50 protein-coding genes and 2 tRNA genes (2 of these 52 only partly in view) are annotated in these 56,945 nt (G+C 65.4%); 31 read left to right on the forward strand and 21 right to left on the reverse strand.

Annotated features, from left to right (window positions below):
- Positions 1–1,211 carry the beginning of a phosphoenolpyruvate carboxylase gene (gene ppc, locus C2862_RS20685; RefSeq protein ID WP_136222145.1) on the reverse strand. It extends 1,597 nt beyond the left edge of the window, so the window shows 1,211 of its 2,808 coding nt (coding positions 1–1,211); the start codon lies at positions 1,209–1,211; its stop codon lies beyond the left edge, outside the window.
- A gap of 165 nt (positions 1,212–1,376) precedes the next feature.
- On the opposite strand from ppc, the gene hemC reads away from it, so the two are divergent.
- The 5 genes from hemC to ppa all read left to right on the forward strand — a co-directional run bounded on the left by hemC (position 1,377) and on the right by ppa (position 6,309).
- Complete coding sequence (gene hemC / locus C2862_RS20690) at positions 1,377–2,351, forward strand: hydroxymethylbilane synthase (RefSeq protein WP_136222147.1); 975 nt, start codon at positions 1,377–1,379, stop codon at positions 2,349–2,351.
- A 19-nt stretch (positions 2,352–2,370) separates the two neighbouring features.
- Positions 2,371–3,138 carry a uroporphyrinogen-III synthase gene (locus C2862_RS20695; RefSeq protein WP_136222255.1) on the forward strand — a complete coding sequence of 256 codons (768 nt, stop codon included), beginning with the start codon at positions 2,371–2,373 and terminating at the stop codon, positions 3,136–3,138.
- Complete coding sequence (locus tag C2862_RS20700) at positions 3,135–4,265, forward strand: uroporphyrinogen-III C-methyltransferase (protein WP_136222149.1); 1,131 nt, start codon at positions 3,135–3,137, stop codon at positions 4,263–4,265. The genes C2862_RS20695 and C2862_RS20700 overlap by 4 nt, the downstream gene beginning before the upstream one ends.
- Positions 4,266–4,269: 4 nt before the next feature.
- Complete coding sequence (locus C2862_RS20705; protein ID WP_136222151.1) at positions 4,270–5,466, forward strand: heme biosynthesis protein HemY; 1,197 nt, start codon at positions 4,270–4,272, stop codon at positions 5,464–5,466.
- A 303-nt stretch (positions 5,467–5,769) separates the two neighbouring features.
- The gene (ppa, locus tag C2862_RS20710; RefSeq protein ID WP_136222153.1) at positions 5,770–6,309 is read left to right on the forward strand and encodes an inorganic diphosphatase; all 540 of its coding nucleotides are present in this window, start codon (positions 5,770–5,772) and stop codon (positions 6,307–6,309) included.
- A gap of 72 nt (positions 6,310–6,381) precedes the next feature.
- Here the strand turns inward: ppa and C2862_RS20715 are convergent, their stop codons facing one another.
- The 9 genes from C2862_RS20715 to C2862_RS20755 all read right to left on the reverse strand — a co-directional run bounded on the left by C2862_RS20715 (position 6,382) and on the right by C2862_RS20755 (position 16,667).
- The gene (locus tag C2862_RS20715) at positions 6,382–7,812 is read right to left on the reverse strand and encodes a PA domain-containing protein (protein WP_136222155.1); all 1,431 of its coding nucleotides are present in this window, start codon (positions 7,810–7,812) and stop codon (positions 6,382–6,384) included.
- Positions 7,805–8,272: a post-PEP-CTERM-1 domain-containing protein gene (locus tag C2862_RS20720; protein WP_136222157.1), complete on the reverse strand. Its 468-nt coding sequence runs from the start codon at positions 8,270–8,272 to the stop codon at positions 7,805–7,807. The genes C2862_RS20715 and C2862_RS20720 overlap by 8 nt, the downstream gene beginning before the upstream one ends.
- Before the next feature lie 290 nt (positions 8,273–8,562).
- On the reverse strand, positions 8,563–9,636 hold the full coding sequence (locus C2862_RS20725) for a branched-chain amino acid ABC transporter permease (protein WP_136222159.1): 1,074 nt from the start codon (positions 9,634–9,636) through the stop codon (positions 8,563–8,565).
- 2 nt (positions 9,637–9,638) lie between these two features.
- The gene (locus C2862_RS20730; RefSeq protein WP_136222161.1) at positions 9,639–10,664 is read right to left on the reverse strand and encodes a branched-chain amino acid ABC transporter permease; all 1,026 of its coding nucleotides are present in this window, start codon (positions 10,662–10,664) and stop codon (positions 9,639–9,641) included.
- 10 nt (positions 10,665–10,674) lie between these two features.
- Positions 10,675–11,400 (reverse strand): ABC transporter ATP-binding protein, encoded by a 726-nt coding sequence (locus tag C2862_RS20735; protein ID WP_136222163.1) that lies wholly within the window; start codon positions 11,398–11,400, stop codon positions 10,675–10,677.
- Positions 11,393–12,175, reverse strand: a complete 783-nt coding sequence (locus tag C2862_RS20740) for an ABC transporter ATP-binding protein (RefSeq protein ID WP_136222165.1) — start codon at positions 12,173–12,175, stop codon at positions 11,393–11,395. Before C2862_RS20740 ends, C2862_RS20735 begins: the two co-directional genes overlap by 8 nt.
- A 1-nt stretch (position 12,176) precedes the next feature.
- On the reverse strand, positions 12,177–13,373 hold the full coding sequence (locus tag C2862_RS20745) for a substrate-binding domain-containing protein (protein WP_136222167.1): 1,197 nt from the start codon (positions 13,371–13,373) through the stop codon (positions 12,177–12,179).
- A 19-nt stretch (positions 13,374–13,392) separates the two neighbouring features.
- Complete coding sequence (locus C2862_RS20750; protein ID WP_136222169.1) at positions 13,393–14,265, reverse strand: alpha/beta fold hydrolase; 873 nt, start codon at positions 14,263–14,265, stop codon at positions 13,393–13,395.
- 107 nt (positions 14,266–14,372) lie between these two features.
- The gene (locus C2862_RS20755; protein ID WP_136222171.1) at positions 14,373–16,667 is read right to left on the reverse strand and encodes a TonB-dependent receptor; all 2,295 of its coding nucleotides are present in this window, start codon (positions 16,665–16,667) and stop codon (positions 14,373–14,375) included.
- A gap of 276 nt (positions 16,668–16,943) precedes the next feature.
- Between C2862_RS20755 and C2862_RS20760 the strand changes: the two genes are divergently transcribed.
- The 11 genes from C2862_RS20760 (at position 16,944) to C2862_RS25345 (ending at position 26,903) form a co-directional block, all read left to right on the forward strand.
- Positions 16,944–17,837: a LysR family transcriptional regulator gene (locus C2862_RS20760; protein ID WP_136222173.1), complete on the forward strand. Its 894-nt coding sequence runs from the start codon at positions 16,944–16,946 to the stop codon at positions 17,835–17,837.
- Positions 17,838–17,875: 38 nt separating this feature from the next.
- Positions 17,876–18,790, forward strand: coding sequence for a LysR family transcriptional regulator (locus tag C2862_RS20765; protein WP_136222175.1), 915 nt, complete (start codon positions 17,876–17,878; stop codon positions 18,788–18,790).
- Between the two features lie 239 nt (positions 18,791–19,029).
- Positions 19,030–20,451: an SLC13 family permease gene (locus C2862_RS20770; RefSeq protein ID WP_136222176.1), complete on the forward strand. Its 1,422-nt coding sequence runs from the start codon at positions 19,030–19,032 to the stop codon at positions 20,449–20,451.
- 18 nt (positions 20,452–20,469) lie between these two features.
- The gene (gene mdcA, locus C2862_RS20775) at positions 20,470–22,137 is read left to right on the forward strand and encodes a malonate decarboxylase subunit alpha (RefSeq protein WP_136222178.1); all 1,668 of its coding nucleotides are present in this window, start codon (positions 20,470–20,472) and stop codon (positions 22,135–22,137) included.
- Positions 22,138–22,146: 9 nt separating this feature from the next.
- Entirely contained in the window at positions 22,147–22,476 is a 330-nt protein-coding gene (mdcC, locus tag C2862_RS20780; protein ID WP_136222180.1) for a malonate decarboxylase acyl carrier protein, read from the forward strand.
- Entirely contained in the window at positions 22,473–23,393 is a 921-nt protein-coding gene (locus C2862_RS20785) for a biotin-independent malonate decarboxylase subunit beta (RefSeq protein ID WP_136222182.1), read from the forward strand. Before mdcC ends, C2862_RS20785 begins: the two co-directional genes overlap by 4 nt.
- Positions 23,393–24,121, forward strand: a complete 729-nt coding sequence (mdcE, locus tag C2862_RS20790) for a biotin-independent malonate decarboxylase subunit gamma (protein WP_136222257.1) — start codon at positions 23,393–23,395, stop codon at positions 24,119–24,121. Before C2862_RS20785 ends, mdcE begins: the two co-directional genes overlap by 1 nt.
- On the forward strand, positions 24,105–24,782 hold the full coding sequence (gene mdcG, locus C2862_RS20795; RefSeq protein WP_136222184.1) for a malonate decarboxylase holo-[acyl-carrier-protein] synthase: 678 nt from the start codon (positions 24,105–24,107) through the stop codon (positions 24,780–24,782). Before mdcE ends, mdcG begins: the two co-directional genes overlap by 17 nt.
- On the forward strand, positions 24,770–25,705 hold the full coding sequence (mdcB, locus tag C2862_RS20800) for a triphosphoribosyl-dephospho-CoA synthase MdcB (protein ID WP_136222186.1): 936 nt from the start codon (positions 24,770–24,772) through the stop codon (positions 25,703–25,705). Before mdcG ends, mdcB begins: the two co-directional genes overlap by 13 nt.
- Complete coding sequence (locus C2862_RS20805; protein WP_136222188.1) at positions 25,705–26,637, forward strand: ACP S-malonyltransferase; 933 nt, start codon at positions 25,705–25,707, stop codon at positions 26,635–26,637. The genes mdcB and C2862_RS20805 overlap by 1 nt, the downstream gene beginning before the upstream one ends.
- Positions 26,638–26,762: 125 nt before the next feature.
- Positions 26,763–26,903: a hypothetical protein gene (locus tag C2862_RS25345; RefSeq protein ID WP_168710129.1), complete on the forward strand. Its 141-nt coding sequence runs from the start codon at positions 26,763–26,765 to the stop codon at positions 26,901–26,903.
- A 228-nt stretch (positions 26,904–27,131) separates the two neighbouring features.
- Here the strand turns inward: C2862_RS25345 and C2862_RS20810 are convergent, their stop codons facing one another.
- The gene (locus C2862_RS20810) at positions 27,132–28,265 is read right to left on the reverse strand and encodes a GNAT family N-acetyltransferase (protein WP_136222190.1); all 1,134 of its coding nucleotides are present in this window, start codon (positions 28,263–28,265) and stop codon (positions 27,132–27,134) included.
- 75 nt (positions 28,266–28,340) lie between these two features.
- Here C2862_RS20810 and C2862_RS20815 point away from each other — a divergent pair, with 75 nt between their 5' ends.
- Complete coding sequence (locus C2862_RS20815) at positions 28,341–30,389, forward strand: NAD(+) synthase (protein WP_136222192.1); 2,049 nt, start codon at positions 28,341–28,343, stop codon at positions 30,387–30,389.
- Between the two features lie 30 nt (positions 30,390–30,419).
- Positions 30,420–30,758 carry a P-II family nitrogen regulator gene (locus tag C2862_RS20820; protein ID WP_136222194.1) on the forward strand — a complete coding sequence of 113 codons (339 nt, stop codon included), beginning with the start codon at positions 30,420–30,422 and terminating at the stop codon, positions 30,756–30,758.
- A 15-nt stretch (positions 30,759–30,773) separates the two neighbouring features.
- Here C2862_RS20820 and C2862_RS20825 read toward each other — a convergent pair whose 3' ends face one another.
- From C2862_RS20825 to trxB, 4 genes are all read right to left on the reverse strand, one after another.
- Positions 30,774–31,382: a trimeric intracellular cation channel family protein gene (locus tag C2862_RS20825; protein WP_136222196.1), complete on the reverse strand. Its 609-nt coding sequence runs from the start codon at positions 31,380–31,382 to the stop codon at positions 30,774–30,776.
- A 261-nt stretch (positions 31,383–31,643) separates the two neighbouring features.
- Entirely contained in the window at positions 31,644–33,833 is a 2,190-nt protein-coding gene (locus tag C2862_RS20830; protein ID WP_136222198.1) for an ATP-binding protein, read from the reverse strand.
- 152 nt (positions 33,834–33,985) lie between these two features.
- Positions 33,986–34,654, reverse strand: a complete 669-nt coding sequence (locus C2862_RS20835) for a Smr/MutS family protein (protein ID WP_136222200.1) — start codon at positions 34,652–34,654, stop codon at positions 33,986–33,988.
- Between the two features lie 12 nt (positions 34,655–34,666).
- Positions 34,667–35,632 carry a thioredoxin-disulfide reductase gene (gene trxB, locus C2862_RS20840; RefSeq protein WP_136222202.1) on the reverse strand — a complete coding sequence of 322 codons (966 nt, stop codon included), beginning with the start codon at positions 35,630–35,632 and terminating at the stop codon, positions 34,667–34,669.
- 194 nt (positions 35,633–35,826) lie between these two features.
- Between trxB and C2862_RS20845 the strand changes: the two genes are divergently transcribed.
- From C2862_RS20845 to C2862_RS20860, 4 genes are all read left to right on the forward strand, one after another.
- Positions 35,827–38,328 carry a DNA translocase FtsK gene (locus C2862_RS20845; RefSeq protein WP_136222204.1) on the forward strand — a complete coding sequence of 834 codons (2,502 nt, stop codon included), beginning with the start codon at positions 35,827–35,829 and terminating at the stop codon, positions 38,326–38,328.
- 116 nt (positions 38,329–38,444) lie between these two features.
- Entirely contained in the window at positions 38,445–39,077 is a 633-nt protein-coding gene (gene lolA / locus C2862_RS20850; RefSeq protein ID WP_136222205.1) for an outer membrane lipoprotein chaperone LolA, read from the forward strand.
- Between the two features lie 34 nt (positions 39,078–39,111).
- Positions 39,112–39,741 (forward strand): energy transducer TonB, encoded by a 630-nt coding sequence (locus tag C2862_RS20855; protein ID WP_136222207.1) that lies wholly within the window; start codon positions 39,112–39,114, stop codon positions 39,739–39,741.
- A 93-nt stretch (positions 39,742–39,834) separates the two neighbouring features.
- Positions 39,835–41,136 (forward strand): replication-associated recombination protein A, encoded by a 1,302-nt coding sequence (locus tag C2862_RS20860; protein ID WP_136222209.1) that lies wholly within the window; start codon positions 39,835–39,837, stop codon positions 41,134–41,136.
- A gap of 26 nt (positions 41,137–41,162) precedes the next feature.
- On the opposite strand, the gene C2862_RS20865 is transcribed toward C2862_RS20860, so the two are convergent.
- A complete protein-coding gene (locus C2862_RS20865) occupies positions 41,163–42,329 on the reverse strand; it encodes a hypothetical protein (RefSeq protein ID WP_136222211.1) in 1,167 nt (388 codons plus the stop codon).
- A 211-nt stretch (positions 42,330–42,540) separates the two neighbouring features.
- On the opposite strand from C2862_RS20865, the gene serS reads away from it, so the two are divergent.
- The 3 genes from serS (at position 42,541) to C2862_RS20880 (ending at position 44,428) form a co-directional block, all read left to right on the forward strand.
- Positions 42,541–43,836: a serine--tRNA ligase gene (gene serS, locus C2862_RS20870; protein WP_136222213.1), complete on the forward strand. Its 1,296-nt coding sequence runs from the start codon at positions 42,541–42,543 to the stop codon at positions 43,834–43,836.
- Positions 43,837–43,915: 79 nt separating this feature from the next.
- A tRNA-Ser gene (locus C2862_RS20875) sits at positions 43,916–44,005 on the forward strand.
- A 333-nt stretch (positions 44,006–44,338) separates the two neighbouring features.
- A tRNA-Ser gene (locus C2862_RS20880) sits at positions 44,339–44,428 on the forward strand.
- A 141-nt stretch (positions 44,429–44,569) separates the two neighbouring features.
- Here C2862_RS20880 and C2862_RS20885 read toward each other — a convergent pair.
- From C2862_RS20885 to C2862_RS20895, 3 genes are all read right to left on the reverse strand, one after another.
- Positions 44,570–46,372, reverse strand: coding sequence for a hypothetical protein (locus C2862_RS20885; protein ID WP_136222215.1), 1,803 nt, complete (start codon positions 46,370–46,372; stop codon positions 44,570–44,572).
- A gap of 233 nt (positions 46,373–46,605) precedes the next feature.
- On the reverse strand, positions 46,606–47,046 hold the full coding sequence (locus tag C2862_RS20890) for a thioesterase family protein (protein WP_136222217.1): 441 nt from the start codon (positions 47,044–47,046) through the stop codon (positions 46,606–46,608).
- An 18-nt stretch (positions 47,047–47,064) separates the two neighbouring features.
- The gene (locus tag C2862_RS20895) at positions 47,065–48,279 is read right to left on the reverse strand and encodes a PepSY domain-containing protein (RefSeq protein WP_136222219.1); all 1,215 of its coding nucleotides are present in this window, start codon (positions 48,277–48,279) and stop codon (positions 47,065–47,067) included.
- Between the two features lie 108 nt (positions 48,280–48,387).
- On the opposite strand from C2862_RS20895, the gene C2862_RS20900 reads away from it, so the two are divergent.
- Complete coding sequence (locus C2862_RS20900; protein WP_229467529.1) at positions 48,388–50,529, forward strand: TonB-dependent receptor; 2,142 nt, start codon at positions 48,388–48,390, stop codon at positions 50,527–50,529.
- A gap of 1 nt (position 50,530) precedes the next feature.
- Here the strand turns inward: C2862_RS20900 and C2862_RS20905 are convergent, their stop codons facing one another.
- Entirely contained in the window at positions 50,531–51,475 is a 945-nt protein-coding gene (locus C2862_RS20905) for a class I SAM-dependent methyltransferase (RefSeq protein ID WP_136222221.1), read from the reverse strand.
- Between the two features lie 175 nt (positions 51,476–51,650).
- Between C2862_RS20905 and C2862_RS25350 the strand changes: the two genes are divergently transcribed.
- From C2862_RS25350 to C2862_RS20925, 5 genes are all read left to right on the forward strand, one after another.
- Positions 51,651–51,827, forward strand: coding sequence for a hypothetical protein (locus C2862_RS25350; protein WP_168710130.1), 177 nt, complete (start codon positions 51,651–51,653; stop codon positions 51,825–51,827).
- Entirely contained in the window at positions 51,824–52,699 is an 876-nt protein-coding gene (locus tag C2862_RS20910; protein WP_136222223.1) for a neutral zinc metallopeptidase, read from the forward strand. The genes C2862_RS25350 and C2862_RS20910 overlap by 4 nt, the downstream gene beginning before the upstream one ends.
- A gap of 210 nt (positions 52,700–52,909) precedes the next feature.
- A complete protein-coding gene (locus C2862_RS20915; RefSeq protein WP_136222225.1) occupies positions 52,910–54,094 on the forward strand; it encodes a zinc-dependent alcohol dehydrogenase in 1,185 nt (394 codons plus the stop codon).
- A 10-nt stretch (positions 54,095–54,104) separates the two neighbouring features.
- Positions 54,105–54,707: a hypothetical protein gene (locus C2862_RS20920; RefSeq protein ID WP_136222227.1), complete on the forward strand. Its 603-nt coding sequence runs from the start codon at positions 54,105–54,107 to the stop codon at positions 54,705–54,707.
- 240 nt (positions 54,708–54,947) lie between these two features.
- Positions 54,948–56,765 carry a M4 family metallopeptidase gene (locus tag C2862_RS20925; protein ID WP_373888270.1) on the forward strand — a complete coding sequence of 606 codons (1,818 nt, stop codon included), beginning with the start codon at positions 54,948–54,950 and terminating at the stop codon, positions 56,763–56,765.
- A gap of 9 nt (positions 56,766–56,774) precedes the next feature.
- Here the strand turns inward: C2862_RS20925 and C2862_RS20930 are convergent, their stop codons facing one another.
- Positions 56,775–56,945: the 3' end of a M23 family metallopeptidase gene (locus tag C2862_RS20930; RefSeq protein WP_136222229.1), read on the reverse strand. Its footprint extends 552 nt past the window's final position; only the last 171 of its 723 coding nucleotides appear in the window; its start codon lies off the right edge, out of view; it ends in the stop codon at positions 56,775–56,777.

Consider the following 56,945-nt stretch of genomic DNA (forward strand, 5'->3'; position numbering starts at 1 on the left):
GCGAGGCGCGGCGTCACCAGCATGGCGCCGTGGTTCGCCTTCAGGGACGCGGCGATGGTCTCCAGGTCGACGGCGAATTCGGCCGCGTCCGCATACGGTTCGGCGTGGCCGACTTCCTTGCGCAGGATGTTGGTGGCGCCGAGTTCGCGCGCGCTGGCGGCCAGGCGCGCATACATGCCGATCAGGGCGCGCCGGTAGGGTTCGTCGGCGCGGTGGTCGGACTGGTCGGTCGAGCGCTCGGACAGGGCCTGCATGGCGGGCGTGATGTCGACCATCAGCGTCGAGGTCGAGAGTTCGGCGCCCAGCGTATGCACTTCCTCGAGGTAGTAGTCGAGGATGGTGGTCGCATGGCGCATCGTCGCGTGGCGCATGGTGTCGGCATTCACGTTCGGATTGCCGTCGCGGTCGCCGCCGATCCAGCTGCCCATTTGCAGGTAGGCGGCGTCGCCCAGTTGCGGCGCGCTGCCGTGGTACTGGGCGCCGATCTCGTCCTCGATGTCGTCGTACAGCGATGGCAGCTCGCGCAGGAAAGTGATGCGGTAGTAGGAGAGGGCGTTCTCGATCTCGTCGGCGACCGTCAGCTTGGTGTAGCGCAGCATGCGGGTCTGCCACAGCGTGGCGATGCGGGCCTGCAGCAGCTGCAGGTTGCGCACCTGCTCCTTCGGCGTCAGGGGCTGGTCGCGTTCGGCCAGCAGGCGCGCGATGTCGTGCTCGGCGTCGAGGATGGATTTGCGCTGGACCTCGGTCGGGTGGGCCGTCAGCACCGGGGCGATCAGGGCGTTGCGCAGGAAAGTCTCGACCGTTTTCTGGTCGACGCCGGCGCCGCGCAGCTTGCCCAGTGCATGGCCGACGCTGCCTTCGCGCGGACGGGAGCCGGCAAGCAGGTGCGCGCGGCGGCGCCGGTTGTGGTGCTGGTCCTCGGCGATGTTGGCCAGGTGCGAGAAGTAGGAAAAGGCGCGCACCACCGAGATGGTCTGGTTGCGCGTCAGCTTGTGCAGCAGGGCGTTCAGCTCTTCGCCGGCTTGCGGGTCGGCGTCGCGCCGGAAGCGCACGGCGGTCTGGCGGATGGTTTCGACGACGTCGAAGACGGCATCGCCTTCCTGGTCGCGCAGCACGTCGCCGAGCAGGCGGCCGAGCAGGCGGATGTCTTCTTTCAGCGGGGCGTCCTTGTCGACGCTGTTGTTCGTTTCGGGTGCGACGGGTTTATCCATTTCGAGCACTGTTCTCAAAGTCAGGTACACCAAAAGTGGACATGGCGATCAGCCATGTTTTGCAAGGGGCCGCATGCTAAAATTTGTGATCTTATGCAAGAGGCGTTACTGGGTCGGCCCGGTCGGCGCAACGACAGTGAAACAATCCGTTTTGAAAGCAAAGACATGACGCAGCCAGCAGTACGCTTGCCATCCCAGCTGATCATCGCCTCGCGCGAGAGCCGCCTCGCCATGTGGCAGGCCGAGCACGTGCGCGATCGTCTCGCCGCATTATATCCAGATTGCCAAATCAGCATTCTCGGGATGACGACGCGTGGCGACCAGATCCTCGACCGCACGCTCTCCAAGGTCGGCGGCAAGGGCCTGTTCGTGAAGGAGCTCGAAGTGGCCATGGCCGAAGGCCGCGCCGACCTGGCCGTGCATTCGCTCAAGGACGTGCCGATGGACCTGCCGGATGGCTTCGAGCTGGCAGCCGTGCTCGAGCGCGAAGACCCGCGCGACGCCTTCGTGTCGAACGATTACGCCAGCCTGGACGAACTGCCTCCCGGCGCCGTCGTGGGTACGAGCAGCCTGCGGCGCCAGGCCCTGGTCGCGGCGCGCTATCCGCACCTGGTCATCAAGCCGCTGCGCGGCAACCTCGACACCCGCCTCGGCAAGCTCGATCGCGGCGAGTACGCGGCCATCATCCTGGCGGCCGCGGGCCTGATCCGCCTGGGCCTGCCGCAGCGTATCCGCAGCGTGCTGGCGCCGGAACTGAGCCTGCCGGCCGCCGGCCAGGGCGCGATGGCGATCGAGATCGCAAGCGGCCCGCGCACCGATGGCGTCGACTTGCAGGCCATCCTCGCGCCGCTGAACCACAGCGCCACCCGCCACGCCGTGCTGGCCGAGCGCAAGGTCTCGAAGATTTTTGGCGGCAGCTGCCAGATCCCGCTGGCGGCCCACGCCATCGTCGACGGCGCCAACATGCACCTGCGCGCGATGGTCGCCACGCCCGACGGCAAGCGCAGCGCCTTTGCCGAACTGACGGGACTCGCCGAGCAGCCGGAACTGCTGGGCGAGCAGGTGTCGAAGCTGCTGGAAGAACAGGACGCGCAGGCGATCCTGGCGGTCTGCCGCCAGGAAGCCGCGGCGGACGCCTGAGCGGCCGCTCTTGACCCCGATGTCCGGCGCCGTCGTCATCACCCGCCCGCGTGCCCAGGCCGACGGCCTGGCGCATGCCGTCGCACGCCTCGGGCGCACGCCGGTCCTGCTGCCGCTGCTGGAGATCGCGCCGCTGCCCGACCAGTCGCAGCTCTGCGCGGTGCTGGCCGGTCTCGATCAGTACGCGCTGGTCGCCTTCGTCTCGCCGAACGCCATCGACGCGGCGTTTGCGCACGTCGGACAATGGCCACGCCAGGTGGCGCTGGCCGTATTGGGCGAGGGCAGCCGCATCGCCCTGGCACGCCACGGGCTCGACGCGTCGAACGCCACCGTCCTCGGTCCGCTGGACCCGACGCGCAGCGATTCCGAGAACCTGCTGGCCTCGCTCGACCTGGCCCAGCTGGCCGGCAAGCGCGTCCTGATCGTGCGCGGCGAGTCCGGGCGCGAGCTGATGGCCGACGGTTTCCGCGCCGCCGGCGCCGAGGTGACGATCGTGGCGGCTTACCGCCGTAGCGTGCCGGCGCTCAGTCCGGCTCTGGCGGCCCAGCTGCATGCCTTGCTGGCCGCCCCGAACGACTGGATAATCACGAGCTCGGAAGCGCTGCGGGGGCTGTTCGACCTGCTGCGCCGGCTCGGCGACGCTGAAGTAGAAAAGATGCAACAGCAGCACGTCATCGTGCCGCACGCCCGGATCGCCGCCACCGCGCAGGCACTCGGGCTGGCGCGGGTGACGCTTACCGGCTCGGGCGACGAGCGTTTGCTTGCCGCGTTACAATCTCAAAAATGAACGAACTGCCGAATAATCCAGAGCTGCCACCGACGCAGCCACCCGCTCCCGACACCTACCGCACTCGTGCGCCCGAACGCAGGGCCGGCCCCGGCCTGGCCGAACAGCTGACCCGGCCGCTGTCGCTGGCCGTGATCGCGCTGGGCGTGCTGCTGGCGGTCCAGACCTGGTCGAGCCATAGCCGCATCAACACCCTGCGCCAGGAAATGGCGCGCAGCCTGCAAAAGGGCAACGAGACCAATGCCGAGACCGCCTCGCTGGCGCGCGACATCGCCGAGCAGTCGAAAGCCTTGCAGTTGAAAGTCGGCGTGCTGGAAAGCCGCCAGCTCGAGAACCAGAGCCAGCAGATGGCGCTGGAACAGCTGTATGCCGACCTGTCGAAGAGCCGCGACGAGTGGGCGCTGTCCGAGGTCGAGCAGGTCCTGTCCACCGCCAGCCAGCAGCTGCAGTTGGCGGGCAATGTGCAGGGCGCCCTGATCGCGCTGCAGAATGCCGACCGCTCGCTGGCGCGCTCGGACAAGCCGCAATTCATCGCCGTGCGCCGCGCGATCGCCGCCGACATGGAAAAGCTCAAGGCGACCCCGGCGGTGGACCTGGCCGGCGTGGCCGTGCGCCTCGACAGCGTGATCGCCCAGGTCGACACGCTGCCGCTGCTGTCGGACGAGAAGCCGCTGCTGCCGGCCGCGCCCGTACGCTCCCAGCGTACCCCGCCATCCGGCAAGGAGGCCGCGCCCGCAGTTTCCCTTGGCATCGGCGAGCGCATGCTCGCCACCTGGCGCAACTGGAGCGAAGAGATGTGGGACGACGTGCGCCAGCTGATCCGGGTGCGCAGCGTCAACACGCCGGAAGCGCTGATGCTCTCGCCGGACCAGAATTATTTTGTCCGCGAAAACCTCAAATTGCGTCTCCTGAATGCGCGCCTGGCCCTGCTGTCGCGCGACGAGACCACCTTCGCGGGCGACCTGACGGCGGCCCAGGATACGCTGAACAAGTATTTCGACACGCGCGCCCGCACCACCCAGCAAGCCCAGTCGGCGCTGCGCCAGGTGCAGGCGAACAACCTCGCGATCGAGATGCCGACGCTGGCCGACAGCCTGAACGCCGTGCGCAACTACAAGAAGCCATAACAATATGCGTCTACTTCTCTGGCTAGTCGCCCTGATGGCCGCGGCCATCGGCATCGCCGTGACGGCGCGCTTCAATCCGGGCAACGTGGTGTTCTTCTACCCGCCGCACCGGATCGACATGTCGCTGAACCTGTTCGTGGTGCTGATCGCCTTGCTGTTCCTCGTGCTGTACGGGGTGGCGCGCGCGGTGAATGCCACCCTGCGCATGCCCGAACGTGTGGCCGCCTACCGTCAGCGCAAGCGCGAGCGCGAGGGCAACAAGGGCTTGCGCGACGCCTTGAAAGCCCTGTTCGAAGGCCGCTTCGGCCACGCCGAAAAGGCCGCGATGCGCGCCGCCGAGCTGCCCGAGAACGCGGGTCTGGCCGCCCTGATCGGGGCGCGCGCCGCGCACCGCATGCGCGAACCGGCCCGGCGCGAGGCCTGGCTGGCCGGCGTCGCCCACGACAACACGCTCAAGACGGCGCGCCTGATGACGGTCATCGAGCTGCTGGTCGACGACCACCAGCCGGAAGCGGCGCTGGCGGCCGTGGCCGAACTGAACGCCAGCGGCCAGCGCCACATCCACGCCCTGCAATGGTCGATGAAGGCCAACCAGCAAGCGCGCAACTGGCCCGAAGTGCTGCGCCTGGTGCGCATCCTGGACAAGAGAAAAGCACTGCATCCGGCGCTGGCCGCGCGCCTGCGCGAGCTGGCCTACGAGGCGCTGCTGTCGGAAGAGGGACGCGATCCGGAAGCGATCCGGCGCGTCTGGGCCGGCGTGCCCGCCAGCGACCGTACGCAACCCTACATCGCGGCGCGCGCGGCGATGGCCTTCAATGCCAGCGGCCTGCAGGACGAGGCGCGCGTGATCGCCGAGGAAGCCCTGAAGGCCGGCTGGGACGAGCGCGTGGTGCGCGCCTACCGCGATGCCGCGGGACCTGCCGGTTCGCCCACCTTGCTGGCCCAGATCGAGCACTGCGAAGCCTGGCTGCGCGAGCGCCCGAACGACCCGGAACTGGCGCTCACCCTGGGTTCCCTCTGCCTGCGCCAGAAACTCTGGGGCAAGGCCCAGCGCTATCTCGAGCAGGCGCTGTCGGATGCCACCCAGTCGGAGATGGTGCGCGATATCCACCTGAAGCTGGCGCAGCTGCACGAGGCGCTGGGGCAGGAGGAACCGGCGGCGAGCCATTATCGGCAGAGTGCGCTGGCGACGATGCTTTGAAGGCGGGTGTCGCGGCTAGCGCGATGCGTTCCGCCATGTCCGCCGTGGCACGCGGGCATGCCCGCCCTACGTTACACAACGGTTCCATGAACTCGCAACGGGCGGTGGTGCACCGTAGGGCGGGCATGCCCGCGGGTTCAGACGGTCGAATGGCCAAGGCGCATCGGCCACCGGCCAACTACGCCGCACGTACCCAGTACCTCACCGACCAATTCGCACGGCAAGGTGCTGCGCCGCACAAGCGTATGCCGATTAGATATAATGCCTCCCTTTATTGAATTTTCAGCAACCAAGGACTAAGCCATGAGCCTCAACAACGTCCCAGCCGGCCGCGATGTGCCGAACGACTTCAACGTTATCATCGAAATCCCGATGAACGCCGATCCGATCAAGTACGAAGTGGACAAGGACACCGGCGCGATCTTCGTCGACCGCTTCATGGGCACCGCGATGCACTACCCGTGCAACTACGGCTATGTGCCGCAGACCCTGTCGGACGATGGCGACCCATGCGACGTGCTGGTCATCACCCCGTTCCCGCTGATCCCTGGCGTCGTCGTGCGCTGCCGCGCCATCGGCGTGCTGAAGATGACCGACGAAGCCGGCGCCGATGCCAAGATCCTGGCCGTGCCTGTCGACAAGATCCTGCCGATCTACAGCCACTGGCAAAAGCCGGAAGACCTGCAGGACCTGCGCCTGCAGCAGATCCAGCACTTCTTCGAGCACTACAAGGACCTCGAAAAAGGCAAGTGGGTCAAGGTCGACGGCTGGGCTGGCCCGGACGAAGCGAAGGCCGAGATCGTCAGCGGCGTCGCTGCATACAAGGCAAAAGCGCAGCAGTAATTTATTTGCGTCTCGTAAAGAGGCCCGGCACCGTGAAGGTGGCCGGGCCTTTTTTATTGCTGTGTTACCGGCTTACCAGCCGATATCGCGCAGCAGCGGGTAAGTGAGATCGCGCGGCGGCGTCACCGTGTGCGACAGATCCGAGTTGATCGAGGGCTCCATCAGCTGGTTCGGCTTGGCCTCGGTCGTGTAGTGCGACACCGAGGAGCCGGGCTGATTCGGATTCGGCGTGTACATCAGGATGCGGCGCTGCTCGTCGGCACCTGCCAGCCGGTACTTGTAGACGCCGAGGCTGGCAAGGACGCCGGAGCGGTGGCGCGAGCGCGTCTGCAGGGCCGCGCGCAGCCTCACGCCGTCCGCCTGGCTGATGCGTACGGACGGAATCCTGATGCTCGGGTCGCTGCCGCTCAGGCCGGTCGGCTCGCCCGGCGCATTGTCGGCCACGATCATGGCGATCGCGCCCGCCGCCTGCACGTTGCGGGCCTTGTCGACGAAGGGGCAGGTACCGCGCGAGACGAGCGCGATGTTGCCACGGATGGACCAGGCGTTTTGCTTGGGTAAGGGCGCGCAGGCGAGACCCGTGCCGTCGGGCTGGTCGATCACCGGCATCACCTGCCCCTTGACGGCTTTGCGGCCGAGCGGCGGACCGAAGGAGGCGTCGCCGACCAGGTAGTCGCCGGCCGCCTTCCCGGCCGCCTTGCCGAAGACGGTCAGGCGCGAGCGCGGATCGAGCACCGCCGGTACCGCCGCGGTGACGATCGGGCCGTTCCAGGACAGGCCCCTGCTGCTGATGGCGGAGGCGACCCGCTGTTCCGGCGTCATGTTGACCCAGAGCTGCTCGTTGCGGTTGTCCACCAGGAAGTGGTCCCAGACCGAGGGGATGTCGAGGATTTCGGCGCCGGTCTCGTCGTCGGTGAAGGTCTGGAAACCGAGGCCGTGCGCCATCTCGTGCAGCAGCACCGTGACGAGGTCGGTCGCTTCGCCGGCGTTGTTGTCGAGCCCCAGATAGAAGCCGGGGCCCGGCAGGCAATCGGGAAACAGGCCGAGGCGCGAATTGAAACGCGCGACGATGTGCGGCTCGCCCGGTGTGGCGGTATCGACACCGGCCAGCTTGCTCGCCAGTGCGCTCGGATACCAGGTGTTCGGGCGCGGCGCATTCGTGAAGTCGGCGAAGATCTCATTGGCGCCCGCCGAGCCCAGCACGGCGCTGTTCTCGGTGCAGGACAGCGGCACGAAGGAGGCGCCGATGCGGATCGGGACGGTGCTGCTGAGGGTGGCGCCCCAGATGTCGGCCGCGTGCTGAAAGGCGATCAGGCGCTGCTGGCCGAGCGTGGTGCCGGTGTTGCCGCCCACCGGTGCGACCGGCGTCGGGTCGTTGAAGCCGACACCCGGGGCATTCTGGTTGATGATGGTGACGGTAGCGGCCTGGGCGCTGCACAGCGCGCCCGCCAGGGCGGCACCCGACAGCAGCAAAGACGAGAGGGTCCGGGAGGTTTTAGTCATGGCGATGTTCCTCGTTGTGCGCGGCGGATGCGGGAGCGTGGACGGCTTTCTCGGCGGCCGCCGCGCCCTGCACGCACTGGTCGTGCAGCTTGCCGTCGGCGCCGCGTGTGACGACCGAGTAGACCAGGCCGCGCTCGCCGAGCTTGACCTGCTTGCTGCCGTCCGGACGGGCGACGAGTGCCGGCGGCGTGGCGCGCATCGCGGCCGACATTGCCGGGCTTGGCGCCAGCGCGCGGGCTTCGGCCGCCGTCGGCGCGCGCAGCTGCCCGGTCTGGGCGTCGCGCACGACAATCATTCCCTGCTGTGCAGTCCCAAGCGGCTCCACGCCGGATTGCGGGGTCTGGGTTGCTTGCGCTCCGGATGGGGACGTCTGCGCTTGCTCCTGTGCGGCGGCTGCCAGGGGCAGGCCGGCGCAGAATGCGGCGCAGGGCAGGACTGCGAGGTAGTTTTTGTAGGACATGGTGGGTCTCCGCTCAAGCTTCGAATCGACGGCTTGCGGCGCATGAGACTCAAGCGCCCCAGGCCAGGGGCCAGCATCGGTACTGCCGATATGCATCGGACCATGCCGGCCCCGTGTTGGTTCAGGGACCGGCTCGGTCCATCATATGAGCTGAACGGGCACGAACCTTGATCTGGCTTGAATATGCGTAGCGCTGGAGCGGGCAGGAATAGCACGCGCCCGCTGGAGGGATTTGCACCATATTGGTGCAATGGAGGAGGGCGGGCGGCGAATGCCGCCCGCAGGGAGGATCAGCGCTTGGCCAGGAGGCCGCGCAGGCGCAGCTTGCCGACGATCCCGATCGGGAAGAAGTAGATCGACAGGACGAACAGCACGCCCAGCCACAGCATCCAGCGGTCCGGATGCAGGGCGGCGGCCAGCAGGGGCACGCCTTCCATGGCGGTCGAGGCGTGCCCCATGAGTTCCTTCAGGTAGTTCTGGGCCAGGATGAAGAGGGCGGCGCCGACCACCGCGCCGTACATCGTACCCATGCCGCCGATGACGACGATCAGCAGGATGTCGGTCATCACTTCGAAACCGAGCGAGGTCTTCGGGCCGACATAGCGCAGCCACAGGGCCATCAGCGCGCCCGCCAGGGCCGCGACCAGCGCCGCCAGGCAGTTGGCCCAGATGCGGTAGACGACCGTGCGGTAGCCCAGCGCCTCGGCGCGGAACTCGTTCTCGCGGATCGCCTGCAACACCCGGCCGAAAGGCGAATTCACGAGGCGCAGCAGGAACAGGAACAGGGCCAGGCAGCCGAAGAACACCAGGTAATAGGTGAGGAGCTTACCGTCGATGGCACGGCCGAAGACCTCGTTCTCGACCAGCGTGAAGCCGGGCGAGAGCACTTCCGGCACGCTGAAGGTCTTGCCGTCCTCGCCGCCGGTGAAGTCCGACAGCTGGGACGCCAGCACGGCAAAGGACGAGGCCACGGCCAGCGTGATCATCGCGTAGAAGATGGCGCGCACGCGCAGGGCGAACAGGCCGACCAGAAAGGCCAGGCCGAGCGCCAGCAGCAGCGCCAGCCCGAGGCCGGTGAGCGCCGCCGACCAGGTTGGCTCGTCCACCGAGGCGAGCCCCAGGCCGATACCGTAGGCGCCGATCCCGTAGAACATCGTGTGCGCGAAGGAGACGATGCCGGTATAGCCGAGCAGGAGGTCGTAGGACGCCACCAGCACGATGTAGACGCAGATCGTGGCCGCCGTGTTGAGCGGCCGCGCGCCACTCGTGACAAATGGCGCGCAGGCCAGGCCGAGGAAGACCAGCAGCAGGACGGCGGTCAGGATGCGGCTGCGCGGCAGGTCGCCGGATAAGAGTCGAGTCATGTTCAGTTCCGCGATTTCGAATACAGGCCGGCCGGACGCCACATCAGGACCGCGATCATCAGCACGATGTTCGAGACCAGCGCGAATTTCGGCGCGAGAAAACCCGCGTAGTTGGCGACGAGCGCCATCAGCAGGGCGCCGATGAAGCAGCCGCCCACCGAACCCAGGCCGCCGATGATGATGACGATGAAGATCATGACGATGGTCTCGCCGCCCATCGCCGCCGACAGGGTTTCCTTGTACAGGCCCCACATCACGCCGCCCAGGCCGGCCAGCGCCGAACCTGCCGCGAACACGGCCACGAACAGGCGCCGGATGCGGTAGCCCAGGCTCTCGACCATGTCGCGGTTTTCCACGCCGGCGCGGATCAGCAAGCCGATCTTGGTGCGGTTCAGGGTCAGGAACAGCAGCGCGAACACGACCAGGCCGACCACCACCGCCAGCAGGCGGTACTTTTCGATGGCCGCGTCGCCCAGGAAGATCGCGCCGCGCAGGGACGTCGGCAGCGGCAGCGGGATCGTTTCCGCGCCCCAGATCACGTTGATTAGCTGTTCGGCCACGATCATGCCGCCCATCGTGATCAGGATCTGTTTCAGGTGCTGGCCGTACACCGGCATGATGATGACGCGCTCGAAGGCCCAGCCCAGGAGCGCCGTGACCACCATCGCCAGCGTGACGGCCAGGCCCAGCACGGCAAGGTTCATCAGGAGCGAATCGGCTTCCATCCAGCCTTTCATCGGCAGCAGCACCATGGTGGCGGCAAAGGCGCCGACCGACACAAAAGCGCCGTGGCCGAAGTTCAGCACGTCCATCAGGCCGAAGACCAGGGTCAGGCCGCTGGCCATGATGAAGATCATCATGCCCATGGCGAGGCCGGCGACCGTGAGCGTCACCCAGGTCGGGAAACTGCCGACCAGGGGCAGCATGAGCAGGGCCAGCACGGGCACCAGCAGCAGCGGTGCGATGTCGCGCGGCGCGCTGGGCAGCGGCGTGTCCGCTGCTTTGGGAAGGGGCAGGGTAGCACTCATCGTTTGCATCCTATTGGTGGGAGTCGAGCGACAGGCCGAGCAGGCGCTGCTGCAGCTCGTCGTCCTTGGCCAGCGCTGCCATGCCGCCGGCATGGGCCACGCGGCCGTCGTCCATCACGCTCACCGTGTCGCCGAGCGAACGCACGAAATTGAAGTTCTGTTCGACCAGCAGGATGGTGGTGTCGGTTTCCTTGAGTTCGCGGAAGGCCGCGATCAGGCTCTGCACGATGGCGGGCGCCAGGCCCTTGGTCGGCTCGTCCACCAGCAGCAGTTTGCGCGGCTCGACGATCGCCCGCGCGATCGCCACCATCTGCTTCTGGCCGCCCGAGAGGTTCCCGGCCGGGTAGTTCCAGAATTTTTTCAGGGCCGGGAAGAAGCCGAAGATCCAGTCGATACGGGCCGAATCCATTGGCCCGTTTCGTGCCGCTAAGTGCAGGTTTTCGCGCACCGTCAAATCCGAGAACACGGCCATGCTCTCCGGGACGTAGGCGATGCCGGCACGTGCGATGTCGGGCGTAGCAAGTTTGGTGATGTCCTGGCCGTCGAAGACGATGCGGCCGGAACTGGCCTTCCACAAGCCCATGATGGTGCGCAGGGTGGTAGTCTTGCCGGCGCCGTTACGGCCCAACAGCACCGACAGGCCGCCGCGCGGCACGACCAGGTCGACGCCTTGCAGGATGTGGTACTGGCCGATGTGGGTGTGCACGCCGGACAGGGTAAGAAGGGCGTCAGGCATGTTCGGTTTCCGGTGTTCCAAGATAGGCTTCCTGTACGATCTTCGATTGCATGACTTCGCCGGGGATGCCGTCGGCAACGAGCGTGCCGTTGTGCAGCACGATGATGCGGTCGGCCAGCTGGCGCACCACGTCCATCTTGTGCTCGACCAGCAGTACGGTCTTGTTGGCGTCGCGCTTCACGGCATGGATCAGGTCGAGCACGACCGGCACTTCGTCCACGCTCATGCCGGCGGTCGGTTCGTCGAACATCAGGATGTCGGGTTCCAGCGCCAGCAGGATCGCCACTTCCAGCTTGCGCTGGTCGCCGTGCGAGAGGGCGCCGACGCGCATCTCGCGTTTGGCAAGCATCGCCACCCGTTCCAGATAGTGTTCGGCGCGGGCGATCAATTCCTTGTGTCCGAACCAGACCGAGAACATGTTCATCCCGACCCCGGCGCGGCTTTGCACGGCCAGGCGCACGTTTTCCATCACCGTCAGGTTGGGGAACAGATTCGTCAGCTGGAATGCGCGCCCGATGCCCAGGCGCGTGCGGCGCGCCGCGCCGGCCCGGGTGACGTCCACGCCCCTCAAGAGCACGCTGCCCGAGGTGGCCGGCAGCTGGCCCGAGACCAGGTTGAAGTAGGTGGTCTTGCCGGCCCCGTTCGGGCCGACGATCACGGTCAGCGTGCCGGGGTAAAAATCGGCCGTCACCGCGTTCACCGCGACGTGTCCGCCGAAGCGGATCGTCAGCTCGCGCGTGGACAGGGACGGCTGCTGTGCCTGAGCGTTCGCCATCTCAGCGCTTGTTTCGAACCGGCAGCGGCAGCTCCGCGGTCGGGATTTCGCGCACCAGTTCCAGCAGGTCCCATTCGTTCTTCTGGTCCTTCTTGATGCGGAAGTGGTACATCGACTGCAGCGCCTGGTGGTCTTCCTTGCGGAAGCTCATCGCGCCCTTCGGCGTCTCGAAGCTCATGCCTTCCATGGCCGCCACCAGCTGGTCGCCATTCCCGCTTGGGACCTTCGACAGGGCGTTGAAGACGGCGCTGGCCGCCGCGAAGCCGCCGGCGGTGAACATGTCGGGCGGCGCCTTGAAACGCTTGGTATGTTCGGCCACCAGCCAGTCGTTCATCTTGTTCTTCGGGAAGGCGTAGTAGTAATAGATCGTGCCTTCGGTGCCGGCGTAGTTCTTCCAGGTCTTCATCACCGGCAGGATGTTGCCGCCCGGCGCCAGCGAGATGCCGAAGCGCTCCGGCTTCATGTCGGCGATCTTGTTCATCGGGTTCGGGCCGGCCCAGACGATGCCCAGCACGCGCGGCTGCGGTTTGTCCTTCAGCGCGTCGAACAGGCGCTGCGTCGGCGCGGTGAAGTCGGTGGCGGTGGCCGGGGCGTATTCCTCGTGCACGACTTTCGCCTTGCTGCCGGTGGCGGCGAGCGCTTCCTTGCCGGCCTTGACGCCGTCGCGTCCAAAGGCGTAATCCTGGGCCAGGAAGGCGACGCTGCCGCCCTTCAGGGTGCTGGCAGCGGCCAGCGCATCCTGCATCGAGCTGCGCGCGGTGCGGAAGATGTATTTGTTCCACTTGTCGCCGGTGATGGCGTCGGCCACGGCCGGCTCGACGATCAGCACCTTCTTGTATTCCTTCGCCACCGGCAGCATGGCGATCGCCGAGCCGGAGGAGGTGGTGCCCACCGCGATCGCGACCTTGTCGTCGCCATAGGCTTCGGCCAGCAGGGTGCGCCCGAGGTCCGGTTTGCTCTGGTCGTCCTTGACGATGACCTTCAGCTTGCGCCCGCCGATTTCCATCTTGCCGCCGGTGAGGTATTCCAGGCCCATCATGAAGCCGGTCTCCGTTTCCTTGGCATAGGCTTCCAGGGGCCCGGTCTTGCCGGCGATGAGCGCGATCTTGAGGTCGTCGGCCGCCAGCGCGTAGGGCGCGGCCGTGGCGGCGAAGGCGACCAGAATGGCGGCGCTGAGTGGTTTGATCAATTGGTGCATGCTGTCTCCTGTTTCTGTTTTAGGGAAGCCGATCCAGGAACTGGCGGATCGAGGCTAGCGCTTCCGGTTCGGTGAGCATCGGCGCATGGCCGACGTTCGGCACTTCGGTGTAGGCCATCGCGGGAGCGGCGCGCCGCATCCACGCCGCCTGGTCGGGTTCGACCAGGTCCGACAGCGCGCCGCGCACCAGCAGCGTCGGGCGCTTGTGGGCGAGGCGTTTGAAGGCGAGGCGTGCGGCCAGCGAAGTCGGCCTTAGTGTACCCGTTTGCATGGCGACCGCAATATTCGGGTCGTAGCGAAGGGCGAGCTTGCCCGCTTCGTCTTCCTCGAACGCGCGGCGCGCCCACTTGCCCCATTCCTCGTCAGGGGCGTCCGGAAAGGCACAGGCATTGATGTCCTTCAGGTAGGCGGCGGCATCGTCCCAGCTGGCGAGGGTGTTGCAGCGCCCGGCATAGCCGGCGATGCGCCCCAGTCCCTTGAGGGAGAGGACCGGGCCGACGTCGTTGAGTACCGCGCCGGCGATCAGGTCGAGGTTGCGCACGGCCAGGGTCATGGTGATCAGGCCGCCCATCGAGGTGCCGACGAACACGGCGCGCGCGATGCCCAGGTCGTGCAGCAGCTTGACGACGTCGCCGGCATACACGACCGGGTTGTAGTTTGCGGGATGCGGGTCGCGCGCCGAGTGGCCGCGGCCGCGCACGTCGGGCGCGATCACGCGCCGGCCGAGGCGGGCGATTTCCGGCGCCAGCTCGTCGAAGTCCCCGGAATTGCGTGTCAGGCCGTGCAGGCAGACGACCGGCAGGCGCGCCGGCCCGCCCTCGGACGGGTAGTCTCGTGCGTACAGCGCCAATCCGTCGGTGCTCTGGTAACTGATTGCTGTAAAGGTGGACACGCTGGCAGATCCTGTTGTTATTGATGGGCCAAAGAGCCGGGCAACAGCGTCCCGCCCGGCGCCCTGGGGAGGGCGCCGGTGCTGCGGGGACTGCTGCCGCGGGCGGCTTAGAAGCGGTACTCGAGCGTTGCCGAGACCGTGCGCGGGTTGCCGTAGAAGGCCGTCAGCGTGCCTTCGTTGCCCAGGGTCGGGAACAGGTAGCCGGCCGTCTTGTAGCGCTCGTCGCTCAGGTTCTTGCCGTGGATGCCGGCGCGGATCTTGCCGTCGGCGCGGGTCCAGACGATGCTGGCGTCGTACAGCTTGTACGACTCCTGGTCCAGCAGCGACACGGTTTCGAACTGGTTGGTGGCGCCCTTGTAGGAGACGCTGCCGATCAGCGAGACCTTGCCGTTGTAGCCCGCGATCGGCACGGCGATGTCGTAGCTGGCGCGCAGGTTGGCCGAGTTCTTCGGGGTGTTCTGGAACACGCGCTGGTTGGCCACATTGACGCCGGCGACGATGTACTGCTTGTACTCGGCGTCGATGTAGCTGTACATGCCGGCCAGGGTGAAGTCGCGCGTCAGGTTGGCGATGGCTTCCAGCTCGACGCCACGGATCTTGGCCTTGCCGGCATTGGTGGTGACGCCGGCGAAGCTGTCGTCGCGGCCGTCGCCGTTGGTGTCGATCGCCACCGAACCCGGGATCTGCACGTCCTGGTAGTCGCTGTAGAACACGGCGGCATTGGTCGTGATGCGGCCGCCGTTGAAGGCCGACTTCAGGCCCAGTTCAACCGTCTCGATGGTTTCCGGCGCGTAGCCGGCGCGTGCCTGCGACAGCGGAATGCGGGTGCCGACGATGTTCAGGCGCGGGTCGAAGCCGCCGCCCTTGAAGCCTTCCGAATACGAGGCGTAGACGTTGTGGTCGGCGTTGAGCTTGTAGTTGACGGCGACGCGCGGGGTGAACTTCTTGTCTTCGCGTTCCAGGCCCGAGCGCAGGTCGGTGTCGGTGCGGAACAGGACGGCGCCCGGATTGCCCATCTCCGGCGTACCGGCCAGGCCCAGGTAGATCTGGCGGTAGATCGAGGCGGTACGCTTGTCGACCGTGTAGCGGCCGCCGATCGAGAGCGACAGCGCTTCGTTGAAGTTGTAGCTGCCGTCGGCGTAGACGGCCCAGGCCTTGGTGCCGATGTCGCCGCTGGTGAAGGTCGAGGTCGGGACGGCGCCGGCCAGGATCGTGTCGAACTTGTTAAAGGCCTGGGCGTCGATGTAGTACACGCCGGCCACGCCCTGGATCTTGTCGCTCGTGTAGGTCAGGTTGAATTCCTGGCTGAACTGCTCGTTGGTGTACAGCGCCGGCACTTCCATGTCGACCACCGACAGCGAGTCGAAGTCGATCGGCGCCCAGGACTTGTCCTTGCGGCTCGCCGTGATCGATTTCAGGGTGAACTGGTCGTTGAAGCGGTATTCCACCAGCGCCGAGACGCCGTGCGCGGTGACTTCCTGCTCGTGGCCGAGGGCCTTGGTGAGGTTGGCGCGGGTGTCGAACTCGTTCTCGAGGATCGGTGCGCCGCTGGTGCGGCCGACGATCAGGCGGTGGCCGTTCTTCGGATTCGAATCGTCCTGGGTGCCGTCGGCGGCGACGCGGATGAACAGGTCCGGGGTCGGCGTCCATTCGGCCGACAGGCGGACCGCCGTGACGTCCTTGTCGTAGTTGTCGGCGCCGGTGAACAGGTTCTTGCCGAAGCCGTCGCGCTTGAAGCGGGCCACCGTGCCGCCGATGCGGAAGGTATCGCTGACCGGGGTGCTGGCGGTGACGACGGCTTCCTTCTGGCCGTAGTCGCCGACGGTGCCGCGCAGGCGCACGTCGGTCTTGTTGCTGAGCTTGCGCGTCACGTACTTGACGGCGCCGCCGATGGTGTTGCGGCCATACAGCGTGCCTTGCGGGCCACGCAGCACTTCGATGCGCTCGACGTCGTAGATGTCGGCCACGGCCGCCTGCGGACGCGCCAGGTAGATGTCGTCGATGTAGATGCCGACGCCCGACTCGAAGCCGGCCAGCGGATCGGCCTGGCCGACGCCGCGGATGAAGGCGGTCAGGGTGGAGTTGGTGGCGCGCGAGGCCTTCAGGGTGGTGTTCGGGAGCGCGAGGGCGAGGGCCGTCACGTCCGGCACGCCCTGTTTCGAGAGCTGGTCGGCGCTGAAGGCGGTGACCGAGACCGGCACGTCCTGTAGGGTTTCCTCGCGGCGGCGCGCGGTGACGACGACCTTCTGGACGTCGCTGGCGGTGTCGCCGTCGGGTGCGGGCGCGCCGGACGCCTGCTGGGCATGGGCAGCACCCATCAGGCCGCTGGACAAGGCCAGCAGCACGGCGGTCGACATGGCGGAACGCTTAATTACATTCATCTTGTTATCGGTCAGGCGCATTTCTTGTCTCCTAATTATTGGAATTACGTGCAGGACGGCGGCGCGGAATCGCACGCCAAGCAGTGTGCCCCTGTTCGGTCTGGCTGAAAAGATAACAGCGCGCCCACCCCTTGTGCGTGAATGCACAGCCCGCCGCACTGGACTGGTGCGCTATGCATAGAGGGAAAATGCTGCACTTGCACAATTTGCGTGCCGTCAAACGTGCATACGGGAATTGATTGCGGGAAGAATGTGCACTGGTGCACAATAGGGATCTTGATAAAGAATAATGCCGCGATGAATACTCTGCCTGAGTGGACCGACCTGCGCTTCTTCCTCGAACTGGCCCGCGCCGGTACGCTCTCGGGTGCCTCGCGCCGGCTCGACGTCGAGCACACCACGGTGGCGCGCCGCATCGACCGCCTGGAAAAGGAGCTCGGCACGACCCTGTTCGACCGCTCGCGCGAAGGCTACGAGCTGACCGAGATGGGCCTGGCGCTGCTGCCCCATGCCGAGGCGATGGAAGGCGCGGCCCTGGCCGCGGCCGAGCAGCTGGGCGGGGCGGAAGTGGCGGCCCACGGCGTGGTGCGCCTGGGCGTGCCGGAGGTGTTCGGGGTGAAGGTGGTGGCGCCGCTGCTGGTCGGCCTGCTCGATGCCAATCCCGAGCTGACGATCGATTTATTGGCGCTGCCGAGCTTTGCCAACCTGGCGAACCGCGAGGCCGACCTGGGGGTGATGCTCGATCCGCCCACCACCGGGCGCTACATGGTCACGCGCCTGGCATCCTTCCGCTTCTACCTGTACGCTTCACCGGACTACCTGGCCAGGCATCCGCCGATCCGCCACCAGTCCGACCTGTCCCAGCATTACTTCGTCGACTACGTGCAGGACCGCCTCGCCAGCCGCGAGCTGTCCTACCTCGACGAACTCGGCTTCACGCCGCGCCGGCGCCTGTGCTGCTCCGGCATGACGGCGCAGATCGAGGCCGCCGCGCTCGGCATGGGCCTGATGATGGCGCCGCCGTACGCGATCCCGCCGGACGGCAGCCTGGTGCCGGTGCTGCCCGGCTTCTTCGCCGAGCGCTCCTTCTGGCTGGCCGCGCCTACCGACCTGTACCGGCTGCGGCGGGTGAAGGTAGTGTGGAACCTGCTGCGCGACTATGCGGACAGCCAGCCCTCGCTGTTCGTGTAATGTCCACCGTGTGAACCGCCCCACGTATCCACCACATCATGCGCAGCCAGATCAGCGACGAGATCACCTTCCGCAAGCTCGAGATCCTGCTTGCCTACATGGAGGGCGGCAACCTGAACGCCGCCGCGCGCAAGCTCGACATCAGTGCCGTGAGCGTGCACCGCGCCCTCCATTCGCTCGAGGAGAGCACGCGCTGCCAGCTGTTCACGCTGAAGGGGCGCAACCTGATCCCCACGGACGCCGCCCATGTGCTGGCCGAGGCCAGCCGCGAAGTCATCAAGCTGATGGGGGAGGGCATCGCCGCCACCCGCCAGGCCGCCGGCTATTCGGCCGATAGCCTCAAGATCGGCTCCTTGTACTCGCTGACCACCCAGGTGGTGCCCGAGGTGATCATCGGCATCAAACTGCGTAAACCCGAGCTGGAGACCGAGCTCGTGCTCGGCTCGAATGCCGAGCTGCTGTACAAGCTCAAGCAGAACATGGTCGACGCCGCCCTGATGGCGATGCCCGATCCCGACCCGGAGGTCGAATCGATCGCCCTGTTCGAGGACGAGATCTTCTTTGCCGCGCCCGCCGGCTCGCCGTATGCGGGACATGCGGAAATCGACCTGCGCGAGACCGCGGGCGAAAAATTCGTCAGTCTCGGTGACGGCTTCGCGACCCTGCACGGCTTCCAGGGCGCCTTCCGCATCGCCGGCTTCGAGCCGACCGTGGTGATGAAGACGGGCGACATCTTCTCGCTGATGAACCTGGTCAGCGCCGGCATCGGCTACACGCTGCTGCCGGGCCGGGTGCGCGACGTGTTCGGCGACAAGCTGCAGCTGATCCCCTTGAAGAAGGAATTCCTGCTGCGCCAGACCATCGGCCTGTCATTTTTGCGCGTGCGCGAACGCGATCCGAATCTACTGGCGCTGGCGGCCGTCTGCCGCATGCTCCGTCATCGGAATGCTTGAGCTTCGCGGCTGAACTTCCCCAGCCGCCCAACCTCCAACACTTACGCTGAACGTAAACGTCTTCACCCGGCCGTAATTGATCGCCGCGGCATTCGACGTTACCTTAGCGCTTCATAAAGTACTGACAAAAGAGCATGTCCATCACGGACTCCGCCAGCCGGAATCCGTAGCGGGCAATGCAACGGAGACGTTTCACACAAGCGCCGCGAGAGTCGGCGCACTTCATGAAGGAGATGGCAGTGTCTTCTCATATGCTTTCGATCTATGCGCTGGTGCTGATGTTCATCATCGCCACCGTCCTGCCGATCAACATGGGCGTCATCGCCTTTGTCGGCGCCTTCCTGGTCGGCACCGTGGTGGCCGGCATGACGACCAAGGCCATCATGGCCAGCTTCCCGGCCGAACTTTTCCTGACCCTGGTCGGCATCACCTTCCTGTTCGCCCAGGCACAGAACAACGGCACCATCGACTGGCTGGTGCGGCTTGCCTTGCGAGCGGTCGGCGGACGCATCGCCGCCATTCCCTGGGTGATGTTCGCGATCGCGGCCCTGCTCACGGCCGTGGGCGCGGTCAGCCCGGCGGCGGTGGCGATCATCGCCCCGATCGCTCTCGGCTTCGCCGCCAAGTACGGCATCAATCCGCTGATGATGGGCCTGATGGTGATCCACGGCGCCCAGGGCGGCGGCTTCTCGCCGATCAGTATCTACGGCGGCATCACCAACAAGATCGTGCAGAAGGCGGGCTTGCCGCTCTCCGAACTGACCACGGCTTTCGTCAGCCTGGGCGTCAACCTCGGCGTGGCAATCATCCTGTTCTTCCTGTTCGGCGGCATGCGCCTGATGCGCCAGAGCGCACCGGGCAAGGGCGGTGCGGGTATGCCGATGCCGGGCTTTAACACCCAGGTCGCGGTGGCCGCGCAGGGTCCGCAGATCTACGACGAATGCGAAGGCGAGGCCCTGAGCGAGGAACGGCTGACGATGGCGCGCTCGCAGGAGGCGCTGACCGCCACCGGCCCCGGGGCGGGTGCCGCCGCGGCAGCCGCCGCCTCGGCGCCTGCCGTCGATGCGCCCGCCACGCTGCAGCAGCTGGCCACCGTCGTCGGCCTGATCGCGCTGGCGGTGCTGACCCTGGTCTACAAGCTCGATATCGGCTTCGTTGCCGTCACCATCGGCCTGCTGCTGTCGATCATGGCGCCGCAAGTGCAGAAACGCGCCATCGGCCAGGTCTCGTGGCCGGAAATCATGCTCATCGTCGGCGTCAGCACCTATGTCGGCGTGATGGAAAAGATGGGCACCATCTCCTTTGTCGGCACCAGCGTGGCCAGCCTGACCTCGCCGCTGATGGTGGCCCTGTTGCTCTGTTTCGTCGGCGCGGTGGTCTCGGCCTTCGCCTCGAGCACGGCGGTGCTGGGTTCGCTCATTCCGCTGGCCGTGCCCTTCCTGCAGGCGGGTACCGGCGTCGATCCGATCGGCTTCATCGCCGCGATGGCGGTGGCCTCCACCATCGTCGACGTCAGCCCCTTCTCGACCAACGGCGCCCTGGTGCTGGCCAATGCCCAGGGCATCGACCGCGACGTATTCCTGCGCCAGCTGATGATTTATGGCGGTATCGTGACGCTGGTGGCGCCGCCCGTGGTCTGGCTGCTGTTCGTGGTGCTCTAAGCTTTCAAAGGGATTGACATGGCTGAAGCAGAAAACCGCTGGAACCGCCAGCAAAGCAACCGCGAGGCCCGGCTGGCCCGGGCGCGCGCTGCCCTCGGGCCCGCCCTGAACGGCAAGATCGTGGCCGCCGGCCAGATCGTCGAGCTGCTGCACGCGGTGCTCGAATCCGGCGACCGTGTCTGCCTCGAGGGCAACAACCAGAAGCAGGCTGATTTCCTCGGCAAGGCACTCACAAAGCTCGATCCGCAGCGCGTCAACAACCTGCACATGCTGCTGTCGGTCCTGTCGCTGCCCGAGCACCTGGACGTGTTCGAGAAGGGGATCGGCTCGCGCCTGGACTTTTCCTTCTCCGGACCCCAGGCCGGCCGGCTGGCCAAGATGGCGGCGGCGGGCAAGCTGAACATCGGCGCGATCCACACCTACCTCGAACTGTTCGGGCGCTACTTCGTCGACCTGACGCCGCGCGTGGCGCTGGTGGCGGCCGAAATGGCCGACCGCGAGGGCAACCTGTACACCGGGCCGAACACCGAGGACACCCCGGCCATCGTCGAAGCCACGGCCTTCAAGAGCGGCATCGTGATCGCCCAGGTGAACAAGATCGTCGACAAGCTGCCGCGCGTGGACATCCCGTCCGGCTGGGTCGAGTTCGTCGTCGAATCGCCCACGCCTTATTACATCGAGCCGCTGTTCACGCGCGACCCGGCCCAGATCTCCGAGATCCAGGTCTTGATGGCGATGATGGCGATCAAGGGCATCTACGCCGAATACGAGATCGAGCGCCTGAACCACGGCATCGGCTTCGACACCGCCGCCATCGAACTGATCCTGCCGACCTATGCCGCCGAGCTGGGCTTGAAGGGCAAGATCGCGCGCCACTGGGCGCTCAATCCCCATCCGGCCCTGATCCCGGCAATCGAGGCCGGCTTCGTCGAATCGGTGCACTCCTTCGGCTCGGAGCTGGGCATGGAAAACTACATCCGCGCCCGGCCCGACGTTTTCTTTGTCGGCCCCGACGGCTCGATGCGCAGCAACCGCGCCTTTTCCCAGGCCGCCGGCCACTACGCCTGCGACATGTTCATTGGTTCCACGCTGCAGATCGATTTGCAGGGCAATTCGTCGACCGCGACGCTGGGCCGCATTTCCGGCTTCGGCGGCGCGCCCAACATGGGGTCCGACGCGCGCGGCCGCCGCCACACGAGTCCCGGTTGGCTCAAGGCCGGACGCCAGGCGCGCGAAGGGCGCAACGTGATCCCGCGTGGGCAGAAGCTGGTAGTGCAGATGGTCGAGACCTTCCGCGAGCACATGGCGCCGGCTTTCGTCGAGCGCCTCGACGCCTGGCAGCTGGCCGAGCAGGCGAACATGGCGATCCCGCCGGTGATGATCTACGGCGAGGACGTCACGCACATCCTGACGGAAGAGGGCATCGCGAACCTGCTGCTGTGCCGCACCGATGAAGAGCGCGAGCAGGCGATCCGCGGCGTGGCCGGCTACACACCGGTGGGCATGGCACGCGACCGGCGCATGGTCGAGAATTTGCGCGACCGCGGCATCGTCCAGCGTCCCGAAGACCTGGGCATCGACAAACGCCTGGCTACGCGCGACCTGCTGGCCGAGAAGAACATGAAAGGCCTGGTGCGCGCGTCGGGCGGCCTGTACGAGCCGCCGAAGCGCTTCAGGAACTGGTAAGGAGAACGGATGGAAACCCTGCATTTTCGCTATGAAATTAGCTCCCCCTTGGCTGGCGGCAAGCCGCCCGCCGGCACGCCGCAACTGGTCGGCGTGGTCAGTTCGGGTAACCTCGAAGTACTGATCGAGCCGGCCGCGCTGGCCGGCGCCTGCGAGATCGAGGTACGCACCGCCGCCGTCGGCTTCGGCGCCACCTGGGAAGCGGTCATGCGCGACTTCCACGCGCGCTGGCAGCTGGCGGACACCCGCATCTGCATCAACGACATGGGCGCGACGCCGGCGGTGGTCAGCCTGCGCCTGGACCAGGCCGTGGAATCGATGACCGGAGGCCTGCCATGAGCAGCTATCTCGAACTCTCCGCGCGCCAGCGCATCCCCCGTATTTTCGACGCCGGCAGCTTCGCCGAATTCCTGCCGCCCGCCGCGCGTGTGGTCAGCCCGCACCTGGCGCAGCTCGACGCGCCGGTCTCCTTCGACGATGGCGTGATCGTCGGGCGCGGCCTGCTCGATGGGCGCGTCGTGTTCGGCGCGGCCCAGGAAGGCGGTTTCATGGGAGGCGCGGTGGGCGAAGTCCACGGCGCCAAGCTGGTCGGCATGCTGCGCCGCGCGGTGGACGAAGGCGCGCATGCCGTGCTGCTCCTGCTGGAATCGGGCGGGGTGCGCCTGCACGAGGCGAACGCCGGCCTGATCGCGGTATCGGAAGTCATGCGCGCCATCCTCGACGTGAGGGCTAGCGGGATTCCCGTGGTGGCGCTGGTGGGTGGTGCGAACGGCTGCTTCGGCGGCATGGGCATCACGGCGCGCTGCGCGAATAGCGTGGTCATGTCGGAAGAAGGGCGGCTGGCGATGTCGGGGCCGGAAGTCATCGAAACCGCGCACGGCGTCGAGGAATTCGACGCGCGCGACCGGGCCCTGGTCTGGCGCACCACCGGCGGCAAGCACCGTTACCTGCTGGGCGATTGCCAGGCGCTGGTGGCGGACGATACCGATGCCTTCCGCCAGGCGGCCATCGAGGCGATCGCCGCCGCACATCAGGGCGAGGTGGCCTTGACGCTGGCCGAACTGCTGGCCGAGCAGGACATGCTGGCGCGGCGCCTGCGCGACTTTGGCGGGCAAATCGAGCCCATGGAAGTCTGGCGCGCGCTCGGCGTGCCCGATCCGAAAGCGATTCCAATGCTCGAAGCCGATGCCTTCGTCGCGCTGGCCGACAACTATCGTGCCGGTGCCGATGCCGGTGCCAGTACAGGAGGACGATGATGGATTGGCAGACATTGGCGACGCAGCTGTTCCCGGAAGGGCACGACATCGTCGAACGCGAACACTTCCTGTCCGGGACCGGCCAGGCAGCCGGCCGCACGGTGGCCGTCATCGGCACCACCGACCACGCGCCGATCGGCATCGAGATTGCGCTGGCCCAGGCCCAGGCGGTCTTGCGGACGGTGCAGGATCACCCGGGACGGCCGATCGTGATCCTGGTCGATACCCAAGGCCAGCGCCTGCGCCACCGCGACGAAATGCTCGGCATTAACAGCTACATGGCCCACCTCGGCAAGTGCGTCGACTTCGCGCGGCGCCAGGGCCATACGGTGCTCGGTCTCGTCTACGACCAGGCGCTGTCTGGCGGCTTCATCACCAGCGGCCTGATCGCCGACGCCTGCTTCGCGCTGCCGCAAGCGACCATCCGCGTGATGGGCCTGCCGGCGATGGCACGCATCACCAAGGTGCCGGAAGAAAGGCTGACCGAGCTGGCCAAGGACAATCCCGTGTTCGCGCCGGGCGCCGAGAATTACCTGCGCATGGGCGGCGTGCACGCGATCTGGGAAGGCGACCTGGCGCGCCGCCTGGCCGCGGCGCTGGCCGAGTCGGACTCGCTGGACCGCCGCATGGTGCTGGGACAGGAACGCGGCGGACGGCACATGGCGCAGCAGGTGGCGGAGGCGGTCAGGACGGGTGCGGTGAAAGCGACTGATGCTGGCCCGGCATGATCTGCTCTGGCTGAGCGAGCAGGGCTGGCGCGAGGCGGTATGGACGGTGCCCGAGGAGGCGGCGCCCGCACTGCTACGCTGGCGTGCTTGCGGCTGGCCGGCCGTGATGCGCCGTGCGGATGCCGACCTGGCGCCTGGCCAGGTCTCGGTCGGGATTCCCTTGCCGCCGCGCGCGGAAGATGGACGCAAGCTGCGCGTCGCCGGCCGCGTCGCCCTGGATGCCATCGTGCGGCAAGCGCCGCCGCTGCCACTGGCGCAGTTGAGCGGCATGCCGGCACACTGGCACGCGCCGCTCGCCGCCCTGGCGCAACAGGCGCAGACGCATGGGCTGGCGATCGGTGTCTTCGGCTCGGCCGCGCTGCAGGCGATCACCGGACAAGCCTACCTGCGCGCCGGCTCCGACATCGACCTGCTGCTGCAGCCGCGCAGCGTCACCGAACTCGATACCGCGCTGGCGTTGCTGCGCACGCATGCGCGCGGCTTGCCGCTCGACGGCGAGATCGTCTTCCCCGGCGGTCGCGCGGTGGCCTGGAAGGAGTTATCGGCTGCGCGCGAGGGTTCACTCGCGAGCCGCGTGCTGGTCAAGGAATTGCGGCGCGTCGCGCTGGTGCGGATCGACGAACTGCTCGCTTCGCTGGAGGAACAGGCATGCCTGAATTGATGCTCGACGCGCCGCTACGGCGTGCCAAATCGAAGCGGCCCGTGCCGGTCGCGGCCAGGCCGGTGGTCGACAGGGCCTTTTGCGCCGCGATCGCGCGCCAGGCCGTGCGCAGCCTGTACGCGGAGCTGACCCTGTATCCGAAGCCGGGCCTGGTCTCGCTGGTCGACAACGGCAGCCACGAGGACATGACGGCCGAGACTTTTTTGCGCAGCCTGTTCGCGCTGCGCCACTACTTCCGCGACATCACCCGCGCCGGCATGGAGGACGCGCCCTTCACGACGCTCAAGCGGCTCGGCATCGCGGCCGAAGCACGGATGCTGGCCGCGACCGGCGGCATCAACACCCACCGCGGCGCCGTGTTCTGCCTCGGCCTCCTGTGCGCGGCGATCGGCAACTGCCGCGCGCGCGGCACGCCCTTGAGCCCCGCGGGCATCCGCGCCACCTTGCTGCTGCGCTGGGCCGAAGCGCTGGCCGCGCACACGCAGGCGCTCGATGGCGATTCGCACGGCCTGCGCGCCGCGCAGCGCTACGCCGCCAGCGGCGCACGCGAGGAAGCCGCACTCGGCCTGCCCTCGGTGTTCGAAGTCGCGCTGCCGGCACTGCGCCATACTCTTGCCAGTGGACGCGGCACGCGCCGGGCCCGCATCGACGCGCTGTTCGCCCTGATGGGCCACATCAGCGACACCAACCTGTACCACCGCGGCGGCGAGGTGGGCGCGCGCACCGTGCAGCGCCATGCGCGCGCCTTTGTCGACGCCGGCGGCACCGGCGCGGACGGCTGGGAAGCGCGCGCGCTGGCCTGCCACCACGCCTTCGTCGCGGCGCGCCTGTCGCCGGGCGGGGCGGCCGACCTGCTGGCCGCGACCTGCCTGGTGCAGGACGTCTGCCAGGGCGCCTCCCAGGGCAGCTCTCAGGGGACCTGATGCGCAGCCGGCTCGCGCTCCTCTGTCCCGGCCAGGGCGCCCAGGGCCCGGCCATGTTCGACTTCGCACGCCTGGAACCCGCCGTCGGCGCCGAACTGGATGCCTGGCTGGCGGGCGCCGGTCTGGATCAGCCTGTGGGGTCGATCCTGGCCGACGAACAGCTGTTGTTCGCCAATCGCTACGCCCAGCCGCTGATGGTGGCCGCTACCCTGGCCAACTGGCGGGCGCTCGGACCGGAGCTGCCGGAACCGGGCATCGTGGCCGGCTACAGCATCGGCGAACTGTCCGCCTACGGCGTGGCCGGTGCGCTGGCGCCTGGCGACGCGGTGGCGCTGGCGGCGCGCCGGGCGCGCCTGATGGACGCCTGCCTGGACGACACGCCGCGCCAAGCGCTGATTGCCCTCTCCGGCATTCCCGTCAGCGTGGCGGCGGAGATGGCGCGCGCCTTCGGCTACGCCGTCGCGATCGAGACAGGCGAGGACAGCCTGATCGCCGGCGGCGAGCACGACACCCACGGCGCGCTGGCGCAGGCAATCGTGGCGGCCGGGGGCAGGGCAAGCCTGCTGCCGGTCACGGTGGCCTCGCACACGCCCTTCATGGCCAAGGCGGTCGAACCGTTCGCCGCGCTGCTACGCGAGCAGCCCCTGGGCGAGCCCCGGATTCCGGTCGTCTCCGGGATGTCGGCCGAGCCGATTCATGCAGCCGAGCGCGCCGTCGAGCACCTGTCGCGCCAGCTCGCCGAACCGATCCGCTGGAAGGACGGCATGGACGCGCTGGTCGAGGCCGGGGTGACGGTGGCGCTGGAACTGGGGCCGGGCGCGGCGCTCACGCGCATGCTGTCCGCCCGCCACCCGCAGATCGCCTGCCGTTCAATATCCGACTTCCGCTCGCCGGCCGGCGTGCGCGCCTGGTTATCCAGGCATGTCGAATAATCCATTCACATGAGCGATACCTGATATTGCTACTCGGAATTGGAAATTCCGACCGAACGCCCGTATAACGGAAGTATCGTTGAACAGGCGGCTGCGCAGCATGCAGCGCAATACAGGAGTCGAACATGAACAAGTTATTGAATGCCATCGCCGCGACCCTCGTCGCCCGCGCCCGTGCGCGCGCCGAAGCAGTGATGCGCAAGCAGGCCGCCGTGACGGCGCGCCACCAGGAAGTCTATAGCGCGAATGCGGGCGGCTGGAACTGATCGCCGCCTTCATGGTGTTTGAACGCCGGCCTTGAGCCGGCGTTTTGTTTTTTACCGTAGGGCGGGCATGCCCGCGTTTCGTGCACACGCGTACTGCGCCGCGTCTAAAGATCACGATGAGGCGCGTCCCGGGCGGGCGGAGCCGTTATGGTGCACACCGGCACGTAAGCGCGGGCATGCCCGCCCTACGGTGCTCTGCAGCCGCATATCCACGCGACTGCCGCGGAATCATCCCTTGAACGGATTGCGCTCGTTCAGCTCATCCATGTAATCGTCGATCCCGCCCGCTTCCCGCTCCAGGAAGCGTTCGATCGCATCCGCAAACGAGGGATGCGCCAGCCAGTGCGCCGACCAGGTGCGCGTCGGCAGGAAGCCGCGCGCCATCTTGTGTTCGCCCTGGGCGCCGCCCTCGAAAGTCTTGATGCCCTGCTCGATGCAGAATTCGAGCGGCTGGTAATAGGACGCCTCGAAGTGCAGGCAGGGCACGTGCTCGAGTTCGCCCCAATAGCGGCCGTACAGCGTATCCTGCGAATGGATGACCAGCGAGGACGCGATCGGCCGGCCCTCGCGCTCGGCGATCACGAGCAGGATATTCTCCGGCATCGTCTCCCCGATGCGGCGGAAGAAGTCCAGGTTCAGATAGGGCGTCGAATAATGCGCCGCGTAGGTGTGGCGGTAGCAGCGGTTGAACAGCTTCCAGTCGGCGTCCGTGACCTCAAACCCGCGCACCCGGCGCAGCGTCACGCCGGCTTCCCGCACCTTGCGCCGCTCGGCGCGGATGTTCTTGCGCTTCTTTTGTTCCAGCGTGGCGAGGAATTCGTCGAAGCTCGCGTAGCCGGGATTGAGCCAGTGGAACTGCACGCCGCTGCGCAGCAGGAAGCCGGCCTCCTGCAGCTGGCGCGCGTGTTCCTCGGGCGGGAACAGGATGTGGGTCGACGAGACCTCGGTTGCCCGCTGCGTCGCCTTCAATACCTCGATCAGGGCCGCGCGCGCGGCATCATCGACCGCCAGCAGGCGCGGACCGGCCACCGGCGTGAAAGGCACGGCCGCCAGCAGCTTCGGGTAGTACTCGAGGCCGTGGCGCTGGTAGGCGTCGGCCCAGGCCCAGTCGAACACGTACTCCCCATACGAATGGCCTTTCACGTACAGGGGCAGGGCCGCGGCCAGGGTCTCGCCGTCGTAAAGCGCGAGGTATTGCGGCTGCCAGCCGGTCTCGGGCGCGGCGCTGCCGGACGCGTGCAGGGCATGCAGGAAGGCGTAGGACAGGAAGGGGTTGGCATCTTCCTGCTGCGCCAATAAACCATCCCAGGCGGCTTGCCCGATCTCGGACAAGGAAGAAGCGATATGCGTGCGATAATTCAAGTGATCTGATACCTAAGTGAAATGAGTCAGGAAGTGTCGCTGGAGACCGCACTCAATGCATGCGAAAGGGGTTCAATGAACAACCGATTTTTCAATCTCTATTCCCACGGATTCGCGCGCGTGGCCGTGGCGATTCCCCGTTGCCGCATCGCCGATCCGGCCTATAACGTCGAGCAGACCTTGAGCCTGGCGCGCCAGGCGGCGGAGCAGGGCGCGGCCCTGGTAGCCTTCCCGGAACTGGGTCTGTCCGCCTACAGCTGCGACGACCTGTTCCACCAGAAGGCACTGCTCGACGCCTGCCAGGACGGCCTCGCGGCGATTGTCGAGGCATCGAAGGAACTGCCTCTGGCGATGGTAGTGGGCCTGCCCCTGCGGGTCAATCACCAGCTGTTCAATTGTGCGGCCGTGGTGGCAAGCGGGCGCGTGCTCGGCCTGGTGCCGAAGAGCTTCCTGCCGAACTACGGCGAATTCTACGAATCGCGCCAATTCTCGGCCGCCGAGTGCGCCGCGGTGGATTCGGTCGAGCTGTTCGGCGACATCGTGCCCTTCGGTCCGAACCAGGTGTTCGAGGTGGAGAACCTGCCACTGCTGCGCTTCCACGTCGAGATCTGCGAAGATGTCTGGGTGCCGGTGCCGCCGTCCTCGTTCGCGGCCATGGCCGGCGCGACCGTGCTGGTGAACCTGTCGGCCTCGAACGTGCTGGTCGGGAAGAGCACCTACCGCCATCAGCTGGTCAGCCAGCAGTCGGCGCGCTGCATGGCGGCCTATCTGTACACCTCGGCCGGACGCGGCGAATCGACCACCGACATGGCCTGGGATGGCCAGGCCATCATCTACGAAAAGGGCGAGATGCTGGCCGAGTCGGCGCGTTTCCTCGACGAGTCGCACATCATCTTCGCCGACGTGGACCTGGAACGCCTGTCGCAGGAGCGCATGCGCGCTACCACCTTCGCGCAGTCGGCACGCCGGCATGCGCAGGAAGTCGCAGCTTTTCGTGTCCAGCGCGTGAAGCTGGCGCTGCCCCTGGAAGCGACGCTGCCCCTGAACCGCGAGATCGAACGCTTCCCCTACGTGCCGGCCGACCGGCTGCTCCGCGACGAGCGCTGCACCGAGGTCTACAATATCCAGGTGCAGGCCCTGATCCAGCGCCTGTCATCGAGCGGTATCCAGAAGGTCGTGATCGGCGTCTCGGGCGGCCTGGATTCGACGCACGCCCTGCTAGTCTGCGCCGCCGCCATGGACCGTCTCGGCCTGCCGCGCACCAACATCCTGGCCTACACCATGCCCGGCTTCGCCACCAGCGGCCGCACCCTGCAGCAGGCGCACAAGCTGATGGAAGTGGTGGGCTGCACGGCGCGCGAGATCGACATCCGCCCGAGCTGCCTGCAGATGCTGAAGGACCTCGGCCACCCCGCCGCCGAAGGGGTGGAGCAGTACGATGTCACCTTCGAAAACGTGCAGGCGGGCGAGCGCACGAATCACTTGTTCAGGTTGGCGAACCACCTGGGCGCGATCGTGATCGGCACCGGCGATTTGTCCGAGCTGGCGCTGGGCTGGTGCACCTATGGCGTGGGCGACCACATGTCGCACTACAACGTGAACGCCAGCGTGCCCAAGACCCTGATCACCCACCTGGTGCGCTGGGTCGCGGAGACGGAGGCCGTGGTGAAGGGCGGCAGCGAGGTGCTGTTGAATATCCTCGGCACCGAGATCAGCCCGGAACTGGTGCCGGGCAAGGAAGGCGACGACAAGCCGGCGCAAATCACGGAAAGCGTGATCGGCCCCTACGAGCTGCAGGACTTTAATTTGTATTACATCCTGCGCTACGGCTTCACGCCGTCGAAGGTAGCGTTTCTTTCCTACTCGGCCTGGCGCGCGAAGCACGAGGGCCGCTGGCCCGACGAGCATGGCGCGCGCAACGAGTACGACCTCGCCGCCATCAAGCGCAACCTGTCGATCTTCCTGTGGCGCTTCTTCAAGACCAGCCAGTTCAAGCGCAGCTGCGTGCCGAACGGTCCGAAGGTCGGCAACGGCGGCTCGCTCTCGCCGCGCGGCGACTGGCGCGCCCCGAGCGATTCGGAAGCGACCGTGTGGCTGGACGACCTGGCGAATATCCCCGACTAATTAAAATATTTTTCTAAAACTGGAGCAGACATGAAACAGATTACCTGCGTAATCAAACCCTTCAAACTCGACGAAGTGCGCGAAGCCCTGGCCGACGTGAACGTCACCGGCTTGACGGTCACCGAAGTCAAAGGCTTCGGCCGCCAGAAGGGCCATACCGAGCTGTATCGCGGCGCCGAATACGTGGTCGACTTCCTGCCGAAGGTCAAAATCGAGGTGGTAGTCGACGACGCCGTAGTCGAGCAGGTGGTCGACGCCATCATCAAGGCCGCGCGCACCGGCAAGATCGGCGACGGCAAGATCTTCGTGCAGGACGTGCAGCAGGTGATTCGCATCCGGACCGGCGAGACGGGCGCGGACGCGGTGTAAGCGAGGGGTGGGGCCTCAGCGCCCCATCTGCACGTCGAACTTCCACGACACCAATCGCATCACGCTGATCGACAAGGCGCTGGTCCACAGCGCGAAGTCGTGCGACACGTTGGTGTACAGGCCCATCAATAGAAACATCCAGTTGCCGAGGAAGGCGCAGATCGCGTAGGGTTTGCCGTCCCTGAACACCATCGGCACTTCGTTGCAGACGATGTCGCGCAGCACGCCACCGAAGATCCCCGTGATCACGCCCATCATCGAGGCGATGAACAAGGGCATGTTGGCGTCCAGCGCGGCCGACGTGCCGGCGATCGAGAACAGGCCCAGGCCGATCGCGTCGGCGATCACGATCAGGCGTTCGGACACGATGTGGCGCAGGGTGCGGATCAGCGGCGAGGCGATCAGGGCCAGTACGAAAATGGCGATCGCGTATTCCTGGTGCGTGACCCAGAACAGGGGACGGCGGTCGAGCAGGATGTCGCGCAGGGTGCCGCCGCCGAAGGCGGCGATGAAGGCGACGGTGAAGACGCCCACCAGGTCCATGCGCTTGCGGCGCGCCTCGATGAAACCGGAAAAGGCGCCGACCAGGATCGCCATGATTTCGATGAACTTGATGAGGGTCATGCAGCGGGCTATTCTGTTGGCATGTTGCTAGACTAACATGCGGCAGAGCGCTTGCGCGGATACATCGTTGATTCGAACATCTCTACGGACAGATGCGTAACGTAGGGTGGGCATGCCCACGCGTTGCAGCGCTGGATTTGTGGTCGTGCATGAAAACGATCGAGCCGCACGCACTGTGGCTCCCGCTCCGTGGAGCCGTCTATCAACCGGTGAACGCGTGGGCATGCCCACCCTACGTTACACCGCGGCCAACGACATGATTCAGGTCGGGCCGGCGCGCTCGGTTTCGGCCAGCGGCAGTTTGACGCTGAAGATCACCTGGCCGTTCTCGTGACGGTAGCTGATCTCGCCCTCGTGCTCGCGCACGATGGTGGCGACGATGTACAGGCCCAGTCCCATGCCGGTGCGGTTGAGCGGATTGTTCAGCGAGCTGCGCTTGAAGGGATTGAACAGGGTCGACGCCTGTTCCTCGGGGATCGGCGCGCCGTTGTTGGTCACCTCGACGGTGGCCCAGCCGGCGTGCGTGTGCAGGGTGACGCCGATCGGGCCGCCCACCTGGCCGTGGTGGCGCGCGTTGCTCAGCAAATTCGACAGCACCTGGGACATGCGTCCGGCGTCGGCGCGCACCATGGCGGGGCCCGGATTGGTCCAGGTGTAGGTGATCGCCGGGTAGGCCAGGCGCATCTCGTCGACCAGGTCGTCGACCAGCGCCGCCAGGTCGGCCGGCTCGAGCAGAAGTCCCAAGCCCAGGCCGCCGTCGATGCGGCTCATGTCGAGCACTTGCCCGATCAGGCGCTGCATGCGGTTCGAGGACGACTGGATACGCTTGCCCAGCGTCGGCTGGTTGCCGCCGCCGCTGCCGCGCTCGAGCAGGGTGCCGGCCATGTTGATCGAGTTGAGCGGGTCGCGCAGGTCGTGGCCCAGCATGGCCAGCAGTTGGGCGCGCGTGGATTCGGTCTGGGCGCGGCGCGCGTTGGAGGCGCGCAGCAGTTCCGACAGCATCAGCCGGGCATTGCTCTGCACCGGCGCTTCCCATGCGTGGGCGCGTCCGCGGACGGTTTCCTGCCAGGCGTCGAAGGAGCCGCGTGGCGTCAGGCGCGGACCCAGCGGGCCATAGGTGACTGTCTTTTCCGGCCGGCCGGCCCAGGACACGTGCTCGATCTGTTCGGTGCGCAGCAGCAGGCACCAGCCGCCGCCGGGCGGATCGAAGGGCAGGCCGAGCATGCCGACCCACTTGCCGAGCAGGGGCTGCAGCTCGGGCGGCCACTCGTCCAGTGCGTCTCGCAGCACCAGGTCGCTGGCATCCGGCGGCAGGGAGCGCACGATGGCCTCCGCCGTCTCCCGTTCGATCGCGCCGAAGGAAATGATTTTGCCGTTGTGGACGCAGACCATCGCATGCGAGCCGGTCGCCTTCTGCAAGGCCTCGGCGTGGTGTGCCAGGGCGTCGAGCGGCTCCTCGTCGATCAGCAGCGACTCGACCAGGCTGGTGCGGACCTGGGCGGCCTGTTCGACCAGTTCGGCATCCTGGCGCGCCTCGATGCTCTGGATGGTCGAGGCCATCACCTGGGCCAGCACGTCGGCCGCCATGCGGATCGAGTAGGGCACCTGCTTCGGTTCATGGTGGTGGCAGGCCAGCAGGCCCCACAGGCGGCCGTTGATCACGATCGAGACGCTCATCGAGGCGCACACGCCCATGTTCTGCAGGTATTCGACGTGGATCGGCGAAACGCTGCGCAGCACGCTGTAGCTCATGTCCAGCGGCGCGGCGCCCGGCACGCCCAGCATCGGTACCGGCGCATAGCCGACATCGGCAATCATGCGCAGGGTCGTGAGGATGTACATGCGGCGCGCCTGGGCCGGGATGTCGCTGGCCGGGTAGCGCTGGCCGAGATAGGGAACGATGTCCTCGCGGCGGGCCTCGGCCACGACGTCGCCGCTGTCGTCCTCGCGGAAGCGGTAAGCCATGACGCGATCGAAACCGGTGAACTCGCGCACCTGGCGTACGGCCGTCTCGAGCAGCGCTTCGATGCTTTTCTGGCGCCGCACGCGCTCGATCGAGCTGTGCGCCTTGACGGCGAACATGGCGACAGTGTCTGCTGGCACGTTTCGGGTTTCAAATTCGCAGACGATGCGGCCCTGTGTGGCATGTACGATGCAGTCGTAGTCGATCCCACCCAATTCGGCGGCGGCAAAGGCCGGCGCGCATTCCCCGTCGACCTGGCTGGAGATGCATTCTTCGATCAGCTCGAGGGCGACCGGGGGCAGGGCGAAGCCCGTGAAGTAGCCGCCGATTTCGAGGCCGGACAGCTCGGCGGGGACGTTCGCACTCCAGCCCTCGAGCACGCCATTCACGCCGAAAAACAGCAGGAAGCCGTGGGGCTGGATGAATCCGGGGATATGGATCGGTTCGTCTGCGCAGGATAGCAGGTCAACCAGGGGCGCCTCGGACATGGGAACGATCGTACTGGACTTCAATGAATTTCCCTTATGGTTGGCGCCGAAATTGACGAAATTTGACGAAATTTGACGAATTCTACAACAGCCGCAGCTCAGCTGTCGCACTACCGCTGTTGTACTGCAAGGAACATTGTATCTTTTCCGCACTAACGATCAAGTGCCGGTTTTAGCAGCACGATCAGCGCGCCGTTGCCGCCATCGGCCCGGTTCGCCACGCAGAAGGCCACCACCTCGTCGAGCTGCACCAGCCAGCTGTGCACCACCGAACGCAGCACCGGTTCGCCGTTCGGCGAGCCGTAGCCGACCCCGTGGATGATGCGCACACAGCGCACGCCGCGGCGCAGGGCACGGCGCACGAAGTCGCCGACTTGGCCACGGGCGACGTCGCGCGTCATGCCGTGCAGGTCGAGCTCGTCCTGTATCGGCCAATGACGCTTGCGCAGCTTTTTCACGACGTCGGGACCGACGCCATCCTTGGCATACGAGAGGGTAGGATTGTCGTCGAGCAGCCCGTCGACGTCGAACATGTCGGAGAGGGATTGCTGCAGCACCAGGGCGTCGTCTTCTTCCTGCGTCAGGACGCGCCGGGTGGGCTGCTCGCGCAGCAGCGCTTCCTGCACCGGGCGATAGACGTAGCGGTTCGATTCCGGCATCTTCTTGACGCCTTCCATCGCGCTGCGGAACTCGATGGCGCGTTCGCGTGCGATGCGTTCGCGCTTTTCGCGTTCGGCTTGTTCGATGGCACGCAGGCGTTCTTCTTCCTTGAGCCGGTCGCGCAAGGATTTGAGGTCCGCAAAGTCTTTCATGCCTGCCATCGTTCTCCTGATTTACTTCTGGTCGTCTTCCAGCGCTTCCAGGTAGCGCTGGGCGTCGAGCGCGGCCATGCAGCCGGTGCCCGAGCTGGTGATCGCCTGGCGGTAGATGTGGTCCTGGACGTCGCCGGCCGCGAACACGCCCGGCACGCTGGTGGCGGTCGCCATGCCTTCGGTACCGCTGCGGGTCTTGATGTAGCCGTTGTGCATCTCGAGCTGGCCTTCGAAGATCATCGTGTTCGGCTTGTGGCCGATCGCCACGAACAGGCCGTGCACGGTCAGGTCCTTGGTCGAATTGTCGGCGGTGGAACGGATCTTCAGGCCGGTCACGCCGCTGTTGTCGCCCACGACTTCGTCCAGGGTGTGGTTCAGTTCCAACACAATTTTGCCTTCCTTGACCTTGTGCATCAGGCGGTCGACCAGGATCGGCTCGGCGCGGAACTTGTCGCGGCGGTGGATCAGGGTGACTTTCGAGGCGATGCCGGCCAGGTACAGGGCTTCCTCGACCGCGGTATTGCCGCCGCCGATGACCGCCACTTCCTGGTTACGGTAGAAGAAGCCGTCGCAGGTCGCGCAGGCCGAGACGCCGCGGCCCATGAAGGCCTGTTCCGATTCCAGGCCCAGGTACTGGGCCGAGGCGCCGGTGGCGATGATCAGGGCGTCGCAGGTGAACTCGTGCGAGTCGCCGACCAGGCGGATCGGCTTTTCGTTGAGGTAGGTCGTGTGGATGTGATCAAAGACGATCTCGGTATTGAAGCGTTCGGCGTGCTGCAGCAGGCGCGCCATCAGCTCCGGACCTTGCACGCCCAGCGGGTCGCCCGGCCAGTTCTCGACGTCGGTGGTCGTCATCAGCTGGCCGCCCTGTTCGACGCCGGTCACCAGCATCGGGCTCAGATTGGCGCGCGCGGCGTAGACGGCGGCGCTATAGCCGGCGGGACCGGAACCGAGGATCAGGACTTTGGCGTGTTTCTTAGTGGTCATGGGGAGCAAGGTAGTGAAGGTAAGAAATCGGAAACTGGGGGCGAAAGGGCCACAAATCAAGCGCAGTTTGCCGCCCTGGATGCAGCATGGATTATAGACGATGATGCGCACGAGCATGAATCATGGGCCGTGGACCGCTATATGGCTTAGAATGATCGGATTCCGCAAAGGCGAACCCATCCGCAGCCAGCAGCATGAGCAAGAAGAGTACCGCACAGTCCACGACACCCCCCCGTCATCCGGCCCCCAGGTCGCCGATGCCGCGCCGCCTCGCCCGTCTCCTCCTGGAGGCGCGCTGGATCGCCATGGCCGTCGCCTTCCTGTATTTCGTGATGATATTGCTGAGTTACAACAAGGCGGATCCGGGCTGGTCGCATGCGAACACCGTGTCCACTATCTCGAACCTGGGCGGCAAGGCCGGCGCCTGGCTGGCCGACCTGCTGCTGTTCATTTTCGGCTTCTCCGCATGGTGGTGGGGCGCCCTGTTCCTGCGCGCGGTCTGGCGCGGCTGGCGCAAGCTGACCGACAAGTCGCCGACCCCGGCGGAACCGGAACACCAGGACGAATTCATCGTCCGCTGGATCGGTTTTGGTTTGATGTTCGCCGGCAGCGTCGGCCTCGAATACCTGCGCATGTGGTCCTGGGACGTCGAATTGCCGCGCGCCCCGGGCGGGGTGCTGGGCCAGCTGCTCGGTCACGCCTCCCAGGTCGCCTTTGGCTTCACGGGCGCGACCCTGCTCCTGCTGCTGCTGTTCGGCCTGGGCTTCTCACTGTTCTTCCACGTTTCCTGGCTGGCCGTCGCCGAGCGCATCGGCGAGACGGTCGACACGAGCATCGACTGGTTCCGCATGCGTGTCGAGGACCGCGAAGACCGCCGCCAGGGCGAAGCCGCGGCCGTGCAGCGCGACGAAGCCGTGGTGAGCGAGCGGGCCAGGCAGATCGACAAGCCCGCGCAGGTGTCTACTCCGAAGCGGGCGGAACCGAAACTCGCGCCGGCGGACGAGGACGAAGACTTCGAGATGCCGGCCCCGGCACGGGTTGCACCTACCTTGGCCGCCCCGACGCCGCCGGCGCCGGCTGTTGCCTCCCAGACGATGGCTGCCGAGCCTGCTCCAATCAAGATCGAACCGCAGATGATGTCGGTGCCGAAGGGCGAGCGCGCCGTCAAGGAACAGCAGACCCCGCTGTTCCGCGACCTGCCGGGCGATTCGCCGCTGCCGCCGCTGTCGCTGCTGGACGAACCGCCGCCGGTGCAGGAGACGGTGGCCGTCGATACCCTCGAATTCACGAGCCGCCTGATCGAGAAGAAGCTGTCCGACTTCGGCGTCGAAGCCAAGGTCGTGGCCGCTTTCCCGGGTCCGGTCGTCACCCGCTACGAGATCGAGCCGGCCACCGGCGTGAAAGGCAGCCAGATCGTCAACCTGGCACGCGACCTGGCGCGTTCGCTGTCGCTCACGTCCATTCGCGTGGTCGAAACCATCCCCGGCAAGAACTACATGGCGCTGGAACTGCCGAATCCGAAGCGCCAGATCGTGCGCCTGACGGAAATCGTCGGCTCGAAAGTCTATAACGACAGCGCCTCGAACCTGACCGTGGCCCTGGGCAAGGACATCGCCGGCAAGCCGGTCATCGCCGACCTGGCCAAGATGCCGCACCTGCTGGTGGCCGGTACCACCGGTTCCGGTAAATCGGTGGGCATCAACGCGACCATCCTGTCGCTGCTCTACAAATCGGATCCGGCCGACGTGCGCCTGATCCTGATCGATCCGAAGATGCTGGAAATGTCGGTGTACGAGGGCATTCCGCACCTGCTGGCGCCGGTCGTGACCGACATGCGCCAGGCCGGCCACGCCCTGAACTGGGCCGTGAACGAGATGGAGCGCCGCTACAAGCTGATGTCGAAACTGGGCGTGCGTAACCTGGCCGGCTACAACGCCAAGATCATGGAAGCGGCCAAGCGCGAGGAGCACATCCCGAATCCGTTCTCGATCATGCCGGACAATCCGGAGCCGCTGGAAAAGCTGCCGACCATCGTCATCATCATCGACGAACTGGCCGACCTGATGATGGTCGTGGGTAAGAAGGTGGAAGAGCTGATCGCGCGTATCGCCCAGAAGGCGCGTGCGGCCGGCATTCACCTGATCCTGGCGACCCAGCGTCCGTCGGTCGACGTGATCACCGGCCTGATCAAGGCAAACATCCCGACCCGCATCGCGTTCCAGGTCAGCTCGAAGATCGACTCGCGCACCATTCTCGACCAGATGGGCGCGGAAACCCTGCTCGGCATGGGCGACATGCTCTACATGCCGCCCGGTACCGGCCTGCCGGTGCGCGTGCACGGCGCCTTCGTGTCGGACGACGAAGTGCATCGAGTTGTAAAACATCTTCAATCGCTGGGCGAGCCGAATTACATTGAAGGCATCCTGGAAGGCGGCACGCTGGAAGAGGGCAACGGTGGTGGTGGCGACGCGATGGCCGGCGAAGGCGGCGGCGAGTCCGACGCCATGTACGACCAGGCCGTGGCCGTGGTGCTGAAGAACCGCCGCGCCTCGATCTCGCTGGTCCAGCGCCACCTGCGCATCGGCTACAACCGCGCCGCCCGCCTGCTCGAGCAGATGGAGCAAAGCGGCGTCGTCTCGCCAATGCAAAGCAACGGCAACCGCGACATCCTCGTGCCGGCCACCCAGGCTGAATAAGCGGTTTTTGGTGCGGCTGTTGGCTTCCGCACCGACTAATGACCGTTGCGCACCGTAGGTGGGCATGCCCACGCGTTTTCGTGCTGATGCCCACTGCACACTGAAAAAGGACCCAAATGATCGCTAAAAAGAACATCGCCACCCTGATCGCCACCATCACCCTGGCCCTGTCCGGCGCCGCCCACGCAAGCGCCCTCGACCAGTTCAAATCCTTCGTCGCCACCACCAAATCGGCCAAGGGCGAATTCACCCAGCAACAGCAACGCAAATCCCAGACCGGCAAGATCTCCCCGGTCTCCAGCGGCAACTTCGTCTTCGCCCGTCCCGGCAAGTTTATCTGGAACTATACCAAGCCCTACGACCAGCTGCTGCAGGCCGACGGCGACTCGCTCTACATCTACGACAAGGACCTGAATCAGGTCACGGTCAAAAAACTCGGCAACGCCCTCGGCTCTTCGCCGGCCGCCATCCTGTTCGGCAGCAATGACCTGGAAAAGAACTTCACCCTGTCCGAAGCGGGCACCCGCGATGGCCTGGAATGGCTGAACGCCGTGCCGAAGGCCAAGGACACGACCTTCGAACAGATCAGCATCGGCCTGAAGAACGGCACGCCTGAAGCGATGGAGCTGAAAGACACTTTTGGTCAAACTTCTGTATTAAAATTTACAAGTTTCCAGCGGAATCCTTCGCTTGGCGCCCAGCAGTTCAAATTCGAGATTCCGAAAGGCGCCGAGGTCAACAACCAATAAACAAAGGTTCGGTTCGAGCAAACAATTGTTTGGCGTGGCGGCAGCGTTGCTGCTGGTAATGGCAGGGCCCGACAGTGCGGCCCAGGACAAACCGAACGTCGTGCGCATGCCCAAGGCGCTCTCGTGCGAGCAGCCGGAATGGGAAAAGGAAGCGAGGCGCTACGAACTCGAGGGCAAGTCGATTGTTATGTTCGACCTTGACGATGAAGGCCGGCCGATCAATCCGCGCACCATGCGCAGCAGCGGGTGGAAAATACTCGACGTGATGTCGGAGCGGGCCGTGGCGACATGCCGCTATGCGCCGCCCTCGGAGGCGGAGCCCAAGCGCTCCGGCCTGGTTCTCGCGTTCAACTGGAAGCTGGCGCCACGTCAGGCGGTCACCGTTCCTGCCGCGCTGGTTGCCGGGTCGTGTCCGGTCTCGGAGCGCTACGCCGGATTTCGTCCGTTGCCCGAAGATGTAACAGGCAGCAAAGGCACACTGGTGCGCTTCCTGCTCGATTCTTCCGGCAAGCCCTTCGACCTGCGGGTAGAAGCAGCCGATCCGCCCGAATCCCGGCAGGCGGCCGAGGCATACATCGCCTCTTGCCGCTTCACTCCCGAAACCAGGAACGCGGTCCCGGAGCGCGGCAGCATGCGCGGCCGGCTCATCCCCAGGGACGCGTAAGGGCGGCTGTCGCGGGGCGCATCGGCTACACTATCCGCATGCACAACAACTCACGCACCAACATGTCCGTCGCACGCGCCCGGGAGCCTCGCCGTGGATGACCTCTTCAAGAACGAACCCGCCGCCCCCCTGGCCGAAGCCCTGCGCCCGCGCACCATCGACGAAGTCATCGGCCAGAGCCATCTGCTCGGCCCCGGCAAGCCGCTCAACCTCGTCTTCAAGTCCGGCAAGCCGCACTCGATGATCCTGTGGGGCCCGCCCGGTGTCGGCAAGACCACGCTGGCGCGCCTGACGGCCTACGCCTTCGATTGCGAATTCATCGCGCTTTCCGCCGTGCTGTCGGGCGTGAAGGACATCCGCGCCGCCGTCGAGCAGGCCGAGCAGTACCTGGCACGCGGCAAGCACACGATCCTGTTCATCGACGAGATCCACCGTTTCAATAAATCGCAGCAGGACGCCTTGCTGCCCTTCGTCGAATCCGGGCTGGTGACGCTGATCGGCGCGACCACCGAAAATCCTTCGTTCGAGGTGAACTCGGCGCTGCTGTCGCGCTCCCAGGTCTACGTGCTGAAGGCCTTGAGCGACGACGAGATGCGCCAGCTCTTGAAGCGCGCCCAGGAGCGCGTGCTCGCCCACCTGAAATTCGACGAGATCGCGATCAGCACCCTGATCGGCTACGCCGACGGCGATGCGCGCCGCTTCCTGAACCTGCTCGAGCAGACCAAGACCTCGGCCGAGACGAGCGGCATCACGACGATCACCGGCGAATTCGTCGACAACGCGCTGACCCTGAATTCGCGCCGCTTCGACAAGGGCGGCGACAATTTCTACGACCAGATCTCGGCCCTGCACAAGTCGGTGCGCGGCTCGCATCCGGACGCAGCCCTGTACTGGCTATGCCGCATGCTCGACGGCGGGGCCGATGCGAAGTACCTGTCGCGCCGCATCGTGCGCATGGCCTGGGAAGACATCGGCCTGGCCGACCCGCGCGCCATGCAGATCGCAAACGACGCGGCGACGACCTACGAACGTCTCGGCTCGCCGGAAGGCGAGCTGGCGCTCGGCCAGGCCGTCGTCTACCTCGCGATCGCCGCGAAGAGCAATGCCGGCTACAACGCCTTCAACGCGGCGATGGCTTTCGTTCGCAAGGACAAGTCGCGCGAAGTGCCGGTGCATCTGCGTAACGCCCCGACCAAGCTCATGAAGGAGCTCGGCTACGGCCACGAGTACCGCTACGCCCACGACGAGCCGAACGCCTATGCCGCCGGCGAAACCTATCTGCCCGAAGGTATGCCGGAGCCGCGCTGGTACCAGCCGGTGCCGCGCGGGGTGGAGAGCAAGATTGCGGAAAAGCTGGCCTTCCTGCGCCAGCTGGACGAGGACGCGCAGGGCTGACGCCGGCCGCGGCCAGCGTCATGCGCTTATTGCAGGCTGACCTTGCAGGTCGAGCGCGCCGTGCAGGCCCGCTGGCAGGCATACACGCCGTCCTTCGGTCCCTTCAGGCATTCGCCGAAGCACTGGCGTTCGGTGTTGCAGTTCAGGTCCTTGCCGTTCTGGGTCGGCAGCGGTGGCGCGGCGGAGGCTGTCGTTGCCGGCTTTGACGGGATGGAGCCGACCTGGCTCGCGGTTCTGTCGCCGCCGCCGGTTTGTGCGACCGTCAGCGCGGCCTGCTTGCGTGAGGCTTCCTGGCGCTGCCGGTTCGCCGCGTCCTGCCTCGCCTGCGATTCGGCCTTGCGCTGTGCTTCGGCTTCGGCCTTGCGCTGGGCCTGGGCGGCCTGCTGCTGCTCGTGTTGGCGTGCGATGTCGTACTGCCTTTGCGTCGCCTGGCGCGCGTTCTCCTGCGCCTGCTGGTATTGGCGCGCGGCAGCGTCGCGCTGCGCCTGGGCCTGGCTCTCGCGCCGGACCTCCGCTTGCGCGCGGATCTGGGCGGCCTGGGCGGCCTGCTGCTGGGCCACCTGGTTTGCCGCGCCGCTCAGCGTAGCCATCGCATTGCCGAAGGCGCGGGCAGTCGCCTCACTGGACGCGCGCTCGTCTTCCCGTCGCTGGCGCGCCTCTTCGGCCATCCTTTGATCGTGGAATGCAGCGGCCTGCAGTTCCTGGCGAAGGGCAGCTTCGCTGTATGGCTTCGTTTGCCACTCGTTGATGTACCGGTAGTCTTGCAGGAAATTCAGCCCGGCAGTGCTTTTCGACTCGAAGAGCCTGTCAAAACCACCCGCCGTATTCGGCGTGTAAGTAAGGCGCTGATCGTCGTCCCAGGTCTCGCAATGGATGACCAGTTTGTTCGCTCCCTGCATCACTGCACTAGCTGTGCGGCATCCGGACGGTTGGGCCACCACCTGCAGGACGCCCGGCTGCGCCGTATTGCGCAGCTTGAATCCATCGAACACATAAGTCAGGCCATTGTCTTCGCGCGTCGGTGTCCACGCCATGGCGCGCAGGATGTATTTCTTGTTGACGAGCTTGTTCAGGAATCCGAAGTCGGCGGATCCGGCTTGCCAGTTCGGCGCGGCCGGTGCCGGCGCGGGTTCGATCGCCGCGCAGGCCGACAGGAGACAGGCCATGGCCAAGTACGAGAGTTTTTTCAGCATGATTTCAAGGCGAATAAATAGAATTTCCAGAAGGTAACTATGAAGTATTCATGAGCCTGTATGAGCCGTCAATCGGCGTCGAAAGGCATGCGATGTCCTTACAACAATCGGCCTTGGACGCTGGGGTGCTGCTTTTTCGGAAACGCGCCGATAATCGTGAGCGGCTTGGTACAATTGCGTTTTCGACATACTGCTGGCCTGACCTCCACAAATGATAGACATCCAACTTCTCCGCAAAGACATCGACACCGTCGCCGCCCGCCTGGCCGCGCGCAAGTTCCAGCTCGACGTGGCCGGCTTCAATGCGCTCGAAGCCGAGCGCAAGGCGATCCAGACCCGCACCGAAGAGCTGCAAGGCAAGCGCAATTCGCTGTCGAAGCAGATCGGCATCCTGAAGGGCAAGGGAGAGGACACGGCCGGCGTGATGGCGGAAGTGGCGGGCCTGGGCGATGAGCTCAAGGCCAACGAAGCGAAGCTGGGCGAGGTCCAGGCGAAGATGGCCGACTTCATGGCCTCGATCCCGAACCTGCCGCACGAGTCGGTGCCCGCCGGTACGGACGAAAGCGGCAACGTCGAAGTGCGCAAGATCGGCACCCCGCCGACCTTCGATTTCGAGGTCAAGGACCACGTCGACATCGGCGAAAAGCTGGGCCTCGACTTCGATACCGCGACCAAGCTGACCGGTTCGCGCTTCTCGGTGATGAAGGGCGGCATCGCACGCCTGCACCGCGCGCTGGCCCAGTACATGCTCGACACCCACACCGACAAGCACGGCTACCTCGAGTGCTATACCCCGTACATGGTGAATGCCGACTCGCTGCGCGGCACCGGCCAGCTGCCGAAGTTCGAGGAAGACCTGTTCTCGGTGAAGAAGGGCGGCGCGGAAGGCGAGGGCGAGACCTTCTACCTGATCCCGACTTCGGAAGTGACGCTGACCAACGTGGTGCGTGACGAGATCGTGCCGCTGGACGCGCTGCCTTTGAAGATGACGGCGCACACGCCATGCTTCCGCTCGGAAGCCGGCAGCTACGGCCGCGACACCCGCGGCATGATCCGCCAGCACCAGTTCGACAAGGTCGAGATGGTCCAGATCGCCCATCCGGAAGCTTCGTATACGGCGCTGGACGAGATGGTCGGCCATGCCGAGTTCATCCTGCAGAGCCTGGGCCTGCCGTACCGTGTGATGCTGCTGTGCACCGGCGACATGGGCTTCGGCTCGGCCAAGACCTATGACCTGGAAGTGTGGCTGCCGGCGCAGAACACCTACCGCGAGATTTCCTCGCTGTCGAACATGGAAGCCTTCCAGGCCCGTCGCATGGGCGGCCGTTTCCGCAACGCCCAGAACAAGCCGGAACTGCTGCACACGCTGAACGGCTCGGGCCTGGCGGTGGGCCGCACGCTGGTCGCGGTGCTCGAGAACTACCAGCAGGCCGATGGCGGCGTCGTGATTCCGGAGGTGCTGCGTCCGTACATGGGCGGGCTCGAGCGTCTGTCGCCAGCAGCTTAAGCGCACGGGGTAAATAGCTCTTCCGTTTTCGCGGAGGGCTGCTATAATGTGGCCTCTCGCGACAAGCGACCGGTTACCTGGAGAGGTGGCAGAGTGGTCGAATGTACCTGACTCGAAATCAGGCGTACGTTAAATCGTACCGTGGGTTCGAATCCCACCCTCTCCGCCAATAAATAGAAAAGGACTCCCTCGGGAGTCCTTTTTTATTTGGTGGCGGAGAGGAGCAGGGCCCCTGCGGGCCCTGCGTGTGGGATTCGAAGACCCGCGCATACTTGCGCGGGGGCGGCCCGCGGCACGTGGGCGAATCCCACCCTCTCCGCCAGTAAATGAAAAAAGCTCCCTCTGGGAGCTTTTTCATTTACGGAAGGCTGGGCACTCGTGCCCAGCGGGACGCCGATTATTGTTGTCTCTAGTCTTGTATGCGTCGAACATCATTCCCTTGCACAACGTCAGTCCCGCCGCTATAATGCGAGCCTCTTGCAGCGACCGCAACACCGATTTAGGAGAGGTGGCAGAGTGGTCGAATGTACCTGACTCGAAATCAGGCGTACGCGCGAGCGTACCGTGGGTTCGAATCCCACCCTCTCCGCCAGTAGAAGAAAAAGGCTCCCCATGGGAGCCTTTTTTTTTGCTGTAGTAAAGTTTGAAGCAACGTTAGGTCGAGGTGCCGATAAAACTGTTCAGTGCACCTCTACCAAAACAGACTGAACAGCGTATGGTGTTCGTGCCAAGTCTAACGCATATCGGAGACTACACGAAACTTAGCCCCAACCGCTTGTGCGGCCAATTGTGCGCCGAACAGTAAACTTCGCAGTTGAATTGCTGCCGGACCGGTAGCATGACCAGAAGGAGTTTGATACTTAGATTTCAACACGTGCGGTTGTACCACTATCACTTGGTATTCACAATCTGCGGTTATCGTTCTCAATGCAGCAAGCATGGCAGTGCCTGTTGCTGCTGTCGACACTAGACCGGCGCTCCAAGGCTGATCCCAGACTCGCATGCCACCATGCTTGCCAATGCTAGTAGCGAGATCAGGAATTATGCTAGCTGAGCTCATGCGTCTCAGGTTTTTCATCGCCTGCGCTGTCACAACCTCATAAGCGCCCACGGATATCTTTCGACTTGCCTTATCGCTGTTCGCTCCCTTTACATGGATGAGAGTAATTCTCGGGACAGCAATTCCAGCAGCCGTGGGCAACTCTATGTGGATAAAGTCTGCAATTTCTCCAGAGCCATCGTCACAGTAAAGCCAGCATTGGCCAGTGGCGGGTTGCGCCAGCCCGAGTTGAGCTAGTCCATCTTTAAATACCCATTTGAACAGGCTTAAGTCAGCTACAGAACATATGTTCGCGATGGGTACCGATGCTCCAGGAGGTTTTTCCATGTCGACGCAGTACGCCGTCCCTGGAGCAAAATCACAGAACTCCAAGTTAAAAGGGCGATCTTGGACTATTGCTAGGCTGAGGCTAGCATGTGCTAACGTATGCCAGGTTTCGTAGTAAACCTTGATAAGCTCAGGGTCTGACGTTACTGTAGCAACTAGTTCAGCAAACGCCTTGGGGCATGAGCCAGAAAAGGTTAAAACGAGTCTGCCTGCGACGAAGTCTGGCTGAAGGATGAGGCTACACGTCGCTCCTGAAGTGGTATCCGTAATCAGGATCGGCACGTCCTTATTTGCAACGGAAGCCGTACCTAGTTCGATCTCAAAACGGTCTTTCAGGCCGGCCAATTTTCGTGCGCGGTGCTTTCCTTTAAGGGTATCGGGTTCTTCCCATTCAACGGCATAGGCAGGACCGACGCCGGTGAAGTCGAACACCCGTGTAGCTAGGCCGTGGTGCACGGTTGAGGACAAGGTCGAAAGGCTTGCTTGCGTCGCGACCAACACGTCAAGGACAGCCTTAGCAACGTCGCAACAGTCTCCCCAGTTCTTCGATGGGCGAAACCATAACCCACTTCGCTTCAAACTCACCCCTGCCTTGCTAGAGCGAACTGCTCCCGCAACGAAAGTAGAATCACCAAACGGATCAATAGCGTCTCTAAGGTCAGGCCCACTAATTATCTTGCTGTTCGGGCGAACTGTAACGTTCCGGTGGGTTCCTCCCAACCAAAGCGTCCTCAGGGTGCTTCCAGTTATGTAGGAATTGACGAGGGTTCGCTCGTCTGCGGGTTGCCAATTCTTGATCCTACCGTCATATAGAGCATCGTAAACCTCAGATTTGAGTTCAGCATCACTTACGTAGATGAGAGCGAATCGATCATATGCAAAGTACGCGACCAAATGGTTGAGCTGATCTTCAATCGTATTGCTGCCGCTCCAACTGGCGGGCCTTTTCTCCTTAGCGTGAAATGCATAGATCGATGTTATTCCAGCGTAGGTAGGAGTGGCTAAACTAGAGATCTTAATTTGGCCATTCAGTCCTGATAAAACGGCTTTCAAGTTGCGCTGTAGTAATTTATAGTCAGGAGCGGCTACTGTAGAGTAGGCAACGACAAAGCTAGCGTAAGGAGCAAGTGCGGAGACGGCTATGGACATCAGAAGTTATCGTTAGGGCGGTAACATATTTTGCCATAAACCAACCTATTAATTCTGAATGTTTCTCTTGTATCGAATGATATCCATTCGTGCCGGCTCTCGTAACCGCTGTGTCAACTATTATTTAACGATGCTGCGTTACTCGGCTGTTTTCGCTAGGCCGCGTTCAAATGACGATACAGTGGATTGTTTTATTGCTGAGCGAGTAGGAGGGGCAGTGGGATGTTGACGCATCACCTCACGCTCCTCGGCAGGACTCGGAAGTCCTCGGTCCTCGGCGTCGCCCTGAGCGGCCCCGCCAAGCCCTCCGGCGGCGCCGTCAGCTTCCGGTTCGCCAGGTCGAACCACCCGGCAGTGGATGTCACGCGCGCGCATAGGACGCCATCGCGAAAGAACTCGTTCCTCAGCATCATCCGGCTCGCATCCTCCGACAAGCCCGCAATGCTGAGCGTCACCTGCATCTCGTCGAGCAGCCGCACTTCGCGAAAATACTCGATCTCGTCCTTCATCACCACCGGCCCCAGCTTCAGGCGCACGAATTCCGACATCGGAAACCCGTGCTCGGCGAAATACATCATGCGCACGTCGGCCGACTTGTCCAGGTAAGCCGTGTTGCGCATGTGCGCATTGAAATCCATGTCGCCCCAGCCGGCGACCAGCGTCTTGGTGTACATCTCCATTCCCTCCATGAGTCAGGCGGCGATCGAATCCTGCGATGACGCCACTGTAGCGCGCCGGCGCGGTTTCGCCTTCGGCCGGCGGAACTTGATCCACATGACTAGCCCGGTCACGAAGAACACCAGCGGCATCAGGCCGACCAGGCTGATCAGTACCCGTCCGGCCGTGCCCAGGGCTTCGCCGGTATGCAGCGGGAACATCCACGACAGGAAACGGTCGCCCGGCCGCATCCGCAGCGGATCGACGACGCGCAAGACCGTGGCGTCGCCGGAATCGACCGTGATGCGGGTCGCGCCGTCGCCGTGGCGCCATTCTCCTGGCTGGCGCACGCGCACCTCGTAGGGCTGTCCGGCCTTGGCGGGGTAGTTCAGGCGCGAGACGCGGCCTTCCGGGAACAGGGCCTGGGCTGCCGCCAGCACGGCTTGCGGCGCGGCCGCGCCCGCATCCGGCGCGCTGCGGTTCGCCGGTTTGTCGTTGGGTGTCAAGGGGGACAGCGCGTTGACAGCCGGGGTGACCCAGGCCGGCATGTTGAAGTAAATCCCCGACACCGCCAGCAGCAGGAAGACCGGCGCACACCAGAAGCCTGCCGCACGGTGCAGCTGGAAGCTGAACTTTGGCCAGGAGGCGCCCAGGCGGAAGCTCAGGGCATGCCAGATCGCCGAGCGGGTCAGCTTGGGCCACCAGACGATGAGCCCGGTGATCGACAAGACCAGCAGCGCCACGCCCTCGACCGCCAGCACGACCTTGCCGCCGTCGCCCGCCAGCAGGTAGTGGTGCAGGTGGAACAAAGTCGGCAGCAGCTGCGGTCGGCTCAGGCCCGCTTCGCCCCAGCGCCGCTCGCCGAGGATCGCCAGGGTAGCCGGGTCGACCATCACCTGGCGCGTCACGCCCTGTTGCCAGATCGATGCGGTCTTGCCGGGACGGTACCAGGCAATGAAGACGTCGCCTGCGTGTTCCGGAAGCATCAGCATGTTGGGGCGGCCGTACCCCTCGCGTGCCGCCAGCATATCGCCGACATCGCCCACCAGCGCGGGCGCGACCCGCAGCGTCTCGCCCTGGCGGGTGTGCGGCGGCGGCGCGACCTGCAGCAGGCCGGGGTTGAGCAGGGCATCGAGTTCGTGACGCCAGCTGAGGATACTGCCGGTCAGGCCCTGCAGGACGAGCAGGGTACCGAATACGAGGCCGGCCCAGAGGTGCAGGGTCCGGATCAGGCTTTTGGTGGGTGACATCGGAATCGCTCGGTCAATACAGCTTGCTGTTACAAATAAGAATCGTTATCATTCTCATTTTACATTGCTTAGCAGAAAAGTATCGCGCTTTTTCGCCTCCAGAACAATATGACCACCGTGAAGCCCATCTGTTTCGCCGTCGCCGCCGCTTGCGCCTTCATGGCCGCACCGGCTTTCGCCCAGCAAGACCAGCAAGAGCGCGCGCCGGAAGGCGAGCCCGCCACCGTCGTGGTGACGGCGACACGGGGCGCCAAGGCGGTCGACAAGATCCCGGGCGCCGTGTCCGTCATCGGCCAGCAGGAGCTGGCCGCGCAATACCTGATCGCCGACGATCCGTCGCAGGCGCTGGCGACCTATATTCCCGGCTATGCGCCGAGCCGCCAGAAAATGACCTCGACCGGCGAATCGCTGCGCGGGCGCCAGCCACTGATCCTGCTGGACGGCATCCCGCAGTCGAACCCGCTGCGCGCCGGCATGCGCGAGGGCTATTTTGCCGACAGCGCGATCATCGAGCGCATCGAAGTGATCAACGGCGCATCGGCGGTGCAGGGCCTGGGCGCGACCGGTGGCATCATCAACTACATCACGAAGACGCCGAAGGCAAACGGCACCAGCTTCGGCGTCAACGTGCGCGCCGCCACCCAGTTCCGCTCGGACAACGTCGACTGGAAGACCGGGTACTCGGTGAGCCACAAGTCCGACGCCTTCGACCTGCTGGCCTATGCCAGCGTCCAGCGGCGCGGCATGGGCTACGACGGCAACGGCCGACGCCTGGGCATCGACAGCGTGCAGGGCGACACCCTCGACTCGCATGGTGACGACCTGTTCTTCAAGATCGGCCGCAACTTCGGCGACCAGCGCATCCAGCTCTCGCTGAACCGTTTCAACATGGCGGGCGACGGCGACTACCGCAACGAACCCGGCATCGTCGCGCAGGGCGTCACCACCACGTCAAGCGAGGGCACGCCGCCGGGCGAGCCGGCGCGCAACAAGGTGCGCAGCGCCAGCATCGACTACCGCCACGCGGCGCTGGCCGGCGGCGCGCTGACGGTGCAGCTGTTCAAGCACGACTTCGAGTCGCTGTATGGCGCCACCGCTGTCGCCACCTTCCAGGACATTCGCATCGCGCCCAACGGCACGCTGTGGGACCAGTCGCATATCGTGGCCGACAAGCTCGGTTCGCGTATCACTTATGTGCGTCCCGATACGCTGGTGCAGGGCCTGGAGCTGACCGTCGGTATGGATGCGCTGAAGGACCATACGCTGCAGCGCCTGGCAGCCACGGACCGCACCTGGGTGCCGGAGCTGAAGTTCAGGTCGCTCGCACCGTTCGCCCAGCTCGAATACGAGATCGGCCCGGTGACCCTGCGCGGCGGCCTGCGCCGCGAAAACGCCAAGCTCGAGGTCGACACCTACACCACGCTGGCCGCCTATGGCCGGCGCGAGGTGCAGGGCGGTTCCGCGGAATTCTCGGAGTCGGTGCGCAACGTCGGCGCCGTGTGGCGCCTGGCGCCGGGCTGGTCGGTCTTCGCCGCCAGTTCCGAAGGCTTCGGCCTGCCCGATGCGGGTCTCGTGCTGCGCGGCGTAAACACCCCGGGGCAATCGGTGTCGAACCTGATTTCGCTGCAGCCTATCGTCACCCGCAACAACGAGGTGGGCCTGAACTGGCGCGGTGCTTACGGACACATCGGCTTCTCGCGCTACGATTCGCGCTCGAAACTGGGCAGCGTGATCCGGATCAACTCGGCGGGCGTGGGCCTGGTGGAACGCGTGCCGACCATCGTCAAGGGCTGGGAAGCGAACGGCGAATGGCGTCCTGTGAAGCGGGTGTCGGTCTTCGGCAGCTACGCGGTCACCGACGGCAAGACGGCCGCCGCCCAGGGCGCGCCGCTCGACCTCGACCTCGGCGCACGCTCGCAAGGTCCGGACAAGGCGGTACTTGGCGCCAATTGGGGCTTCCTGCCGAAAGCCCAGCTGCGCCTGCAGGCGACGCACCTGTTCGACCGCGACATCAACATCGGCCGCGTGGTCGGCACCAGCAAGCTGGAAGAACATTTCACCGGCTATACGCTGGCCGACGCCGCCGTGAGCTGGGACACCGCGTATGGCCGCTTCGGCGCGAGCATCGAGAACCTTTTCGACAAGCAGTATGTCGGCTATTACTCGCAGTCGGCGGCGGCGACCGATCCAAGCGGCACCTATGCCGGCCGTGGACGTACGTTCGCGGTGAACTGGAGCCGCACGTTCTGATTCAGGCGAGGCGCTTGCGCGCCTGCAGCCACACGGCCGCGATGCGTTCCACTTCCTCGTAGCCCTCGCAGTCGAGCTGGCCGCCGAAGATGTCCGGGTCGAGTTCCTCATTGGTCCAGTCGCAGGCCTCATCCAGGCGCGGCCGGATCGTCTCCAGGAATTCGTCGCGGCCGTCGACGATGGCGATGCCCGTGTAAAGCAGCAGCGTACCGCCCGGCGCCAGGCGTTCGAGCGCGGCGTCGACGATCTGCAGCGAGAGTCCCGCGCCGCGCATGTCGCCGCCGTGGCGGTAGCGCAGCTTGTCGGGGTCGAGGATGTAGGGCGGGTTCGACAGGACGAGATCGAATTCGCCGTCGAGGTCCCGCAGCAGGTCGCTATAGCGCGCTTCCACTTTCGGCGTGGCGTTCAGGCGCGCGTTGACGGCCGCGAGCGCCAGGGCGCGCTCGTTGATGTCGGCGGCGAACACCTGCGCGTCCGGGAAGCGCGCCGCGACCTCGATCGCGCCGGCGCCGCTGCCGGCACCGATGTCGACCACGCGCCGCGGCGGCGGCGTCAGCCCGTCCATGCTGCGCGTCAGGGCGGCGATGTAGCGGTAGGTATCCGGACCGAAGAAGACGGCGTCCTCGGCATGGGTAGGAAACGCCGAGTGGAAGTAGAGGCGGGAACCGATGCTGGAAGCACGCACCGTCGCGCACAGTGCGCCGTCCTTCTCGGCCACCACGCCGGCGCGGCGCATCAGCGCCAGGACCTCCTTTGGTAAGCTCTCTTCGCGAAACGGCCGGCTCCAGCCGAATACCCCGCGCAGATCCTGCGCCCAGGCGCTGTCAGGCCGGCCGTTGACGCGGCGGTGCGTCGCCGGCGTGACGGTGATGAACTGGTAGCCTGCCTGGCGCAGGGCCTGGCCCAGCGCGAGCAGGGCGTCGGGATCGTAAGCAGTGGAGGTCATGGGGCGAGGATGAACGATGGCGCGCGCGTGCTCTGTTCGCTGGCGTACAGAGTGCCGGACAGCTGCGCGCCGCTTATGTGAATGTCCGAACATACTGGCTCGTGTGTCGCGTCCATACTGGACCTATGTTCAAGTTGGCAACGGTGCCGACGCGATAACACTTATTAGGACAGCCATGAAACCACTTTTACCGGATCAGGAACACGCCCGCGTCGAGCGCGAAATCGAACGCGAGCGGCATGAACGCAGCCTGCACGACGAAGCCCGTGCCGGCCTGGCACTCGACGACGAATTCCGCTTGAAAGATGCGCGCGAGAGCATGAACTCCTCGAACCTGCGGAGGCAGCCATGAAGTGGGAAGGCGACCGCGAAAGCGGTAATGTCGAGGACCGGCGCGGCGGTGGAGGCGGCGGGGGCTTCAACATCGGCGGCCGTGGCGTCGGCCTCGGAACGGTGGCGATTGCGCTCGTCGCTTCGATCTTCTTTGGCGTCGATCCGGGGACGGTGATCGGCATGCTCGGCGGTGGCAGCGCACCTGCGCCGCAGGTCCAGCAGCGCGATCCGAACGCACCCCAGGCCAATGACCGCGAAACCCGCTTCGTGCGCACCGTGCTGGGCTATACGGAAGATGCGTGGACCCCGATCTTTGCCGCGCAAGGCGGCACCTACCAGGCGCCCAAGCTGGTGCTGTTCGAGGGGCGTACGCCGACCGCCTGCGGGACCGGCAATTCGGCTACCGGGCCCTTCTACTGTCCGGGCGACCAGAAGGTGTACATCGACCTCAGCTTCTTCCGCCTGATGCAGGAACGTTTCCACGTCGGCGGCGAATTCGCCCAGGCCTATGTCATCGCGCACGAGGTCGGCCACCACGTGCAGAAGCTGATCGGGGTATCCGACCAGGTGCACAACGCCCAGCAGCGGGCTTCCGAGACCGAAGGCAACGCCTTGTCGGTGCGGCTGGAGCTGCAGGCCGACTGCTTTGCCGGCGTCTGGGCCAACCGCACCCAGCAGAAGGAGGCTTTCCTGGAAGAGGGCGACGTCGAAAGCGCGCTGGCCACCGCCACCGCGATCGGCGATGACGCCCTGCAGCGCCAGTCGCGCGGCACCGTGGTGCCGGATTCGTTTACCCACGGCAGTTCCGAGCAGCGCGTGCGCTGGTTCAAGCGCGGGCTCGAGGCCGGCGACCCGCAGCAGTGCAATACCTTCGAGGCCAAGCGCCTGTAGCGAGAACGTTCCTGCAAGCATGGCTTGCAGGAACTTCGCCTTTCCTGTTGCGAACTACTTGCTAAAGTGCAGCTAAAATTCAATAAAAACCATTAAAAAACATTAATTCATTTCCGTGCGCATATCGCCTTCGATAGCGTTTTGACATAAGTTTATTGTCCACGCACTCATCGTCAACGGTGAGTCTCGCAAACTTTCGAGGAGGAATTTATGCTGGCAATGAATTATCGGGGGCCCTACCGCGTCCGCGCGACACATAAATCGGATCCCGTGATCGAGCATCCGGGCGACGCCATCGTGCGCGTGACGCGCTCCTGCATCTGCGGTTCCGACCTGCACTTGTATCACGGCATGGTGCCGGATACCCGGGTCGGCCATACTTTCGGACACGAGTTCATCGGCATCGTCGAGGAAGTCGGTTCGCAGGTGCAAACGCTGAAGGTGGGCGACCGCGTGCTGGTGCCCTTCAATATCTTCTGCGGCTCCTGCTTCTTCTGCCAGAAAGAACTCTACGGTAACTGCCACAACATGAACCCCCAGTCGACCGCGGTGGGTTCCATCTACGGCTATTCGCACACGGCCGGCGGCTACGACGGCGGCCAGGCCGAATACGTGCGCGTGCCGATGGCCGACGTCGGTCCCATCAAGATCCCCGACGACATCGTCGACGACGACGCCGTGCTGCTCACCGACGCGCTGCCGACCGGCTACCAGGCCGCCGAGATGGGCAGCATCGAGGAAGGCGATACCGTCGTCGTGTTCGGCGCGGGTCCGGTCGGCATCTTTGCCGCCAAATCCGCCTGGCTGTTCGGCGCCGGCCGCGTGATCGTGGTCGACGAACTCGAGTACCGCCTGGAATTCGTGAAGAACTACGCCCAGTGCGAAGTGGTGAACTTCAAGGACGTGGGCGACATGGCGCTGCACATCAAGAAGATGACCGACTGGCTGGGCGCCGACGTCTGCATCGACGCTGTCGGCTGCGACGCCGCCGGCAGCGTGGCGCAAACGGTGACCGGGCGCCTGATGAAGATGCAGGCCGGTGCCGCCACCGTGCTGCACTGGTGCATCAATTCGGTACGCAAGGGCGGCAACGTGTCGATCGTCGGCGTCTACGGTCCGACCTTCAACGCGGTCCCGATCGGCAATGCGCTGAACAAGGGCATCACGATGCGCATGAACCAGGCCAGCGTCAAGCGCCACGTGCCGCGCCTGATCGAGCACATCCGCGCCGGACACATCGATCCGAAGCAGATCATCACCCACCGCATCCCGCTGGAAGAGGTGGCCGACGCTTACCACATCTTCTCGAGCAAGCTCGACAACTGCATCAAGCCGATCCTGATCCCGCCGCGCGCCCACGAAGTGCGCGCCGTGACGGCCAGCGTCGGCAAATAAGGAGGACGGCATGGAAAACGGAACCGCCCTGGTCAAGCACGACAATAATCCCGAGCACGACCACGACTTCGAGAACACGCACGACCATACCCACCACCACCACGTGCAGCCCGAGCTGCGCCAGACCCGCCGCACGCGCGAGCAGCTGACGCACATCAAGGGCTGGGGTGCGGACCTGGATCGCAAGAACCGTCCCGGCGTGCCGATGGAGCGCACGCCGCCGCGCTACACGCCGGCCGACATGCCCACGCCGCCGGCACAGGAGCAGAAGGTCGAGGTGCTGGTGTCGCCCGAGCGTCCCGGCATCACGCAAATCCACGGCTCGGTCCAGCCGCCGTCGGGCCTGTCGGGCCTGCTACGCCGCGCCGCCTTCAAATACACCGAGAACGACCTGCGCCACTGGCTGATCCTGCTGGGCGCCGACCGCATCAACGTGGTCGAGGGCATCGTCGAGGACCTGGCGCACGGCCACGTGCCCAACATCCTCGGCGAAATGGGCCTGAAGTCGGAATGGCAGCACAACAAGAAGGGCCTCGCGACCAAGGTCGCGATTGCCGGCGCCATCGGTGCGGCTGCCTACCTGTTGTTGAAGGATCGCGACGAACGCTATTGACCGTAGGGCGGGCATGCCCGCGCGTGAACGTTGCGCCATGTTGGCTTCGTTCAAGGAACGGCCCCGCCAACACAATGCCGGCGTCACGCGCGGGCATGCCCGCCCTACGCCCCGCCTGTTGCGCACCTGCGCACTTGGCGGGGCTTCTTGCGTTTGAGCAAGTTCCTTTTTTGAGGCTCGTCCACACTCCGTTGATGTCCGGCCCGGTTCCGCGGCCGGGAACTTTCGACTGGAGAGACGATGAAGCTTCGAACCCGCCTGCTGGCCACGCCCCTCGGTGTGCTGATCGCCAGCGCCTGCGCGGCTGCGCAACCGCCTGCCGTGCAGAGCCCCATGATGGGCGCCCCCAAGCTGCAATCCATGGCCGCCAACGCCGCGCTGGTCGCGAAACTGGCGCAGGGCCGCGGGGCGCGCGGCCTCGACAATAATCACGGCTTCATGGTCGCCCAGCAGCATCCGGGTGTGCAGGGCACGCAAGTGGTACGCGCCGCCCATACCTACAAGGGCCTGCGCGTGTTCGGCTCCGAGTCGGTCGTGGTGGTCGATGCGCAAGGCGCCATCCTGTCGGAATCGGCGTCCCCGCGCCGTCTGCATCTGGGGCGCGGCCCCGCCAACCGGCTGGGCGCGGCGACCAGCGACTTCAAGGTCAAGCCTTCGATGCCGCCGAAGGCTGCGATCGACGCCGCCGTCGGCGCGACGCTCTCGGCCACCGGACCGGACGCGACCCACATCACCCCGCCGAGCGCCGAGCTGCTGATCTACCCGGTGATGAAGACCGAGCGCGTGGCCAGCGCTGCCGGCAAGCCCGAAGAAGAGCTGAACGCCCTCGACGTGCAGGAGGCCGTCGACCACTACGAACTGGCCTACCTGGTGCGCACCCGCATGCAGCGCGGCGATCATCCGTATTATCACGACACCGTGGTCAGCGCCAACGACGGCCACATCATCGACCGCTGGAGCGCCCTGCAGACCGTGATCGGCGTGGGCAAGAGCCAGTACAACGGCGAGGTGCCGATCAGCACCACCTTCAGCGAGGGCCTGTACCGCATGCTCGATCCGGAGCGCGGCACCGGCGGCACCTATGGCGCGATGGCGATCACCAACGCCAACGGCAGCAGCAGCGCCGGCAAGATGTACACGCATACCGAGAACACCTGGGGCGACGGCAAGCAGTACGTGCGCGGCGGCAGCACCACGAATGCCAACGGCCAGACCGCGGCCGTGAACGCGATGTGGGGCCTGATGAATACCTACGACGCCCTCAAGAACGCGCTCGGCTGGCAGTCGCTCGACGGCCAGAACACGGCCACCTACATCGCCGTGCACGTCAACACCGCCTACGACAACGCCTATTACAGCGACACCTGCCGCTGCATGTTCATCGGCGACGGCTCCAGCTTCAACAGCCTGGGTTCGATCGACGTGATCGGCCACGAGATGGGGCACGGCGTCACCGCCGCCACCTCGGACCTCGTGTACTCGGGCGAATCGGGCGGCCTGAACGAATCGAGTTCGGACATCGGCGGCGAAGTGGTGGAAGCCTACGCGCGCGCCGGCGGCAAGGGCGACAGCATTCCCCTGAGCGGCAACGACTGGATGCTTGGCACCGAGATCGCCCGCGACGGCCAGCCGCTGCGCTGGATGTACCGCCCGAGCAAGGACGGCAGCAGCCCGGACGCCTGGAGCACTTCCCTGAAGCGCCTTGACGTCCACTACAGCAGCGGCCCGAACAACCGGATGTTCTACTTCCTGGCGATGGGTTCGAAAGCGGACAAGGCGGGCGACTACTACAGCAAATACCTGGTGAAGTCGCCGGCGGCCATGACGGGCATCGGCACCGATAAAGCCTTCCGCATCTGGTTCAAGGCGAACACGACCAAGTTCACCTCGAGCACCAACTACGCCGACGCGCGCGCCAAGATGATCGAGGCGGCCCAGGAGTTATATGGCGCGGACAGCCGCGAGGCGATCGCCGTGACACGCGCGTACGCCGCCATCAACGTCGGCGCCGATGTCGATGAACCGGCGGCCGAACCTCCGGCCTTGGCCGCCAACTAAACGGTCCGGTCAATCCCCCAACAACGGATACGGATTGACCGGCGTTCCCTTCCACCACTGCTTCTCGGGCGTGAGCGCGACCACCGCGAAATGCAGGTGGGGCGCGCTCGGATCCGCGTTGCCGGTGGCGCCGACATAGCCCAGCAGGTCGCCGCGCTTGACCTGCATGCCTTCCTTGAT

Origin of the sequence: Massilia sp. Mn16-1_5 (assembly GCF_004798585.1) — a bacterium.
Classification (GTDB): domain Bacteria; phylum Pseudomonadota; class Gammaproteobacteria; order Burkholderiales; family Burkholderiaceae_D; genus Telluria.

What these genes read in the sequence shown, in the direction of transcription:
- hemC (WP_136222147.1), top strand. Translation starts at nt 1,377, where the DNA reads ATGACGCAGCCAGCAGTACGCTTGCCATCCCAGCTGATCATCGCCTCG.
- C2862_RS20695 (WP_136222255.1), top strand. Translation starts at nt 2,371, where the DNA reads ATGTCCGGCGCCGTCGTCATCACCCGCCCGCGTGCCCAGGCCGACGGC.
- C2862_RS20700 (WP_136222149.1), top strand. Translation starts at nt 3,135, where the DNA reads ATGAACGAACTGCCGAATAATCCAGAGCTGCCACCGACGCAGCCACCC.
- C2862_RS20705 (WP_136222151.1), top strand. Translation starts at nt 4,270, where the DNA reads ATGCGTCTACTTCTCTGGCTAGTCGCCCTGATGGCCGCGGCCATCGGC.
- ppa (WP_136222153.1), top strand. Translation starts at nt 5,770, where the DNA reads ATGAGCCTCAACAACGTCCCAGCCGGCCGCGATGTGCCGAACGACTTC.
- C2862_RS20715 (WP_136222155.1), bottom strand. Translation starts at nt 7,812, where the DNA reads ATGACTAAAACCTCCCGGACCCTCTCGTCTTTGCTGCTGTCGGGTGCC.
- C2862_RS20720 (WP_136222157.1), bottom strand. Translation starts at nt 8,272, where the DNA reads ATGTCCTACAAAAACTACCTCGCAGTCCTGCCCTGCGCCGCATTCTGC.
- C2862_RS20725 (WP_136222159.1), bottom strand. Translation starts at nt 9,636, where the DNA reads ATGACTCGACTCTTATCCGGCGACCTGCCGCGCAGCCGCATCCTGACC.
- C2862_RS20730 (WP_136222161.1), bottom strand. Translation starts at nt 10,664, where the DNA reads ATGAGTGCTACCCTGCCCCTTCCCAAAGCAGCGGACACGCCGCTGCCC.
- C2862_RS20735 (WP_136222163.1), bottom strand. Translation starts at nt 11,400, where the DNA reads ATGCCTGACGCCCTTCTTACCCTGTCCGGCGTGCACACCCACATCGGC.
- C2862_RS20740 (WP_136222165.1), bottom strand. Translation starts at nt 12,175, where the DNA reads ATGGCGAACGCTCAGGCACAGCAGCCGTCCCTGTCCACGCGCGAGCTG.
- C2862_RS20745 (WP_136222167.1), bottom strand. Translation starts at nt 13,373, where the DNA reads ATGCACCAATTGATCAAACCACTCAGCGCCGCCATTCTGGTCGCCTTC.
- C2862_RS20755 (WP_136222171.1), bottom strand. Translation starts at nt 16,667, where the DNA reads ATGCGCCTGACCGATAACAAGATGAATGTAATTAAGCGTTCCGCCATG.
- C2862_RS20760 (WP_136222173.1), top strand. Translation starts at nt 16,944, where the DNA reads ATGAATACTCTGCCTGAGTGGACCGACCTGCGCTTCTTCCTCGAACTG.
- C2862_RS20765 (WP_136222175.1), top strand. Translation starts at nt 17,876, where the DNA reads ATGCGCAGCCAGATCAGCGACGAGATCACCTTCCGCAAGCTCGAGATC.
- mdcA (WP_136222178.1), top strand. Translation starts at nt 20,470, where the DNA reads ATGGCTGAAGCAGAAAACCGCTGGAACCGCCAGCAAAGCAACCGCGAG.
- mdcC (WP_136222180.1), top strand. Translation starts at nt 22,147, where the DNA reads ATGGAAACCCTGCATTTTCGCTATGAAATTAGCTCCCCCTTGGCTGGC.
- C2862_RS20785 (WP_136222182.1), top strand. Translation starts at nt 22,473, where the DNA reads ATGAGCAGCTATCTCGAACTCTCCGCGCGCCAGCGCATCCCCCGTATT.
- mdcE (WP_136222257.1), top strand. Translation starts at nt 23,393, where the DNA reads ATGGATTGGCAGACATTGGCGACGCAGCTGTTCCCGGAAGGGCACGAC.
- mdcG (WP_136222184.1), top strand. Translation starts at nt 24,105, where the DNA reads ATGCTGGCCCGGCATGATCTGCTCTGGCTGAGCGAGCAGGGCTGGCGC.
- mdcB (WP_136222186.1), top strand. Translation starts at nt 24,770, where the DNA reads ATGCCTGAATTGATGCTCGACGCGCCGCTACGGCGTGCCAAATCGAAG.
- C2862_RS20805 (WP_136222188.1), top strand. Translation starts at nt 25,705, where the DNA reads ATGCGCAGCCGGCTCGCGCTCCTCTGTCCCGGCCAGGGCGCCCAGGGC.
- C2862_RS25345 (WP_168710129.1), top strand. Translation starts at nt 26,763, where the DNA reads ATGAACAAGTTATTGAATGCCATCGCCGCGACCCTCGTCGCCCGCGCC.
- C2862_RS20815 (WP_136222192.1), top strand. Translation starts at nt 28,341, where the DNA reads ATGAACAACCGATTTTTCAATCTCTATTCCCACGGATTCGCGCGCGTG.
- C2862_RS20820 (WP_136222194.1), top strand. Translation starts at nt 30,420, where the DNA reads ATGAAACAGATTACCTGCGTAATCAAACCCTTCAAACTCGACGAAGTG.
- C2862_RS20825 (WP_136222196.1), bottom strand. Translation starts at nt 31,382, where the DNA reads ATGACCCTCATCAAGTTCATCGAAATCATGGCGATCCTGGTCGGCGCC.
- C2862_RS20830 (WP_136222198.1), bottom strand. Translation starts at nt 33,833, where the DNA reads ATGTCCGAGGCGCCCCTGGTTGACCTGCTATCCTGCGCAGACGAACCG.
- C2862_RS20835 (WP_136222200.1), bottom strand. Translation starts at nt 34,654, where the DNA reads ATGGCAGGCATGAAAGACTTTGCGGACCTCAAATCCTTGCGCGACCGG.
- trxB (WP_136222202.1), bottom strand. Translation starts at nt 35,632, where the DNA reads ATGACCACTAAGAAACACGCCAAAGTCCTGATCCTCGGTTCCGGTCCC.
- C2862_RS20845 (WP_136222204.1), top strand. Translation starts at nt 35,827, where the DNA reads ATGAGCAAGAAGAGTACCGCACAGTCCACGACACCCCCCCGTCATCCG.
- lolA (WP_136222205.1), top strand. Translation starts at nt 38,445, where the DNA reads ATGATCGCTAAAAAGAACATCGCCACCCTGATCGCCACCATCACCCTG.
- C2862_RS20865 (WP_136222211.1), bottom strand. Translation starts at nt 42,329, where the DNA reads ATGCTGAAAAAACTCTCGTACTTGGCCATGGCCTGTCTCCTGTCGGCC.
- serS (WP_136222213.1), top strand. Translation starts at nt 42,541, where the DNA reads ATGATAGACATCCAACTTCTCCGCAAAGACATCGACACCGTCGCCGCC.
- C2862_RS20885 (WP_136222215.1), bottom strand. Translation starts at nt 46,372, where the DNA reads ATGTCCATAGCCGTCTCCGCACTTGCTCCTTACGCTAGCTTTGTCGTT.
- C2862_RS20890 (WP_136222217.1), bottom strand. Translation starts at nt 47,046, where the DNA reads ATGTACACCAAGACGCTGGTCGCCGGCTGGGGCGACATGGATTTCAAT.
- C2862_RS20895 (WP_136222219.1), bottom strand. Translation starts at nt 48,279, where the DNA reads ATGTCACCCACCAAAAGCCTGATCCGGACCCTGCACCTCTGGGCCGGC.
- C2862_RS20900 (WP_229467529.1), top strand. Translation starts at nt 48,388, where the DNA reads ATGACCACCGTGAAGCCCATCTGTTTCGCCGTCGCCGCCGCTTGCGCC.
- C2862_RS20905 (WP_136222221.1), bottom strand. Translation starts at nt 51,475, where the DNA reads ATGACCTCCACTGCTTACGATCCCGACGCCCTGCTCGCGCTGGGCCAG.
- C2862_RS25350 (WP_168710130.1), top strand. Translation starts at nt 51,651, where the DNA reads ATGAAACCACTTTTACCGGATCAGGAACACGCCCGCGTCGAGCGCGAA.
- C2862_RS20910 (WP_136222223.1), top strand. Translation starts at nt 51,824, where the DNA reads ATGAAGTGGGAAGGCGACCGCGAAAGCGGTAATGTCGAGGACCGGCGC.
- C2862_RS20915 (WP_136222225.1), top strand. Translation starts at nt 52,910, where the DNA reads ATGCTGGCAATGAATTATCGGGGGCCCTACCGCGTCCGCGCGACACAT.
- C2862_RS20920 (WP_136222227.1), top strand. Translation starts at nt 54,105, where the DNA reads ATGGAAAACGGAACCGCCCTGGTCAAGCACGACAATAATCCCGAGCAC.
- C2862_RS20925 (WP_373888270.1), top strand. Translation starts at nt 54,948, where the DNA reads ATGAAGCTTCGAACCCGCCTGCTGGCCACGCCCCTCGGTGTGCTGATC.